The organism is Streptococcus mitis SK564 (genome assembly GCF_000148525.1).
Taxonomy (GTDB): Bacteria; Bacillota; Bacilli; order Lactobacillales; family Streptococcaceae; genus Streptococcus; species Streptococcus mitis_H.
Map to the genome: position 1 here is coordinate 1 of NZ_AEDU01000027.1, position 46,671 is coordinate 46,671.

At 41.1% G+C, this 46,671-nt stretch carries 41 protein-coding genes and 1 riboswitch; of the genes, 36 read left to right on the plus strand and 5 right to left on the minus strand.

What is annotated here, in order from left to right; genetic code table 11:
* The 20 genes from SMSK564_RS0103065 to SMSK564_RS11195 form a co-directional block, all read left to right on the plus strand.
* Positions 1–886 (plus strand): hypothetical protein (locus tag SMSK564_RS0103065; protein WP_000740427.1); only part of this gene is annotated, 886 nt, incomplete at its 5' end.
* Positions 887–1,197: 311 nt separating this feature from the next.
* Entirely contained in the window at positions 1,198–1,656 is a 459-nt protein-coding gene (locus SMSK564_RS11105; RefSeq protein ID WP_000186949.1) for a DUF4231 domain-containing protein, read from the plus strand.
* Positions 1,657–1,668: 12 nt separating this feature from the next.
* Entirely contained in the window at positions 1,669–2,277 is a 609-nt protein-coding gene (locus SMSK564_RS11110) for a hypothetical protein (protein WP_000083609.1), read from the plus strand.
* The gene (locus tag SMSK564_RS11115) at positions 2,270–2,680 is read left to right on the plus strand and encodes a hypothetical protein (RefSeq protein ID WP_000595753.1); all 411 of its coding nucleotides are present in this window, start codon (positions 2,270–2,272) and stop codon (positions 2,678–2,680) included. The genes SMSK564_RS11110 and SMSK564_RS11115 overlap by 8 nt, the downstream gene beginning before the upstream one ends.
* A gap of 10 nt (positions 2,681–2,690) precedes the next feature.
* Complete coding sequence (ply, locus tag SMSK564_RS11120; protein ID WP_004237042.1) at positions 2,691–4,106, plus strand: cholesterol-dependent cytolysin pneumolysin; 1,416 nt, start codon at positions 2,691–2,693, stop codon at positions 4,104–4,106.
* A gap of 660 nt (positions 4,107–4,766) precedes the next feature.
* Entirely contained in the window at positions 4,767–5,483 is a 717-nt protein-coding gene (locus SMSK564_RS11125) for a YebC/PmpR family DNA-binding transcriptional regulator (protein WP_000532879.1), read from the plus strand.
* Between the two features lie 177 nt (positions 5,484–5,660).
* Positions 5,661–6,131: a MarR family winged helix-turn-helix transcriptional regulator gene (locus tag SMSK564_RS11130; protein ID WP_000360537.1), complete on the plus strand. Its 471-nt coding sequence runs from the start codon at positions 5,661–5,663 to the stop codon at positions 6,129–6,131.
* On the plus strand, positions 6,106–7,875 hold the full coding sequence (locus SMSK564_RS11135) for an ABC transporter ATP-binding protein (protein ID WP_000731776.1): 1,770 nt from the start codon (positions 6,106–6,108) through the stop codon (positions 7,873–7,875). The genes SMSK564_RS11130 and SMSK564_RS11135 overlap by 26 nt, the downstream gene beginning before the upstream one ends.
* On the plus strand, positions 7,865–9,625 hold the full coding sequence (locus SMSK564_RS11140) for an ABC transporter ATP-binding protein (RefSeq protein ID WP_000428274.1): 1,761 nt from the start codon (positions 7,865–7,867) through the stop codon (positions 9,623–9,625). The genes SMSK564_RS11135 and SMSK564_RS11140 overlap by 11 nt, the downstream gene beginning before the upstream one ends.
* A 95-nt stretch (positions 9,626–9,720) precedes the next feature.
* Positions 9,721–10,224 carry a phosphatase PAP2 family protein gene (locus SMSK564_RS11145; RefSeq protein ID WP_000800900.1) on the plus strand — a complete coding sequence of 168 codons (504 nt, stop codon included), beginning with the start codon at positions 9,721–9,723 and terminating at the stop codon, positions 10,222–10,224.
* A gap of 113 nt (positions 10,225–10,337) precedes the next feature.
* Positions 10,338–10,784, plus strand: a complete 447-nt coding sequence (locus SMSK564_RS11150; RefSeq protein ID WP_000776604.1) for a LytTR family DNA-binding domain-containing protein — start codon at positions 10,338–10,340, stop codon at positions 10,782–10,784.
* Between the two features lie 4 nt (positions 10,785–10,788).
* On the plus strand, positions 10,789–11,463 hold the full coding sequence (locus SMSK564_RS11155) for a LiaF transmembrane domain-containing protein (protein ID WP_000730928.1): 675 nt from the start codon (positions 10,789–10,791) through the stop codon (positions 11,461–11,463).
* Positions 11,464–11,568: 105 nt separating this feature from the next.
* Positions 11,569–11,757 (plus strand): 50S ribosomal protein L28, encoded by a 189-nt coding sequence (rpmB, locus tag SMSK564_RS11160; protein WP_001140948.1) that lies wholly within the window; start codon positions 11,569–11,571, stop codon positions 11,755–11,757.
* A gap of 156 nt (positions 11,758–11,913) precedes the next feature.
* Positions 11,914–12,279, plus strand: a complete 366-nt coding sequence (locus SMSK564_RS11165) for an Asp23/Gls24 family envelope stress response protein (protein WP_000216437.1) — start codon at positions 11,914–11,916, stop codon at positions 12,277–12,279.
* Between the two features lie 2 nt (positions 12,280–12,281).
* Entirely contained in the window at positions 12,282–13,949 is a 1,668-nt protein-coding gene (locus SMSK564_RS11170; RefSeq protein ID WP_000036693.1) for a DAK2 domain-containing protein, read from the plus strand.
* Between the two features lie 200 nt (positions 13,950–14,149).
* Complete coding sequence (locus SMSK564_RS11175) at positions 14,150–15,850, plus strand: acetolactate synthase large subunit (protein WP_000411739.1); 1,701 nt, start codon at positions 14,150–14,152, stop codon at positions 15,848–15,850.
* Complete coding sequence (ilvN, locus tag SMSK564_RS11180; RefSeq protein WP_001253803.1) at positions 15,843–16,319, plus strand: acetolactate synthase small subunit; 477 nt, start codon at positions 15,843–15,845, stop codon at positions 16,317–16,319. Before SMSK564_RS11175 ends, ilvN begins: the two co-directional genes overlap by 8 nt.
* Before the next feature lie 65 nt (positions 16,320–16,384).
* Positions 16,385–17,407 (plus strand): ketol-acid reductoisomerase, encoded by a 1,023-nt coding sequence (gene ilvC, locus SMSK564_RS11185; RefSeq protein ID WP_000290683.1) that lies wholly within the window; start codon positions 16,385–16,387, stop codon positions 17,405–17,407.
* Between the two features lie 113 nt (positions 17,408–17,520).
* Positions 17,521–18,768, plus strand: coding sequence for a threonine ammonia-lyase IlvA (ilvA, locus tag SMSK564_RS11190; RefSeq protein WP_000952965.1), 1,248 nt, complete (start codon positions 17,521–17,523; stop codon positions 18,766–18,768).
* 830 nt (positions 18,769–19,598) lie between these two features.
* A complete protein-coding gene (locus SMSK564_RS11195) occupies positions 19,599–19,814 on the plus strand; it encodes a capsule biosynthesis transcriptional regulator (protein ID WP_001130036.1) in 216 nt (71 codons plus the stop codon).
* A gap of 243 nt (positions 19,815–20,057) precedes the next feature.
* On the opposite strand, the gene SMSK564_RS0103075 is transcribed toward SMSK564_RS11195, so the two are convergent.
* Both SMSK564_RS0103075 and SMSK564_RS11200 read right to left on the minus strand, forming a co-directional pair.
* On the minus strand, positions 20,058–20,798 hold the full coding sequence (locus SMSK564_RS0103075) for an amino acid ABC transporter ATP-binding protein (protein ID WP_000189483.1): 741 nt from the start codon (positions 20,796–20,798) through the stop codon (positions 20,058–20,060).
* Positions 20,798–22,363 carry an ABC transporter substrate-binding protein/permease gene (locus SMSK564_RS11200; protein WP_001227300.1) on the minus strand — a complete coding sequence of 522 codons (1,566 nt, stop codon included), beginning with the start codon at positions 22,361–22,363 and terminating at the stop codon, positions 20,798–20,800. Before SMSK564_RS11200 ends, SMSK564_RS0103075 begins: the two co-directional genes overlap by 1 nt.
* A gap of 139 nt (positions 22,364–22,502) precedes the next feature.
* Here SMSK564_RS11200 and SMSK564_RS11205 point away from each other — a divergent pair, with 139 nt between their 5' ends.
* Positions 22,503–24,392: a DUF2207 domain-containing protein gene (locus SMSK564_RS11205; protein WP_000750663.1), complete on the plus strand. Its 1,890-nt coding sequence runs from the start codon at positions 22,503–22,505 to the stop codon at positions 24,390–24,392.
* Positions 24,393–24,451: 59 nt separating this feature from the next.
* The gene (locus SMSK564_RS11210; protein WP_000280781.1) at positions 24,452–25,297 is read left to right on the plus strand and encodes an undecaprenyl-diphosphate phosphatase; all 846 of its coding nucleotides are present in this window, start codon (positions 24,452–24,454) and stop codon (positions 25,295–25,297) included.
* A gap of 32 nt (positions 25,298–25,329) precedes the next feature.
* Here SMSK564_RS11210 and dinB read toward each other — a convergent pair whose 3' ends face one another.
* A complete protein-coding gene (dinB, locus tag SMSK564_RS11215; RefSeq protein ID WP_000904572.1) occupies positions 25,330–26,391 on the minus strand; it encodes a DNA polymerase IV in 1,062 nt (353 codons plus the stop codon).
* Between the two features lie 237 nt (positions 26,392–26,628).
* Between dinB and pflB the strand changes: the two genes are divergently transcribed.
* Positions 26,629–28,953 (plus strand): formate C-acetyltransferase, encoded by a 2,325-nt coding sequence (gene pflB / locus SMSK564_RS11220; RefSeq protein ID WP_000260630.1) that lies wholly within the window; start codon positions 26,629–26,631, stop codon positions 28,951–28,953.
* A 340-nt stretch (positions 28,954–29,293) separates the two neighbouring features.
* Here the strand turns inward: pflB and SMSK564_RS11225 are convergent, their stop codons facing one another.
* Positions 29,294–30,733: a TrkH family potassium uptake protein gene (locus SMSK564_RS11225; RefSeq protein WP_001043422.1), complete on the minus strand. Its 1,440-nt coding sequence runs from the start codon at positions 30,731–30,733 to the stop codon at positions 29,294–29,296.
* A gap of 3 nt (positions 30,734–30,736) precedes the next feature.
* On the minus strand, positions 30,737–32,086 hold the full coding sequence (gene trkA / locus SMSK564_RS11230; protein WP_000691701.1) for a Trk system potassium transporter TrkA: 1,350 nt from the start codon (positions 32,084–32,086) through the stop codon (positions 30,737–30,739).
* Between the two features lie 188 nt (positions 32,087–32,274).
* On the opposite strand from trkA, the gene SMSK564_RS11235 reads away from it, so the two are divergent.
* The 13 genes from SMSK564_RS11235 to SMSK564_RS0103090 form a co-directional block, all read left to right on the plus strand.
* Positions 32,275–33,123, plus strand: coding sequence for an SAM hydrolase/SAM-dependent halogenase family protein (locus SMSK564_RS11235; RefSeq protein WP_001063595.1), 849 nt, complete (start codon positions 32,275–32,277; stop codon positions 33,121–33,123).
* A gap of 18 nt (positions 33,124–33,141) precedes the next feature.
* Positions 33,142–33,690, plus strand: a complete 549-nt coding sequence (locus SMSK564_RS11240) for an ECF-type riboflavin transporter substrate-binding protein (protein WP_000403160.1) — start codon at positions 33,142–33,144, stop codon at positions 33,688–33,690.
* A gap of 429 nt (positions 33,691–34,119) precedes the next feature.
* Positions 34,120–35,802: an ABC transporter ATP-binding protein gene (locus SMSK564_RS11245; RefSeq protein ID WP_000656520.1), complete on the plus strand. Its 1,683-nt coding sequence runs from the start codon at positions 34,120–34,122 to the stop codon at positions 35,800–35,802.
* Positions 35,787–36,617 carry an energy-coupling factor transporter transmembrane component T family protein gene (locus tag SMSK564_RS11250; RefSeq protein WP_001148094.1) on the plus strand — a complete coding sequence of 277 codons (831 nt, stop codon included), beginning with the start codon at positions 35,787–35,789 and terminating at the stop codon, positions 36,615–36,617. Before SMSK564_RS11245 ends, SMSK564_RS11250 begins: the two co-directional genes overlap by 16 nt.
* 192 nt (positions 36,618–36,809) lie before the next feature.
* Positions 36,810–37,313 carry a tRNA (cytidine(34)-2'-O)-methyltransferase gene (locus tag SMSK564_RS11255; RefSeq protein WP_000181390.1) on the plus strand — a complete coding sequence of 168 codons (504 nt, stop codon included), beginning with the start codon at positions 36,810–36,812 and terminating at the stop codon, positions 37,311–37,313.
* Positions 37,314–37,366: 53 nt separating this feature from the next.
* A riboswitch (FMN riboswitch) is annotated at positions 37,367–37,585 on the plus strand.
* Between the two features lie 159 nt (positions 37,586–37,744).
* A complete protein-coding gene (locus tag SMSK564_RS11260) occupies positions 37,745–38,308 on the plus strand; it encodes an ECF transporter S component (protein ID WP_000185833.1) in 564 nt (187 codons plus the stop codon).
* A complete protein-coding gene (locus tag SMSK564_RS11265) occupies positions 38,298–38,948 on the plus strand; it encodes a phosphatase PAP2 family protein (RefSeq protein WP_033630798.1) in 651 nt (216 codons plus the stop codon). Before SMSK564_RS11260 ends, SMSK564_RS11265 begins: the two co-directional genes overlap by 11 nt.
* Before the next feature lie 27 nt (positions 38,949–38,975).
* Entirely contained in the window at positions 38,976–39,395 is a 420-nt protein-coding gene (locus SMSK564_RS11270) for a hypothetical protein (RefSeq protein ID WP_000867287.1), read from the plus strand.
* 4 nt (positions 39,396–39,399) lie between these two features.
* On the plus strand, positions 39,400–39,849 hold the full coding sequence (locus tag SMSK564_RS11275) for a GNAT family N-acetyltransferase (RefSeq protein ID WP_025170929.1): 450 nt from the start codon (positions 39,400–39,402) through the stop codon (positions 39,847–39,849).
* A gap of 270 nt (positions 39,850–40,119) precedes the next feature.
* Positions 40,120–41,166, plus strand: coding sequence for a phenylalanine--tRNA ligase subunit alpha (pheS, locus tag SMSK564_RS11280; RefSeq protein WP_000103741.1), 1,047 nt, complete (start codon positions 40,120–40,122; stop codon positions 41,164–41,166).
* A complete protein-coding gene (locus tag SMSK564_RS11285; protein WP_000619956.1) occupies positions 41,166–41,675 on the plus strand; it encodes a GNAT family N-acetyltransferase in 510 nt (169 codons plus the stop codon). The genes pheS and SMSK564_RS11285 overlap by 1 nt, the downstream gene beginning before the upstream one ends.
* 76 nt (positions 41,676–41,751) lie before the next feature.
* Entirely contained in the window at positions 41,752–44,157 is a 2,406-nt protein-coding gene (gene pheT / locus SMSK564_RS11290; RefSeq protein ID WP_000961521.1) for a phenylalanine--tRNA ligase subunit beta, read from the plus strand.
* 462 nt (positions 44,158–44,619) lie between these two features.
* Positions 44,620–46,671, plus strand: a 2,052-nt coding sequence (locus SMSK564_RS0103090) for a YSIRK-type signal peptide-containing protein (RefSeq protein ID WP_000429740.1), incomplete at its 3' end; no start/stop codon positions are given.

The following is a 46,671-nucleotide window of genomic DNA, read 5'->3' on the forward strand; positions in this document are numbered from 1 at the left end:
GGCTAACCAAGGAAACTCATCCACACCAGGTAATGGTGGTAACCAAGCAGGTTCAGATAGTAGAGGGGATGCGGCTAGCCAAGGAGACAGACCAGCTCCATCTGGTGATGGTAGTCAAGGCGATGCAAATAACCAAGATCAGCCTACTACTCCAAGCACTCCAGCTCATTCAGGAGATTCGACGGGTCAAGCTACTGGTCCATCTGCTCAACAGAGGGGAACAGGAAATGCGACAGAAGTAGAGTCTCCACAAGGGCTATCTGGAAGTTCTGTGACGGCTCCAGCTCGTAGCCGTAGAAGTGTAGCTTTCGCTGGGGGCGCTCAATCGAGTCAAGAGAAACAGGTTGATAAATCAGTCTTAAGAGATTTGATTCAAGACTTGGAAACTCGTTTGAAAGACTTGGATGGTATTGATCAATCTGTCATCGACGATGCGAAGATTATTCTCGGAGAGGGTCAAGAAGCCCTTAGAAATGCTGACTTGACAGAGGCAGGATTGAGAGAGATTACTGCTAAGGTCAAAGAAGTACTCGAGTCCTTGAAAGGCAAGCAAGCGACTAAGGATGAAGAGGAAATGCAAGAAACAAGCAAAGAGCAAGGTCATCTTCCATACGGTACCATGATTGGTAGCCTGCTCGCCCTTCTTGGTCTCCTTCTCTTCCTCATCGCGCGTCGTAAGAAAGAGTCAGAACTCAAGAAATTGACTAAGGAATTGACTAAGGTTCTGCAAGAAAACGACCTTACAAATGTAGATGCGAAAGTCCTCGACCAAGCACGAGAAGCTCTCGCTCAAGCAGTTACCTTCCTAGCCAATGAGAAAGAGTCTGACCATACAGAAGATGAGTTGATTGATAAACTCAAAGCTATTCTTGCTCAGTTAGGATAAGCAAAGCTTAGACTAGTCGGAAACTAGCTAGAATAGTGATTGATAGAATGTTGGAAAAACTAAATTTGAGGTGAACATTCAGAAAATCTTTCTCTGATAAAACGCATAATATCAAGCTTTTTAAGGCAAGGTATTATGCGCTTTTATCATTTTGAAACTTTTTGTTCCATCCTTTTTGTGATATTTTTCTCTCATTTCACAAACATTTCATATTTGGATTTTATAATAAGCTATAGTCCAGTTTTTACTATACTTTGATATTCAAATATGTTATACTATGATTATCAAAGTAAATGAAAGGGGTTACGAATATGACGCCAGAAGAAATGTACTTGGCAGAGCGACTAGACGTACAGATAGCTCATTTTTTAAAGAAAAGCGTTCAACATCGTAGACGCTATAAGGTATTAAAAATAACAGAAATCGTGGCAGGTTTTCTCATAGCGGTCTTTTGTGCTATTCCTATGCCAGGTGATCGCTACCGTTTGATTTCGGTTGCCTTGTCCAGTCTAGGCTTGCTGTGTGAGGGGATTCTCAATTTGTATAATGCCAAGGAACACTGGATTTCTTACCAAAAAACTGCGCAACTCCTGGAGAGAGAAAAATTCCTTTATCAATGCCAAACGGAGAAATATGCAGGAAAAACCAAGGCTTTTGCCCTATTTGTCAAGACATGCGAAGGTCTTATCTCAGAGGAAATCAACCAGTGGGAAAGTATCCAGTCAAAAGAAGTGGCAGCTAGTGCAGAAGCTCCAGGGCAAAAAGAATAGGAGGTGGAGGAAATGTCTCAATCCAGCTACCTGTCGCCCTTGCTCTGGTTGAAAAAAGAAGCCGATAAAGAAGAGATGAGCGCGACTCAGTGCCAGATATTTTTCTTTTACTATCAACTATTTGAACTCTTATTTGCTAGAGAAAGCGACTTGAGAGACTTGTGTCTGGGAAGGCAAGGTTTTTATTTCTCGCAGTTAGAGAAAGATTTGCTTTCTGGAGTTTCCCACTTTCTAAAAAACTTGGAGGGAAAAGTAACTCTCAAGGCTAACCAAGAAGTATCAGCTCGCAAAGCTCTTTTTCTAGCCTTGACAACTAGCCAGTCAGATTGGCAATCTTTGGCTCCTGTTTTTGATTTTTATCAGACTATCGGGAGACTTGAAAGTCCTTCTCTCTTGAGTTCTCAGGACAGACAATATCTGATGTGGATTTACCAGTCAGCTTTGGAGAAGGATTATAGTGTCAAGGTAATTGGAGACAAGTATTTTGTATTGAAGAGACAAGATGCTACTAAATTGACAGCGCGCCAAACTCAAACTTTGGAAATTCTGAGTCAATCAGAAGACTTGGTCAATCCTGTCTATGTTACATTAGGAGAAAAGGGGGTGCTCTTACTTGATTAAGAGAGGAGATGTTGTAGCTCTTTATTTGCCTTTTCCGACTATTAGTAGCGATTTGGCTGTGAAGAATCATATGTATATCTGTATTGACAACAGCATGACTAAAAACAAAGAGTTGATTAAAAATCAGACCTTCAAACCAGCTCTCTTGACCAGACGTTTGGTCAAGAACTTTATGATAGAAGAGCCGGATTTAGCTCGTAATCCTTTTACAAGACCAACTTTGATTGACTTAGATAAGGTATTTATGTTGGATAATACGGTCATTCCGACTTCTTATCTAGCCAGACGGCGACGCAATGTCTCAGAAGAATTATACGAGGAAGTTTTGGATCACTTAGTCCAACCACAGCTGATTTCACTGAACAAGTCTGAGTTTATGCAACTCAATCCAGGAACTTATTAGGAGGTAGAAGATGGCAAATAAAGCAGTAAATGACTTTATACTAGCTATGGATTACGATAAAAAGAAACTCTTGACCCATCAGGGAGAGAGTATTGAAAATCGTTTCATCAAAGAGGGGAATCAGTTACCCGATGAGTTTGTTGTTATCGAAAGAAAGAAGCGGAGCCTGTCGACAAATACAAGTGATATTTCTGTAACAGCTACCAACGACAGTCGCCTCTATCCTGGAGCACTTCTCGTAGTGGATGAGACCTTGTTAGAGAATAATCCCACTCTTCTTGCGGTCGATCGTGCCCCAATGACTTATAGTATTGATTTGCCTGGTTTGGCAAGTAGTGATAGCTTTCTCCAAGTAGAGGATCCCAGCAATTCAAGTGTTCGCGGAGCGGTAAACGATTTGTTGGCTAAGTGGCATCAAGATTATGGTCAGGTCAATAATGTCCCAGCTAGAATGCAGTATGAAAAAATCACGGCTCACAGCATGGAACAACTCAAGGTCAAGTTTGGTTCTGACTTTGAAAAGACAGGGAATTCTCTTGATATTGATTTTAATTCTGTCCATTCGGGCGAAAAGCAGATTCAGATTGTTAATTTTAAGCAGATTTATTATACAGTCAGCGTAGATGCTGTTAAAAATCCAGGAGATGTGTTTCAAGATACTGTAACGGTAGAGGATTTGAGGCAGAGAGGAATTTCTGCAGAGCGTCCTTTGGTCTATATTTCGAGTGTTGCTTACGGGCGTCAGGTCTATCTCAAGTTGGAAACTACGAGTAAGAGTGATGAAGTAGAGGCTGCTTTTGAAGCTTTGATAAAAGGAGTCAAGGTAGCTCCTCAGACAGAGTGGAAACAGATTTTGGACAATACAGAAGTGAAGGCGGTTATTTTAGGGGGCGACCCGAGTTCGGGTGCCCGAGTTGTAACAGGCAAGGTGGATATGGTAGAGGACTTGATTCAAGAAGGCAGTCGCTTTACAGCCGATCATCCAGGTTTGCCGATTTCTTATACAACTTCTTTTTTACGGGACAATGTAGTTGCGACCTTTCAAAACAGTACAGACTATGTTGAGACTAAGGTGACAGCTTACAGAAACGGAGATTTACTCTTGGATCATAGTGGTGCCTATGTTGCCCAATATTACATTACTTGGGATGAATTATCCTATGATAATCAAGGTAAGGAAATCTTGACTGCTAAGGCTTGGGACAGAAATGGCCAGGATTTGACGGCTCACTTTACCACTAGTATTCCTTTAAAAGGGAATGTTCGCAATCTCTCTATCAAAATTAGAGAGTGTACCGGACTTGCCTGGGAATGGTGGCGTACGGTTTATGAAAAAACCGATTTGCCCCTAGTGCGTAAGCGGACGATTTCTATTTGGGGAACGACTCTCTATCCTCAGGTAGAGGATAAGGTAGAAAATGATTAGGGGGGAAGAATGTTTGCGACAAAAAGAGGCGATGATCTCTCTGCGAATATCTGAAAGTTTATCTCTTGCCTAGCGATTTCCATTGGAGCATGCTCGTGATGTTAAAATGAGTCTATCAAACAGGGGCTGTAAGAAAAAGTAAAAAGGGTAGTGAAACTCCTTGCTATACAGGGAATTAGCTACCTTTTACTTGTTTTAGAAGTGCCGTTGTACTAGTCTAACTTCAGTATCATGTGAAATCAAAAAGAGCATAAATTTCTGTTTCAAGAACACATAAATTATGGTTTTGTTTAGAAACTCTTCTATTGATTTCTTAGAATACAATAGCGCCTATGAGAACTGTTGAATTTCAAAGTATTTACTTGAACTATGATATGTCTGGAGTAGACTGTCAACAAAAGGTGCAGTATGATTGTTTTTGTCGCTTATATCTACAAACTCAAAACAGTAGTTTGAGCGGATTTTGTCAAAGTTTCTATTTGCAGATAATGGTCTAGTTTGTTTTTTGAATGTTGATAAGGATGGAAAGGCAAGGCAATCTTGGTAACCAAAGTGCAATCCTAGTTGGATTTACTGAATAAAATCCATTTCCTCTAGTGAAAATCGAAAAAACTTGTGTTATAATAAGAAAGATTAAAATGTGAAAAAAGGAGATTCCTAATGGGACGTAAATGGGCCAATATCGTAGCCAAGAAAACGGCTAAAGATGGAGCTAACTCTAAAGTATATGCAAAATTTGGTGTAGAAATCTATGTAGCAGCTAAAAAAGGTGATCCAGATCCAGAATCAAACTCAGCTTTGAAATTCGTTATCGACCGTGCTAAACAAGCCCAAGTGCCAAAACACGTTATCGATAAAGCTATTGATAAAGCTAAAGGAAACACAGATGAAACCTTTACAGAAGGCCGTTACGAAGGTTTTGGACCAAATGGTTCTATGTTGATTGTTGATACTTTGACTTCAAATGTCAACCGTACAGCGGCCAATGTCCGTGCAGCCTTTGGTAAAAACGGCGGAAACATGGGTGCTTCAGGTTCGGTTTCATACCTCTTTGACAATAAGGGTGTTATCGTATTTGCAGGTGAAGATGCAGATGCAGTCTTTGAGCAATTGCTAGAAGCAGATGTGGATGTGGACGATGTAGAAGCAGAAGAAGGAACAATCACTGTTTATACAGCGCCAACTGATCTTCACAAGGCTATCGTTGCCCTCCGTGAGTCAGGTGTCGAAGAATTCCAAGTTACTGAATTGGAAATGATTCCTCAGTCAGAAGTGGAATTGTCAGGTGATGACCTTGAAACTTTTGAAAAACTTTACAGCGTTCTTGAAGACGACGAAGACGTACAAAAGATTTATACAAACGTAGACGGGTTCTAATTTAACCTAGAGAACATGATCCTAAGTGAAAAAATCACTTGGGATTTTTTTGAATCAAGAAAATAGTTCTCTAGGGAACTTTTTCTTGACATCTCTCTTCAAAGTGGTAAAATAGTTCTCATGAAAACTTATTTAGTTCTTAGGGGAACTAAATGTGATGGTTAGAAAGGAGTTAGTATGGATAAACCGATGTTAGTCTTTAAGCGTTTTGGTCATCAGATTCACCTGATGGTACAAAAGGAAGCCAAACGTTGCGGCATTGAATTTATGGGTGGGCCTCAAGGTCAGGTTGTGCGTTTTTTGGATAATCGTGAGAAAAACCAAGACTTGGTCTTGATTAAAGATATCGAGCAGGAACTCAATATTAGCAAGTCTGTTGCTAGTAATTTGGTCAAGCGTATGGTGCAAAATGGTTTGGTGGAATTGGAGGCGAGTCCTAGCGATAAGCGGGCAAAATTTGTTCGTTTGACGGACAAAGCACGTTCTCAGATGCAACAGGTTAAGGCCTTTTTTGAACGCATAGACAAGCAGTTATTGGCAGGCGTAGATAAAGATGAATTACTGATCTTTGAGAAAGTCCTCAGTCAACTACAGGAAAATATCAAGGGAATAGGAGGAGAGAATGAAGAAATTAGCCAAACGAATTAGTGGAAAAGAATGGGGGATGATTTTACTAGCCATTCTCTTTACCTGCTTTTCGGTCTATCTGGAGTTGGAAGTGCCGACCTATATCTCTAAAATTACGGATTTGCTAGGAAGTCAAGGAACCAACTTGGATGAGTTATGGCAACCAGCAGGTATGATGGTGGGAATGTCCTTTCTGGCTTTCTTGTTCTCAGTTGCAGTTGGATTTTTTGCGTCCAGAGTAGCTGCTTCTTATACTAGTAGGCTGAGAAGTGATATTTTTAACCGAGTTTTAGACTACTCGCAGACAGAGATTAAGAAATTCTCTATTCCCAGTCTTCTAACTCGTACTACCAATGATATTACTCAGGTTCAGATGTTGATTACCATGGGCCTACAAGTGGTTACGCGTGGTCCGATCATGGCTATCTGGGCCATCGGGAAAATTTTAGGACATTCAGAATATTGGCTCTGGGCTGTGCTTGTGGCAGTGATTGTCAATGTTTTGATGACAACAGTTTTGATGACGCTAGCCTTTCCAAAACAGTCCTTGATTCAGGGGTTGACAGATAAACTGAACAGTATCACTCGTGAGAGTTTAACAGGTATTCGTGTCGTTCGTGCCTACAATGCAGAAGATTACCAAAATGACAAATTTGCAGCAGCAAATGATGAGCTGACACGTTTGAATTTATTTGTAAACCGTCTTATGGCCATTTTAAATCCCATCATGATGGGGATTTCAAGTGGTTTAAGTGTGGCAATTTACTGGATTGAGGCCTATGTAATCAACGATGCTACTCCAACAGCGCGTCTGCCTCTCTTTAGTGACATGGTTGTTTTCATGTCTTATGCCATGCAGGTTGTCATGGGCTTCCTTCTCATGGGAGCACTCTTCATCGTTCTTCCCCGAACCATGGTTTCTGCTAAGCGGATCAATCAGGTTTTAGATTCGCATTCCTCTATCCAAAATCCTGCTCAAGTGCAGCAGTCTGATGAAAACCTCAAAGGTCAGGTCGAATTTAAGGATGTAACCTTCCGCTATGCGGCAAATTCGGAGGCGGTTATCGAGCACGTTAGCTTTAGAGCAGAGGCTGGTCAAACAGTGGCCTTTATTGGGTCAACAGGTTCTGGTAAATCAACTCTGGTCAATCTGATTCCACGTTTCTACGATGTATCAGCAGGAGAAATTCTGGTGGATGGTGTCAATGTTCAAGACTATGACTTGGAAGACTTGCGCAACAAGGTTGGTTATATTCCTCAGAAAGCGGTTCTCTTTTCAGGTGATGTCAAGGGCAATTTAGATTTTGGACACAGTCAAGAAACACCGCTTAGTGAGCAGGCTATGTGGAAAGCTCTGGAATTGGCCCAGTCTAAGAACTTTATCGAAGACAAGGAAGCTGGCTTAGCGTCAGAAGTAGCCCAAGGAGGAACCAACTTCTCAGGTGGTCAAAGACAGCGTCTGGCTATTGCGCGTGCCTTGGCTAGGAAGCCAGAAATCCTCATCTTTGATGACTCCTTCTCAGCCTTGGATTACAAGACAGACCGAGTTCTACGCCAAGAGTTAGCTGAAAAAACTAAGTCTATGACCAAGCTCATTGTCGCACAGCGTATTTCAACGATTATGGATGCAGATTTGATTTTGGTCTTGGATCAAGGTAAAGTCGTGGGACAAGGCACCCACAAGGAACTTCTAGCTAATAACGAAGTTTACCAAGAAATTGCCTATTCACAACTATCGAAGGAGGAATTGGAACATGGAAAATAAGAAAATGTCTCTCTGGAAACAGAGTAAACCCTATCTTGCAGGCCTCCAGTTTGCCCTTCTGATAGCCTTTCTAGCAACAATCGTATCCAATATCATTACTGTATATGGTCCAACCCGTATCAAGGAAATGACCAATATCATTGCAAGTGGTCTGGAAACAAGTGTGGATGTCGCGGCGGTTGCAGCCATTGGTAGTTTTTTGGCCGTGATTTATGTGATTGGACTCCTTTCAAATTATTTGCAGGCCTTTCTGTTTACAACAGCCATTCAACGTTTTTCAGAGCGTTTGAGAAGAGCTATTGCAGAGAAAATTAATCGCCTACCATTGGGATATTTTGATGGACACTCTCAGGGGGATACTTTGTCTCGTGTAACCAATGACGTTGACACTGCAGCCCAGTCCCTTAATCAAAGTCTGGGGACAGTTCTTTCATCCACTTTATTAGTCGTGGCAGTCTTGGTGACCATGTTTGGAATGAACTGGATTTTAGCCTTGGTGACGGTTGTTTCAACTCTTATCGGTTTTGCTTTCGTGTCTGTCTTTATGGGCAAATCTCAGGGCTTCTTTAAGAGTCAGCAACAAGATTTGGCAGCTGTCAATGGCTATGTGGAAGAAATGTACTCTGGCCATAATGTGGTGACCAGTTACAATGCCATCGAGAGTACGAAAGAAGAGTTTGCGAAATTAAACCATCGTCTGTATGATAGTATCTGGAAGTCTCAATTTATTTCAGGGATTATGATGCCGATTATGATGTTTATTGGGAACTTTAGCTATGCCTTGGTGATTATCGTTGGTGCAGCCTTGGCTCTGAATGGGCAGATTAGTATCGGGATTATCGTTGCCTTTATGGCCTACGTTCGTATCTTTTCTCAGCCTCTTTCACAAATTGCCCAAGGGGTTACTAGTTTGCAGCAAGCTAGCGCAGCCATGGGACGTGTCTTTGAATTTCTAGCTGAAGAGGAGATGGAAGATGAATCCCATAAAGCAATCCAATTGAGCGATATGAAAGGTCAAGTAGTCTTTGATCGAGTCTCCTTTGGTTATACACCAGAGCGAACCATTATTCATGACTTTTCTGCGACCGCTCATGCAGGGCAAAAGGTTGCCATTGTCGGACCGACTGGGGCTGGTAAGACAACCATTGTCAATCTTTTGATGAAGTTCTATGAGATTGATAAGGGAAGTATCCGCATCGATGGTGTGAATACCAAGGAGATGAAGCGTTCGGAAGTACACGATGCCTTTTCAATGGTCTTGCAGGATACTTGGCTCTTTGAAGGAACCATTCGTGACAATCTCATCTATAATCAAACAGGTATTAGTGATGAGCGCGTGATTGAAGCCAGCAAGGCTGTGGGGATTCACCACTTTATCATGACCCTACCAGATGGTTACGATACCGTCTTGGACGACACGGTGACCTTGTCTGTCGGGCAAAAACAACTCTTGACTATCGCTCGTGCTTTGTTGAAACATGCACCGCTCTTGATTTTAGATGAGGCGACCTCTTCTGTTGATACACGGACGGAGGAATTGATTCAGAAAGCCATGGACCGTTTGATGGAGGGAAGAACTTCCTTTGTCATCGCCCACCGCTTGTCAACTATCCGAAATGCTGATCTTATTCTCGTCATGAAAGATGGCAATATCATCGAGCAAGGAAATCATGATGAGCTGATGGCGCAAGCTGGTTTCTACGCTGACCTCTATAACAGTCAGTTTACAGAAGACGAAGCAGAAGAATAAATCCAAAGAAGGCTTGACGGCCTTCTTTTTCTGCACTATACTAGAAGATAAGTGTTTCCCTGCAAGCAAAATTTGAGTAAGTAATGAGAAAATATATGAAAAATTATCAAGAATGGTATGACCATATTGCTGCTAATATTGAAAATAAGCCTATCTTTCTGAGATTGCTGAGAGCTTTCAATCGCTTCATGACAGTAGTTATGCCTATAGTTTATTTAATCTTGTTAACTACTACCTATCTCCAAGAAGGACTTGGGAAACAGGTCGGAATCTATTTGTTTATTCCTGCATCAGGTTTTGTGATTTTGTCCTTTCTTCGTAAGAAAATCAATGCCCCTAGGCCTTATGAGGGATGGGATATTAAACCCTTGCTTGACAGAGATAGTCCTGGTCAGTCTATGCCCAGTCGTCATGTCTTTTCAGCCACCATTATCTCCATGGCTTGCTTACATGCTAGTTTATCCGTAGGGGTTATCTTGTTGGTCTTGTCAGCTCTCCTCGGTCTAGTGAGAGTCTTAGGTGGCGTGCATTATCCTAAGGATGTAGTGGTTGGCTATATTTGTGGTCTTGTGTGGGGTGTGCTTTTCTTTCTATTTTGACCTGTAAGTTAAGGTAGCCTTACAACCACTTACGGGTCTAAAGTAACCACTTGCTTTTTTGCTCTTGTTTTCTTATTTTGGCTTTGATATAGTAGAGTCAGAAAGGAGATGGAATGAAGTTACGAATCGAAATTGACAGCAATTTAGAGGAAACTGAAATTGTCATCAAGGCAGCGGCTTTGACAGATGAGATTGCGGATTTACAGCGCCTCTTGCAAGAGTCCAAGTCTCCTCGTTTGATTTTTTACAAGGGGACGGGTGAATATTATCTGGACTTGTCGGAAATTCTCTTCTTTGAAACAGAGGGGAACAAGATTTATGCCCATACCCAGAAAGATGCCTACGAGGTTCGGCTTAAACTCTATGAGTTGGAGGCTATCCTTCCTCGCTATTTTAGTCGGGTATCCAAGTCGACTATTGCAAATATCCGTCAGGTTTACTCGGTGGACAAATCCTTTTCAGGAACGGGCACCATTTCCTTTTATCAGACCCACAAGGAGGTTCACGTGTCGCGGCACTATCAATCCCTCCTAAAAGAAAATCTAAGAAATATGAGGTAAGAAGATGAAAAAGAAAGTATTTGGTATTGTGTTGCTAGTATTGGCAGCTTTAGTATTATTACAGGGGAATTTTGGGATCCCTTCTCTTGGAGGGCAAATTTTGCCCTTGATTGGTATTGCTTTTTTTGCCTATCAATCAGTCGGAGCTTTGTTGCGTCGCCACTTAACTTCAGCCTCTTTTACAGCTCTAGTAGCCTTACTAATTGCCAACCACTTTTATGATATTTTACCGATTTCCAATCAGTCACTGTTCTGGGCTAGTATTTTAATCGTAATGGGTGTCAGCGCACTCACTCATTCTAACAGGACTTGGAATGGAAAAAAATGGTGGTATGATGGTGAAAAGACCATTCTTACAGATAAGGAAGTCGCTTTTGGGACTGGGACTTTCTACAAGCAAAACCAAGAATTGGTAGAAGACCAAGTAGAAGTTGGTTTTGGCAATGCTAAGATATATTATGACAATGCAGAGATTTTAGGAGATACTGCAACCCTGAAAGTAGAAGTTGGTTTTGGCAATGCAGTTATCTATGTTCCCCAACATTGGCGAGTGGATTTGAAGGTGGAAACTTTCTGTGGTGTAGCCAAGGCAGATACTTCTCTAGCTCCAACCAGTAAAACTTTGATTATCCGTGGAGATGTGGCTTTTGGAAAGTTGGGGATTGTCTACGTTAAATAAAAAAATCTTCCAATTCCCTTGCAAAAATGAAGAAAGTGTGATAACATAGTACGGTATGTGGTGCTAGCACATCCGCTATATTAGATCTAATAGGAGGAAAACACAATGGCTAAAGTATGTTACTTTACAGGTCGTAAGACTGTATCAGGAAACAACCGTTCACACGCGATGAACCAAACAAAACGTGCCGTAAAACCAAACCTTCAAAAAGTTACTGTTCTTATCGATGGTAAACCTAAAAAAGTTTGGGCTTCAGCTCGTGCTTTGAAATCAGGTAAAGTTGAACGCGTTTAATAATAAAAGTAAAGGAGACCTTAGGGTCTTTTTTCTTTTATTGTAGGAGTAGAATCATTTGAAAAATAGAGTAAATATCCGCTGATACAGTATTCTGCTTTTACACTTGGGCTGAAATATGATAAAATAGAGTATCAACTAGTTGAGGTAAAAAGGATGACTGTAAAAATTAATACAAAAGATGGTCAAATCGAACTAACAGATGAAGTGATTGCAACCGTCGTAGGTGGAGCAGCAACTGAGATTTTTGGTGTGGTCGGTATGGCTAGTAAAAATGCCCTCAAAGACAATTTCCAAGCCCTTCTAGGTAAGGAAAATTATTCCAAAGGTGTCGTCGTAAAGGCGGCCGAAGATGGCAGTATTGCAGTTGATGTATATACCGTGTTGAGCTACGGAACAAAGATTAGCGAAGTGTCAAAAAACATTCAAGAGCGTGTTCGTTTTAGCTTGGAAAACCAGCTTGGAATTACTGCTCAGACTGTAAATGTCTACATTCAAAATATCAAAGTTGTAGGAGAATAACCGTGTCAAAAATTACTACTAGCTTATTTCAAGAAATGGTGCAGGCTGCATCAACTCGCTTGAATAAGCAAGCTGAATATGTCAATTCATTAAACGTCTTCCCTGTTCCAGATGGAGATACTGGAACAAATATGGGAATGACCATTGAAAATGGTGCTAAAGAAGTTGCAGACAAGCCAGCTTCTACAGTTGGCGAGGTAGCGAGCATTCTTGCTAAAGGGCTTTTGATGGGTGCGCGTGGGAACTCAGGTGTTATTACGTCTCAGCTTTTCCGTGGATTTTCACAAGCCATTAAGAATAAAGACGAGTTAACAGGTCAAGATTTGGCTCTTGCCTTCCAATCAGGTGTAGAAGTTGCCTATAAGGCCGTTATGAAACCAGTTGAAGGAACAATTTTGACAGTTTCGCGTGGAGCTGCTATCGGTGCGAAGAAAAAAGCTGAGCAGACAGATGATGCTGTTGAAGTAATGCGTGCAGCTTTAGAAGGTGCTAAAACAGCTCTTGCTAAAACGCCAGACATGCTTCCGGTCTTGAAGGAAGTTGGAGTTGTGGACTCAGGTGGTCAAGGACTGGTCTTCATCTACGAAGGTTTCCTTTCAGCCCTTACTGGCGAATATATTGCATCTGAGGACTTTGTAGCGACTCCTGCTAATATGAGTGAAATGATCAATGCGGAGCATCATAAGTCTGTAGCTGGTCACGTAGCGACTGAGGATATCACATTTGGATACTGTACTGAAATTATGGTAGCTCTTAAGCAAGGTCCAACCTATTCCAAAGATTTTGACTACGACGAATTTCGTAACTACTTGAATGAGCTTGGAGACTCTCTCCTCGTTGTCAATGATGATGAAATTGTCAAAGTTCATGTCCATACAGAAGATCCAGGACTTGTTATGCAAGAAGGTCTCAAATATGGTAGCTTGGTCAAGGTAAAAGTTGACAATATGCGCAACCAACACGAAGCACAGGTTGAAAAAGAAGCTGCCCAAGTTAGCAAGCCAGCTGAAGAAAAAGAGTATGCTTTGATTGCTGTAGTGGCTGGTAAAGGTCTAGCAGATATCTTCCGTTCTCAAGGTGTGGATTATGTTATCGAAGGCGGTCAAACTATGAACCCTTCAACAGAAGACTTTGTCAAGGCTGTTGAACAGGTCAACGCTCGTAATATTATCTTCCTGCCAAACAACAAGAACATCTTCATGGCAGCTCAATCTGCAGCAGAAGTTTTGGAGCAACCAGCAGTAGTGGTAGAAGCTCGTACTCTTCCTCAAGGTTTGACAAGTCTTCTTGCCTTTGATCCAAGCAAGTCCATCGAAGAAAACCAAGAGCGTATGACAGCTGCTCTTAGCGATGTCGTTAGCGGAAGCGTCACAACAGCTGTTCGTGATACAACCATTGATGGCTTGGAAATCCATGAAAACGATAATTTAGGTATGGTGGATGGGAAAATTCTCGTGTCAAACCCTGACATGCACCAAACCTTGACAGAAACCTTGAAACATATGTTGGATGAAGATAGTGAAATCGTAACCTTCTATGTCGGTGAAGACGGGAGCGAAGAACTTGCTAATGAAATTGCTCAAGAAATCGAAGAAGAATTCGAAGACGTCGAAGTTGAGATTCACCAAGGTCAACAACCAGTTTACCCATACCTATTTAGTGTGGAATAAGATTAATGAAGAACTGAGAAATCAGTTCTTTTTTCTTTTTTAGTAAATGAAATCGGTATCTTTTTTATAAAAACAAAAATAACATTCATAAATAAACGTTAAAATAGAAAATTCAGAAAATTTCTTCTTTTCTCTTGAAAAATCTTGAAAAAATGGTATGATAGTAACAAGTTATTTTTAAGAGGAAAGAAAGGGGAACAATGGAGAAAATCAGTTTAGAATCTCCTAAGACGGGGTCGGACCTAGTTTTGGAAACACTTCGTGATTTAGGAATTGATACCATCTTTGGTTATCCTGGTGGTGCGGTCTTGCCTTTTTATGATGCGATATATAATTTTAAAGGCATTCGCCACATTCTAGGGCGCCATGAGCAAGGCTGTCTGCATGAAGCTGAAGGTTATGCCAAATCAACTGGAAAGTTGGGTGTTGCCGTAGTCACTAGCGGACCAGGAGCAACAAATGCCATTACAGGAATTGCAGATGCTATGAGCGATAGCGTTCCCCTTTTGGTCTTTACAGGTCAGGTGGCGCGAGTAGGGATTGGGAAAGATGCCTTTCAGGAGGCAGACATTGTGGGAATTACCATGCCAATCACTAAGTACAATTACCAAGTTCGAGAGACAGCTGATATTCCTCGTATCATTACAGAAGCTGTTCATATCGCAACTACAGGTCGACCAGGGCCAGTTGTCATTGACCTACCTAAAGATGTATCTGCTTTAGAAACGGACTTCATTTATTCATCAGAAGTGAACCTACCAAGCTATCAGCCAACTCTTGAGCCAAATGATATGCAAATCAAGAAAATCTTGAAGCAATTATCCAAGGCTAAAAAGCCAGTCTTGCTAGCTGGTGGTGGAATTAGTTATGCTGAAGCGGCTGCAGAATTAAATGAATTTGCAGAACGCTATCAAATTCCGGTGGTAACCAGTCTTTTGGGACAAGGAACGATTGCAACGAGTCATCCACTCTTCCTTGGAATGGGAGGCATGCACGGGTCATTCGCAGCTAATATTGCCATGACGGAAGCGGACTTTATGATTAGTATTGGTTGTCGTTTCGATGACCGTTTGACGGGGAATCCTAAGACCTTCGCTAAGAATGCTAAGGTTGCCCACATTGATATTGACCCAGCCGAGATTGGTAAGATTATCAGTGCAGATATTCCTGTAGTTGGAGATGCTAAGAAGGCCTTGCAAATGTTGTTGGCGGAACCAACAGTTCATAACAATACTGAGAAATGGATTGAAAAAGTCACTAAAGACAAGAACCGTGTTCGTTCTTATGATAAGAAAGAACGTGTGGTTCAACCTCAAGCCGTTATTGAACGCATTGGTGAGTTGACGAATGGTGATGCCATTGTAGTAACAGACGTTGGTCAACACCAAATGTGGACAGCCCAGTATTATCCCTACCAAAATGAACGTCAGTTAGTGACTTCAGGTGGTTTGGGAACGATGGGATTTGGAATTCCAGCAGCAATCGGGGCTAAAATTGCTAACCCAGATAAGGAAGTAGTCTTGTTTGTTGGGGATGGTGGTTTCCAAATGACTAACCAGGAATTGGCTATTTTGAACATTTACAAGGTGCCAATCAAGGTGGTTATGCTGAACAACCACTCACTTGGCATGGTTCGTCAGTGGCAGGAATCCTTCTATGAAGGTAGAACATCTGAGTCAGTCTTTGATACCCTTCCAGATTTCCAATTGATGGCACAAGCTTACGGTATTAAAAACTATAAATTTGACAATCCTGAGACCTTGGATCAAGACCTTGAAGTCATCACTGAGGGCGTTCCTATGCTAATCGAGGTAGATATTTCTCGTAAGGAACAGGTGCTACCAATGGTACCAGCTGGTAAGAGTAATCATGAGATGTTGGGGGTGAAGTTCCATGCGTAGAATGTTAACAGCAAAACTACAAAATCGATCAGGAGTCCTCAATCGCTTTACCGGTGTCCTGTCTCGTCGTCAGGTTAATATCGAAAGTATCTCTGTTGGAGCAACAGAAGATCCGAATGTATCGCGCATCACCATTATTATTGATGTAGCTTCACATGATGAAGTGGAGCAAATCATCAAGCAACTCAATCGTCAGATTGATGTGATTCGCATTCGTGATATTACAGACAAGCCTCATTTGGAGCGCGAGGTGATTTTGGTTAAGATGTCAGCGCCAGCTGAGAAGCGAGCTGAGATTCTAGCGATTATTCAACCTTTCCGTGCAACGGTGGTAGACGTAGCGCCAAGCTCGATTACCATTCAAATGACAGGAAATGCCGAAAAGAGTGAAGCTCTATTGCGAGTCATTCGACCATACGGTATTCGCAATATCGCGCGTACGGGTGCAACTGGATTTACCCGTGATTAAAAATCCAACTTAAATTTGTTAAACCAGCCTAAAAGGCAATAAATAATAGAAAAGAGAGAAAAACTATGGCAGTTCAAATGGAATACGAAAAAGATGTTAAAGTAGCAGCACTTGACGGTAAAAAAATCGCCGTTATCGGTTATGGTTCACAAGGACATGCGCATGCTCAAAACTTGCGTGATTCAGGTCGTGACGTTATTATCGGTGTACGTCCAGGTAAATCTTTTGATAAAGCAAAAGAAGATGGATTTGACACTTACACAGTAGCAGAAGCTACTAAATTGGCTGACGTTATCATGATTTTGGCACCAGACGAAATCCAACAAGAATTGTACGAAGCAGAAATCGCTCCAAACTTGGAAGCTGGAAACGCAGTTGGATTTGCTCATGGTTTCAACATCCACTTTGAATTTATCAAAGTTCCTGCGGATGTAGATGTTTTCATGTGTGCTCCTAAAGGACCAGGACACTTGGTACGTCGTACTTATGAAGAAGGATTTGGTGTTCCAGCTCTTTACGCAGTATATCAAGATGCAACAGGAAATGCTAAAAACATTGCTATGGACTGGTGTAAAGGTGTTGGAGCAGCTCGTGTAGGTCTTCTTGAAACAACATATAAAGAAGAAACTGAAGAAGATTTGTTTGGTGAACAAGCTGTACTTTGTGGTGGTTTGACTGCCCTTATCGAAGCAGGTTTCGAAGTCTTGACAGAAGCAGGTTACGCTCCAGAATTGGCTTACTTTGAAGTTCTTCACGAAATGAAATTGATCGTTGATTTGATCTACGAAGGTGGATTCAAGAAAATGCGTCAATCTATTTCAAACACTGCTGAATACGGTGACTATGTATCAGGTCCACGTGTAATCACTGAACAAGTTAAAGAAAATATGAAGGCTGTCTTGGCAGACATCCAAAATGGTAAATTTGCAAATGACTTTGTAAATGACTATAAAGCTGGACGTCCAAAATTGACTGCTTACCGTGAACAAGCAGCTAACCTTGAAATTGAAAAAGTTGGTGCAGAATTGCGTAAAGCAATGCCATTCGTTGGTAAAAACGACGATGATGCATTCAAAATCTATAACTAATTGATAGAAATTAAGGTGAAGGCGAGTTGGGGGACTAACTCGCTTTTATAATCAATTCATCTCTCTTTTAAGAGGATGGATTGTGATAGTATGAGATAGTTTAGGAGAAAATGATGTTAAGTTCAAAAGATATCATCAAGGCTCACAAGGTCTTGAATGGTGTGGTCGTTAATACACCGCTTGATTATGACCATTATTTATCGGAGAAGTATGATGCTAAGATTTATTTGAAAAAGGAAAATGCCCAACGTGTTCGCTCTTTTAAAATTCGTGGTGCCTATTATGCTATTTCTCAGCTCAGCAAGGAAGAGCGTGAGCGTGGGGTAGTCTGTGCCTCTGCGGGAAATCATGCGCAGGGAGTTGCCTATACTTGTAATGAGATGAAAATTCCTGCTACTATTTTTATGCCCATTACTACACCGCAACAAAAAATTGGGCAGGTTCGCTTTTTTGGTGGGGATTTCGTGACCATTAAACTAGTTGGAGATACCTTTGATGCCTCAGCTAAAGCAGCTCAAGAATTTACAGTCTCTGAAAATCGTACCTTTATTGATCCCTTTGATGATGCTCATGTTCAAGCTGGTCAAGGGACGGTTGCTTATGAGATTCTAGAAGAAGCTCGAAAAGAATCGATTGATTTTGATGCTGTCTTGGTCCCTGTTGGTGGTGGTCTCATTGCCGGGGTTTCTACCTATATCAAGGAAACAAGTCCAGAAATTGAAGTCATTGGGGTAGAGGCTAATGGAGCACGTTCCATGAAGGCTGCCTTTGAAGCTGGTGGGCCTGTTAAACTCAAGGAAATTGACAAATTTGCGGATGGGATTGCTGTGCAAAAGGTAGGGCAGTTGACCTATGAAGCAACTCGTCAACATGTTCAAACCTTAGTAGGTGTCGATGAGGGATTGATTTCTGAAACCTTGATTGACCTTTACTCTAAGCAAGGGATTGTAGCAGAGCCTGCTGGCGCAGCTAGTATCGCCTCTTTAGAAGTTTTAGCTGAATATATCAAGGGGAAAACCATTTGTTGTATCATTTCTGGAGGAAATAATGATATCAACCGTATGCCAGAAATGGAAGAACGTGCCTTGATTTATGATGGAATCAAGCATTACTTTGTGGTCAATTTTCCACAGCGTCCGGGGGCTTTGCGTGAGTTTGTAAATGATATCCTGGGGCCAAATGATGATATCACACGTTTTGAGTATATCAAACGAGCTAGCAAGGGAACAGGGCCTGTATTGATTGGGATCGCTTTGGCAGATAAGCATGATTATGCAGGATTGATTCGTCGAATGGAAGGTTTTGATCCAGCTTATATTAACTTAAATGGTAATGAAACGCTCTATAATATGCTTGTCTGAGGACTAATAAAAAAATATCATATTATTTGCACAACTGATGTATAGGTGTTATAATGAGGGTGAAGAAAGGGGGCGATTCCTATGGACTTAGGAAATCTATCGTGCTATTTCTACTACAACTCACTATAGCACCTATTATTTTTGATTCTGTTTATATTGAGGCGACAGAATTACTTACTATATATAAGGAAATTTTTTGAAATCCCCAATTGTATATATCCCTAATTTGAACTTTCAATAAATATAATAGGAATCAGAAAAAATAATCAATGTTTGTGAGATGGTTGCTAGGTAAGTCGGCTGAAAAACTCGTGAGATAAACAATAGTGCTAGACATGAAACAGCTAGTGATACTGTTTTTAAATGACTAGCTGGAAAGCGGGTATGTAATCAGAAGGTGCAAGATTGGACAAAGTAAGTAGTACCGGTTGTAAAACGAATAAGATATAGATAAGGACAGGAAAGGAACCAAAGAAGGAGAAAGAAAAACAGAATGGTTTAGAGATAGTGTGGAGTGAAAGACTATCTTTAGTGGACTTGTTGATTTAAAAGGAATATATAGAATGAAATAGTAAATCCTGTCTATCCTATTGAGAAACTGGCATTCAGTATACATGAATATTTTTACAAGTTTAAAGTTTAATAATGCAATTGTTTTTTAGGAGCATACTAATGGGTTATAGTAAGCAAAAACCTATATATTATCGGCTTTAAAAAGGAAGTAAGAAGATTCTGGGTCATTTATTTTATTGAATATATGTTTTTTTATTGACAAAAGACATAAAAACGTATAGAATAATATAACGTAAAGAAGAAAATAGGAGAAGAACATGGCTAAGTCAAACTTTGAAAAAGTAGAATCAGTTGTTGGCTGGGTTCGTGATAAGAAAATCACAGGCTACCGTATCTCTAAAGAAACGAATGCGCGTGAAATGTCTATCATTGCTCTAGCGCAGGGTCGTGCAAAAGTAAAAAATATTTCATTTGAAACAGCTCTAGGTTTAATTGATTTCTATGAAAAAAATCATGAAAAATTTGAAGATTAATCTTTGGATAATGGCGGATTCTTGAATAAGGTCTGCCTTTTCATTTTGATACTCAATGAAAATCAAAGAGCAAACTAGGAAGCTAGCCGTAGGCTGCTCAAAGCACTGCTTTGAGGTTGTAAATAAGACTGACAGAGTCAGTAACATATACCTACGGCAAGGCGAAGCTGACGTGGTTTGAAGAGATTTTCGAAGAGTATGAGGACAGCAAAAAGACTGCACGATTGATGCAGCCTTTTCTTATTATTTGAGATAACGTTGAAGGAATTCTTTTGTTCGGTCTTCTTTAGGATTAGTGAAGAGGTCTTCTGGTTTACCTTCTTCAGCAATCACACCCTTATCCATAAAGATAACACGGTGAGAGACATCACGGGCAAATTCCATTTCATGGGTTACGACAATCATGGTCAAGCCTTCCTGAGCCAGATCTTGCATGATTCTGAGGACCTCTCCAACCATTTCTGGATCGAGAGCTGATGTTGGTTCATCAAAGAGAATGGCGTCAGGATTCATTGAAAGGGCGCGAGCGATGGCCACACGTTGTTTTTGACCACCTGAGAGTTGTTTTGGCTTCGCTTGCCAGTAGCGTTCCCCCATGCCGACCTTTTCCAGGTTTTCTTTGGCAATCTTTTCAGCTTCTGTACGTTCGCGTTTAAGGACAGTTGTCTGAGCGACGATTGTATTTTCAAGAACGTTGAGATTTTCAAAGAGGTTAAAGGATTGGAACACCATCCCTAGTTTTTCACGGTATTGCGTGAGGTCATAGCCTTTTTCGAGGACGTTTTGTCCATGATAAAGGATTTGTCCATCAGTTGGCGTTTCAAGGAGGTTAATGGAGCGTAGGAAGGTCGATTTCCCGCTTCCAGAGCTTCCGATGATAGAGATGACCTCTCCCTTGTGGACAGTGAGTGAAATGTCTTTTAGCACTTCGTTTTGGCCATAGGATTTTTTGAGGTGTTTAATTTCAAGGATTGCTTGTGTCATTATTTCAAATCCTCCGTTTGCATTTGGTTAGCACCTGTAGTATAGGTATCCATGTCCATGCGGCGTTCGATGAAGCGTAGGATACGTGTTACGGTGAAGGTGAGGACAAAGTAAATCACGGCGATGATTGTAAATGTCTGGAAGTATTGATAGGTTTGCGTTGCCACGGTATTTCCTGAGAAATAAAGTTCGACAACAGAGATAACGTTCAATACAGATGTATCTTTGATATTGATGACAAATTCATTACCCGTTGCTGGTAGGATGTTACGGACTACTTGAGGGAGGACAATCTTACGCATGGTTTGGTTATGAGTCATACCAAGAGCAGTCGCAGCTTCAAATTGTCCCTTGTCAACTGCTAGGATACCACCACGGACGATTTCAGTCATATAGGCACCGGTGTTGATTGAAACAATGAAGATAGCAGCCAGTGTGCGGTCAAGGTTGATACCGAAAGCTTGGGCAGTTCCATAGTAGATAACCATTGATTGAACAATCATAGGTGTACCACGGAAAATTTCGATATAGACATTGAGGATCCAGCCGATTAATTTTTGTAGGCTGTAAATGGCTTTATTCTCAGAGAGAGGAGCAGTACGGAAAACACCAATGGCAAGACCGATAATGAGACCTATAATGGTTCCGACGATAGAGATTAAAAGAGTGATACCAGCACCACGCAAAAGTTGTTGCCAGTTTTCAGAAAGAATTTTAGCGACTTGGCTAAAGAAACTACTGCTAGTCTCTTCAGTTGTTGTAGCTTCGGCAGGTTGTTCCTTGATCATACGATCCATCAAGGCAACTTGGTCATCTTTTGAAATAGTTTCAATGCTGGCATTGATTTGGCTAATACGGTTGTCATCTTTACGAAGTCCAATGGCGATAGCTGTATCTTCTTCCCCCGTTTTGAAACCTGGTTCTACTTGAACCATCTTGAACTTAGAGTTAGCAGCTTCGGCAGTCAGAGCTTCTGGGCGTTCAGAAACATAAGCATCGATGACACCAGCCTCAAGAGCTTGGCGCATTTGAGCGAAGTCTCCCATGGCTGTTTCTTTTTTAGCACCTGTGATTTGTGCAATCAAGTCATAAAGGTAGACACCTTGTTGAGAAGTGATTTTGGCACCGTTAAAGTCATCCAAAGATTTGGCATTTGCATAGGCAGAATCTTTTTTGACAAGCAAAACTGGTTCGCTAGTGTAGTAACTGCTTGAAAAGGCAATTTCTTGTTTGCGTTCGGCAGTTGGACTCATACCTGCGATAATCATGTCAATCTTACCAGAAGTAAGGGCAGGGACTAGACCTTCCCACTTGGTTTTAACAACCAAAGGTTCTTTACCTAAGTCCTTAGCGATTTTCTTGGCGATTTGAACATCGTATCCATTGGCATACTGGTTGGTTCCATCGATTTTGACAGCTCCATTGCTATCATCGTCCTGAGTCCAGTTAAAGGGAGCATATGCTGCTTCCATCCCGATGCGTAAATATTCATCGGCTTGGGCAACATTGACAAGTCCCAGCATCAGCAAGAGACTTGTGAAAATAGATAAGTATATTTTTCTCATGATTTCTCCTATTTCTAATCTATTAAAAAATAACTGTCTCCTATTTTATCGAAAAAAACTCTATTTTTCAATATAGGTAAGCCCTTACTTGATAAAAAAATGATATAATGATAGCAAAGATAAAAAGGGGGCTTAGTTGATGAAAAAAACTTTTTTCTTACTGGTGTTAGGCTTGTTTTGCCTTCTGCCACTCTCTGTTTTTGCCATTGATTTCAAGATAAACTCTTACCAAGGGGATTTGTATATTCATGCAGACAATACGGCAGAATTTAGACAAAGGATAGTTTATCAGTTTGAGGAGGACTTTAAGGGCCAAATCGTGGGACTTGGACGTGCTGGCAAGATGCCTAGTGGATTTGACATTGACTCTCATCCAAAGGTTCAGGCTGCGAAAAACGGTGCTGAGCTGACAGATGTTACTAGCGAAGTGATAGAAGGAGCAGATGGTTATACTGTTAAAGTTTATAATCCAGGTCAGGAAGGTGACACAGTTGAAGTTGACCTCGTCTGGAACTTAAAGAATTTGCTTTTCCTATATGATGATATCGCTGAATTAAATTGGCAACCTTTAACAGATAGTTCAGGAACTATTGGAAAGTTTGAATTTCATGTAAGGGGAGACAAGGGGGCTGAAAAACTCTTTTTCCATACAGGGAAACTTTTTAGAGAGGGAACGATTGAAAAGAGTAACCTTGATTATACTATCCGTTTAGACAATCTTCCGCCTAAGCGTGGAGTTGAATTGCATGCCTACTGGCCTCGAACTGATTTTGCTAGCGCTAGGGATCAGGGATTGAAAGGAAATCGTTTAGAAGAATTTAATAAGATAGAAGACTCGATTGTTAAAGAAAAAGAGCAAAGTAAACAACTCGTTACCTGGGTCTTCCCTTTGATACTTTCTATCTCCTTGTCATTAAGTGTCTGTTTCTATTTTATTTATAGAAGAAAGACCGCTCCTTCGGTCAAATATGGCAAAAATCATCGTATCTATGAACCACCAATGGAATTAGAGCCTATGGTTTTATCAGAAGCAGTCTACTCGACCTCCTTGGAGGAAGTGAGTCCTCTAACAAAAGGAGCAGGTAAATTCACCTTTGATCAACTTATTCAAGCTACCTTGCTAGATGTGATAGACCGTGGGAATGTCTCTATCATTTCAGAAGGAGATGCAGTTGGTTTGAGGCTAGTAAAAGAAGATAGTTTGTCAAGTTTTGAGAGAGACTGTCTAAATCTGGCTTTTTCAGGTAAAAAAGAAGAAACTCTTTCCAATTTGTTTGCGGATTACAAGGTATCTGATAGTCTTTATCGTAGAGCAAAAGTCTCTGATGAAAAACGGATTCAAGCAAAGGGGCGTCAGCTCAAATCTTCTTTTGAAGAAGTATTGAAAGAGATGCAAGAAGGAGTGAGAAATCGAGTTTCCTTCTGGGGACTCCCAGATTATTATCGTCCTTTAACTGGTGGGGAAAAGGCCTTGCAAGTGGGTATGGGGGTCTTGACTATCCTGCCCCTATTTATCGGATTTGGTTTGTTCTTGTACAGTTTGGATGTTTATGGCTATCTTTTCCTCCCCTTGCCTATACTTGGTTTTCTAGGTTTGGTTTTGGCTGTTTTCTATTATTGGAAGCTTCGGCTAGATAATCGTGATGGTGTCCTAAATGAAGCAGGAGCAGAAGTATACTATCTCTGGACCAGTTTTGAAAATATGTTGCGTGAGATTGCACGATTGGATCAGGCTGAATTGGAAAGTATTGTGGTCTGGAATCGCCTCTTGGTCTATGCGACCTTATTTGGCTATGCGGACAAGGTCAGCCATTTGATGAAGGTTCATCATATCCAAGTGGAAAATCCAGATATCAACCTCTATGTAGCTTATGGTTGGAATAGTATGTTTTATCATTCAAGCGCGCAAATGAGCCATTATGCTAGTGTCGCAAATACAGCAAGTACCTACTCTGTATCTTCTGGAAGTGGAAGTTCTGGCGGTGGCTTCTCTGGAGGCGGAGGTGGCGGCAGTATCGGCGCCTTTTAAAGAGAACTGCCATAGACTGAAAAATATGCTATAATGGAAGATAGAAAAAGGAGTAATCTATGTATCTTATTGAAATTTTAAAATCTATCTTCTTCGGGATTGTTGAAGGAATTACGGAATGGTTGCCGATTTCCAGTACAGGTCACTTGATTTTAGCAGAGGAGTTTATCCAATACCAAAATCAGAATGAAGCCTTTATGTCCATGTTTAATGTCGTGATTCAGCTTGGTGCTATTTTAGCGGTTATGGTCATTTACTTTAATAAGCTCAATCCTTTCAAATCAACTAAGGACAAGCAGGAAGTTCGTAAGACTTGGAGACTGTGGTTGAAGGTCTTGGTTGCCACTTTACCTTTGCTTGCCGTCTTTAAATTTGATGATTGGTTTGATACCCACTTCCATAACATGGTGTCTGTTGCTCTTATGTTGATTATCTATGGGATTGCCTTTATCTATTTGGAAAAGCGAAATAAAGCGCGTGCTATCGAGCCAAGTGTAACAGAGTTGGACAAGCTTCCTTATACGACAGCTTTCTATATCGGACTCTTCCAAGTTCTTGCCCTTTTACCAGGGACCAGTCGTTCTGGTGCAACGATTGTCGGTGGCTTGTTGAATGGAACCAGTCGTTCTGTTGTGACAGAATTTACCTTCTATCTTGGAATTCCAGTTATGTTTGGAGCTAGTGCATTAAAGATTTTCAAATTTATAAAAGCAGGACAACTCTTGAACTTTGGACAATTGTTCTTGCTCTTGGTTGCGATGGGAGTCGCCTTTGCGGTCAGCATGATCGCTATTCGTTTCTTGACAAGTTATGTGAAAAAACACGACTTTACCCTTTTCGGTAAATACCGTATCGTGCTTGGTAGTGTCTTGCTACTTTATAGCTTTGTTCGTTTATTTGTATAAGAAAAACCTTGAAGGGGCAGCTCTTCAAGGTTTTAAAATCCAGTCAGGGTAATCCCCAACAGGCGGACACCTCTTTCTTTCTCGCTTAATTCTTCATAGAGTTGCAGGGCTATTTGGCTTATCTGACTAGCATCCTGTGTTTTTTGAGCAAGACTTTTTCGTTTAGTAAGAGTTGAAAAGTCCTCGTAGCGGATTTTCAAAATGACAATTTTTCCAGCTTTTTCTTGCTGATTGAGATTGAGAGCGACCCTTTCTGATAGGAGAGTCAGCTCTTTTTTGATGTCCTCCTCGGCACGGAGAATCTTTCCATAGGTTTTCTCCTTCCCAATTGATTTACGGATGCGATTGGACTTGACTGGGGAATTGTGGATACCACGAGCCTTTCGATAAAGGTCATAGCCCAGTCTGCCAAAGCGGTCTATTAGGGTTACCTCAGGGACTTCAAGCAAATCAGCGCCGGTAAAAACGCCCATTTGATGAAGACGTTCTACCGTCTTCTTTCCTACTCCATGAAACTTGGAAATATCCATTTGTTTGAGAAAGTTCTCAGCTTGCTCAGGTAGAATCACTGTCAAACCATGAGGTTTTTGATAATCGCTAGCCATTTTAGCTAAGAATTTGTTATAAGAAACGCCAGCAGAAGCAGTTAGATGGAGTTCTTGCCAGATATCCTCTTGAATGAGGCGTGCGATTTTGACCGCTGACTTGATACCGAGTTTATTCTCTGTCACATCCAAATAGGCTTCGTCAATACTCATAGGCTCAATCAAATCTGTATAGCGCTTAAAAATAGCTCGAATCTGGAGTCCCACAGCCTTGTATTTCTCATAATTTCCTGAGATGAAGACGGCTTGGGGACAACGCTCATAGGCTTCCTTAGAGCTCATGGCTGAATGGACACCAAAAGCTCGCGCCTCATAGCTACAAGTGGAAACGACACCACGCCCACCTGTTTGCCGAGGATCGCTTCCGATAATGACAGGTTTTCCTTTGAGTTTAGGATTATCTCTGATTTCCACCGCAGCAAAAAAGGCATCCATGTCAATATGGATGATTTTTCTTGACAAATCATTTAACAAAGGGAAAATCAACATGTCTAGCACCTTTTTACTGCTTATTTTCTTTTATTATACCCTTTTTTCTGAAAAAAAGAAAAAAGGACTTTATTTTTTCAAAAATATAATACAGTTTGGAACGAAATATAGACTGTTTTAGAAAAGAAAGTGTAAAAATAGGGATTTATCACTTGTTGAAAACGATTACTGTATGGTATACTTGTCTCATGAATGTAACAGATGGTTGTTACTAGAAAGAAAAAAGAGGACATTAACATGGTTGTTAAGACAGTTGTTGAAGCACAAGATATTTTTGACAAAGCTTGGGAAGGCTTCAAAGGCGTAGATTGGAAAGAAAAAGCAAGTGTATCACGCTTCGTACAAGCTAACTACACACCTTATGATGGAGATGAAAGCTTCCTTGCAGGACCAACAGAACGTTCACTTCACATCAAAAAAATTGTAGAAGAAACTAAAGCACACTACGAAGAAACTCGTTTCCCAATGGACACTCGTCCAACATCTATTGCTGACATTCCAGCAGGATTTATCGATAAAGAAAACGAAGTTATCTTCGGTATCCAAAACGATGAACTCTTCAAATTGAACTTCATGCCAAAAGGTGGTATCCGTATGGCTGAAACTACTTTGAAAGAAAATGGATACGAACCAGACCCAGCTGTTCACGAAATCTTTACAAAATATGTGACTACAGTTAACGACGGTATCTTCCGTGCTTACACTTCAAACATCCGTCGCGCACGTCACGCACACACTGTAACTGGTCTTCCAGATGCATACTCACGCGGACGTATCATCGGTGTTTACGCACGTCTTGCTCTTTACGGTGCAGACTACTTGATGCAAGAAAAAGTAAACGACTGGAATGCAATCGAAGAAATTGATGAAGAAACAATCCGTCTTCGTGAAGAAATCAACCTTCAATATCAAGCATTGCAACAAGTTGTTCGCTTGGGGGACCTTTACGGAGTTGATGTTCGCAAACCAGCGATGAACGTTAAAGAAGCGATCCAATGGGTTAACATCGCCTTCATGTCTGTCTGCCGTGTTATCAACGGTGCTGCTACATCTCTAGGACGTGTACCAATCGTATTGGACATCTTTGCAGAACGTGACCTTGCTCGTGGTACATTTACTGAATCAGAAATCCAAGAATTCGTTGATGATTTCGTTATGAAACTTCGTACAGTTAAATTTGCTCGTACAAAAGCTTACGACCAATTGTACTCAGGTGACCCAACTTTCATCACAACTTCTATGGCTGGTATGGGTAACGACGGTCGTCACCGTGTTACTAAGATGGACTACCGTTTCTTGAACACACTTGACAACATCGGTAACTCTCCAGAACCAAACTTGACAGTTCTTTGGACTGATAAATTGCCATACAACTTCCGTCGCTACTGTATGCACATGAGCCACAAACACTCTTCAATCCAATATGAAGGTGTAACAACAATGGCTAAAGACGGATATGGTGAAATGAGCTGTATCTCATGCTGTGTGTCTCCACTTGACCCAGAAAATGAAGAACAACGCCACAACATCCAGTACTTCGGTGCGCGTGTAAACGTATTGAAAGCTCTTCTTACTGGTTTGAACGGTGGTTACGACGATGTTCACAAAGACTACAAAGTATTTGACATCGAACCAATCCGTGACGAAGTTCTTGAATTTGAATCAGTTAAAGCTAACTTTGAAAAATCTCTTGACTGGTTGACTGACACTTACGTAGATGCTTTGAACATCATCCACTACATGACTGATAAGTACAACTACGAAGCTGTTCAAATGGCCTTCTTGCCAACTAAACAACGTGCTAACATGGGATTTGGTATCTGTGGATTTGCCAACACTGTTGATACATTGGCAGCTATCAAATACGCTACAGTTAAACCAATCCGTGATGAAAATGGCTACATCTACGATTACGAAACAATCGGAGAATACCCACGTTGGGGTGAAGATGATCCTCGTTCAAACGAATTGGCAGAATGGTTGATCGAAGCTTACACAACTCGTCTACGTAGCCACAAACTTTACAAAGACGCAGAAGCTACAGTTTCACTTTTGACTATCACATCTAACGTTGCTTACTCTAAACAAACTGGTAACTCACCAGTCCACAAAGGTGTATACCTCAACGAAGATGGTTCTGTGAACTTGTCTAAACTTGAATTCTTCTCACCAGGTGCTAACCCATCTAACAAAGCTAAAGGTGGATGGTTGCAAAACTTGAACTCACTTTCTAGCCTTGACTTTAGTTATGCAGCTGATGGTATCTCATTGACTACTCAGGTTTCTCCACGTGCTCTTGGTAAGACTCGTGACGAACAAGTTGATAACTTGGTAACAATCCTTGATGGTTACTTCGAAAACGGTGGACAACACGTTAACTTGAACGTTATGGACTTGAACGATGTTTACGAAAAGATTATGTCAGGTGAAGATGTTATCGTACGTATCTCTGGATACTGTGTAAACACTAAATACCTCACTCCAGAACAAAAAACTGAATTGACACAACGTGTCTTCCACGAAGTTCTTTCAATGGATGATGCCTTGGATGCATTGAGCTAATAAAGTTCTTGAATAATGAAATAAGGAACCCTCGGTCAATCGACTGAGGGTTGTTTTTTGGGATCTTCAATTCCTTGAGTCAGGTACTGAAATTTCTGACCGGGATTCAAAGATACTTGTTGAGTTGCGGGAGGTATTTGATACTCAATGAAAATCAAAGAGCAAACTAGGAAGCTAGCCGCAGGTTGCTCAAAGTACTGCTTTGAGGTTGTAGATAAGACTGACGAAGTCAGTTACATATTTCTACGGCAAGGCGAAGCTGACGTGGTTTGAATTTTATTTTCGAAGAGTATGAAAATAAAAACACCACACTTTGTAAGGAACAAGGTGTGGTTGTATTTTATCTCTTAGACCAAGTTCTCTTCATAAAGAGAAGTAGGATTGGGTAAATCTCTAATCGACCTGCAATCATTGCAAAGGAGAGGAGAATTTTTGAGATAGGACTAAAGATTGAGAAACTAGAAGTGGTTCCTAGAATAGGCCCGATATTATTGAAACAGCTAAAGACAGCGCTGGTCACAACCAGAAAATCATTGCTATCTAGGCTGACAATAAAGATAAGGGATAGCAAAATCATAGAATAGATGACAAAGTACTTGAGAATCTTATGCTGGGTATCTTTGTCAATCACCGTTTTATTAACATGGAGGGTCAAAACACGGTGGGGCGATAGGATTGACAAAATCTGATTTTTAGCAATTTTTGAAAGGATAAGGCCTCGAATAACCTTGAGTCCACCTGCGGTTGATCCAGCAGAGCCACCGATTCCCATGAGGAAAAGGAGGATAAACTGGGAGAAGAGGGGCCAGTTGGTAATGTCTCCATATCCAAAACCAGTCGTTGTAATGATATTGGAAACCTGGAAGAAGGCCATTTCAAAACTTTTTGAAAATCCTGGATAGAGATAGAGGGTATTGAGGCTAATCAATCCTGTAGAAAGCAGTACAATGACCAAGTAAGCTCGAAGTTCTTCATCTCCAAAGAAGGCCTTGACGCGACGGAGCATGAGGTAGTAGTAGAGATTGAAATTTACCCCAAAAACCAAAACTCCGATACTAACCAGATAGGTAATCAGTGAGCTACCATAGTGAGCAATCCCGTCGTTATAGACTGTAAAACCTCCTGTACCTGCTGTTCCCATGGCAATGACAAAACTATCAAATAGGGGCATGCCAGCCAGATAATAGATGAGGACAAAGAGGGAGAAGAGAGCTAGATAAAGGAGATAGAGAATCTGGGCAGTATTTTTGAGTTTGGATACTACTTTACCAAAAACAGGGCCAGGAACCTCAGCCTTCATCACCTCTAGGTGACTATTCTTGGCATTATCCATAATAGCAAGCGCAAAAACAAGCACTCCCATCCCTCCAATCAAGTGGGTAAAACTTCGCCAGAAGAGGAGGGAACGACTGAGAACCGAAACGTCGTTTAGAATAGTTGCTCCAGTAGTTGTAAAGCCAGAACTGATCTCAAAAAAGGCATCGATAACGCTGGGAATTTGTCTAGCAAAGACAAAGGGGAGACCACCAAAGAAGGACCAAAGGATCCAACAGAGGGCAACAATCAAGACTCCCTCCTTGGCATAAATCCGTTGATTTTTTGGCTTTTGTAAAATTCCTGAGCCGCCTAGTAATACGAGAATCCCAATCGTTGTAAAGAGGGCCGTAAAGACTTGGCTCGATTCACGGTAATAGATAGCAACAGCCACAGGAACCAAAAGAAGAACAGCTTCAATCAAAAGTAACTTTGAAAGGAGGTAGCGAATCATACTTTTATTCATTTCTTACCTCGCGATCAAGTCATAAATCTTGGTGATGTTTGGCAACAAGGTTGTTACTAGGAGCTTGTCTCCAACTTCCAACATATCCTCCCCAGTAGGGAAAATAGTCTTGCCCTTTCGAATGATGGCTGCTATAAGAACCCCTTTTTTTAGTTTTAGTTGAGAAAGAGGTTTGGCAGTCATTTTATTAGCTTCCTTGATATGAAATTGCAGGGTTTCGATTTGGCCATTGGCTAGATGGTGCATGGCCTGAAGGTCTGAATACTGGGCATTAACCCGACCACGAATAAAGTGCATAATCGTATCTACAGCGATGCTTTTAGGTGTGATGATACTTGAAAAATCAGGCGCATTGATAATCTCGAGGAGACTGGTACGATTGACCTTGGTGATATTTTTTTGTACACCTACCCTGTCAAGGAACATAGAGGTAATCAGATTTTCCTCATCGACCCCTGTTAGAGTCGCAACGGCATCATAGTTCTGAGCACTTTCTTCCAGCAGGATATCTTTTGCGGTACCATCTCCTTGAACGATGTAGAGATTTGGAAATTTCTCGCTAAAGAAGCTGGCGATTTCGGGATTGATTTCAATGACTTTTGTATCGATACGACTGTCTTTGAGAATACCAAGTAGATAATAGGCAATTCTACCTGCACCGACGATGAGGAGGCTCTTCACGGCACGAGATTTAAAATAATTATGGAAGAGCATCATATCAACACGGTTACCAGTGACAAAGATTCTATCTTTATCCTGTATGGTCATGTCACCACTTGGGATGATAATTTGATGATCTCTTTCTATCGCACATACAATGACATTGCCAAATTTTTTCCGAAAATCAGAAATGGGCATTTGGCAAAGACCACTTGAGGATTTAACAGTGAATTCCATCAAGCTGACCCGTCCACCAAAGAAACGTTCGACAGAGAGGGCGTTGGGGAAGTCAATGATATTCGCGATAGCGCGGGCAGCCAAGAGCTCAGGGTTAACGATAAGAGAAAAACCGAGAATATTCTTTTCCTTGAAATAAGAGTTAGAATATTCAGGGTTCCGCACCCGAACGATGGTCTCTTTAGCTCCCATTTTTTTGGCTAAAACGGCTGCAATCATGTTGACTTCATCGTATTCAGTCAGGGCGATAAAGATATCACAATCCTGGACACTGGCTTGCTCAAGGATGGTAAAATCGGCCCCGTTACCAAGGATACCCATGATATCAAAGCGATTAACAATATGATTGAGAACAGCTTCGTCTTGCTCAATCAGCAAAACATCGTGCTTTTCTGCAACCAAGGAGCGACAGAGGGCAGAACCAACTTTTCCCCCTCCGACAAGGATAATTTTCATAATAAAACCTACTTCTTCATGATGTAACTATCATACCTTTTTTCAAGAAAAAATGCACCTACTAGCTAATCACCAGAGTTTTTAGTAGGAAATTTGCTATAAGGTAAAACTATACCCTAATCAATTGAAATAGCTATTAGCGACTTTCTCTGAAATATGGTATGATAAAGGATATACAAGGAGATAAAATGAATAATAATTTACTGGTATTACAATCAGACTTTGGTCTGGTTGATGGTGCTGTATCGGCTATGATTGGAGTGGCTTTAGAAGAGTCTCCAACCTTAAAAATTCATCATTTGACGCACGATATCACGCCTTATAATATTTTTGAGGGGAGCTATCGTCTCTTTCAGACGGTGGATTACTGGCCTGAGGGAACGACTTTTGTATCGGTTGTCGATCCAGGTGTCGGCTCGAAACGTAAGAGTGTGGTTGCCAAGACTGCAAAAAATCAATACATTGTCACGCCAGACAATGGGACGCTTTCTTTTATCAAGAAACACGTTGGTATTGTAGCCATTCGTGAAATTTCTGAGGTAGCCAATAGACGTCAAAATACAGAGCATTCTTATACCTTCCACGGTCGTGATGTCTATGCCTATACTGGTGCTAAACTAGCCAGCGGTCACATTACTTTTGAGGAAGTGGGACCAGAGCTCAGTGTGGATCAGATTGTGGAACTTCCAGTCGTAGAGACCATCATAGAAGATCATCTGGTGAAGGGAGCTATTGATATTCTGGATGTGCGTTTTGGTTCGCTTTGGACCTCTATCACGCGAGAAGAGTTTTACAAGCTGGAACCAGAATTTGGTGATCGTTTTGAAGTGACCATCTATCATGCTGATATGCTAGTCTATCAAAATCAGGTCGTCTATGGCAAATCATTTGCAGATGTGAGAATTGGGCAACCAATCCTTTACATCAACTCTCTCTATCGTTTAGGTCTGGCTATCAACCAAGGCTCTTTTGCCAAGGCCTATAATGTAGGTGTCGGTTCATCTTGGACCATCGAAGTAAAGAAAATAGAAGGATAAAATAGGAGAATAAATAGTATGGAAATCAAATTTACAATTAAACAAGTTGTTGCTGTCGGAATTGGCGCTGCCCTCTTTGTCGTCATCGGGATGATCAATATTCCGACCCCTGTTCCAAATACAAGCATCCAGCTTCAGTATGCGGTACAAGCGCTACTTTCTATTATTTTTGGACCGATTATCGGTTTGCTTGTCGGGTTGATTGGTCATGCAATAAAGGACTCTCTTGCTGGATATGGTCTGTGGTGGACTTGGATTATCGCTAGCGGGCTCTTTGGTTTAGCTGTGGGACTATTTAGAAAGTATGTTCGCGTGATCAATGGTGTCTTTGACTGGAAAGATATTCTTATTTTTAACCTCATTCAACTACTTGCAAATGCTCTTGTTTGGGGTGTCTTGGCACCACTTGGAGATGTTGTGATTTATCAAGAAGCTGCAGAAAAAGTATTTGCCCAAGGGATTGTTGCGGGAATTGCTAATGGTGTATCTGTAGCTATTGCAGGAACTCTTCTCTTGCTTGCCTATGCAGGAACTCAAACTCGTGCAGGAAGTTTGAAAAAGGATTAAAATGATGGGGAAGGCTGGGCAACCAGTCTTTTTCGATGTTTATAGATTAGTTAGGCAAGTAAGCTGGGATAGGAATCTTTTTGGCGCTAAGATTTTAAGAGAAGAGACTGCAAGAAGGGGTAAATTTATGATAAAATAGAAGTCTAATACTCTGCGAAAATCTCTTCAAACCGCGTCAGCTCTATCTGCAACCTCAAAACAGTGTTTTGAGCAACCTACGGCTAGCTTCCTGGTTTGCTCTTTGATTTTCATTGAGTATAAAATGATGGGGAAGGCTGGGCAACCAGTCTTTTTCGATGTTTATAGATTAGTTAGGCAAGTAAGCTGGGATAGGAATCTTTTTGGCGCTAAGATTTTAAGAGAAGAGACTGCAAGAAGGGCTTGATTTATGATAAAATAGAAGTCTAAGAAGCGAATGAAGAGAGTAAGATGAAAGAAGCTATAATTGAGTGGAAGGATTTCTCTTTCCGGTATGAAACACAACAAGAACCGACCTTGCAAGGGATAGACTTGACTATTTATAAGGGAGAGAAAGTTTTAATTGTTGGGCCATCTGGGTCAGGCAAGTCTACCTTGGGTCAGTGTTTGAATGGGATTATTCCAAATATTTACAAGGGTCAGATGTCTGGAGAATTTTTGATTAAGGGGCAAGCAGCCTTTGATATGAGTATTTATGATAAGTCTCATCTGGTCAGTACAGTTTTGCAGGATACAGATGGGCAGTTTATCGGCTTGTCCGTGGCAGAGGACTTGGCTTTTGCTCTGGAAAATGATGTAACAGGTCTAGAAGAGATGAAAAATCGTGTTTATAAATGGGCTGAAAAGCTGGACCTTCTTTCTTTACTGTCTCAGCGTCCCCAGGATTTGTCAGGTGGACAAAAGCAGCGAGTCAGTCTGGCTGGTGTCTTGATTGATGAGAGTCCGATTCTTTTGTTTGATGAGCCACTCGCCAATCTGGATCCCAAGTCAGGTCAGGATATTATCGAATTGATTGACCAGATTCATAAGGAAGAAGGGACGACGACCCTTATTATCGAGCACCGTTTGGAGGATGTTCTGCATCGCCCTGTGGATCGGATTGTCTTGATAAACGATGGTCGTATCCTCTTTAATGGGAGTCCTGATCAGTTATTGGCGACTGACCTGTTGACCCAAAATGGAATTCGCGAACCCCTTTATCTAACCACTCTCCGTCAATTGGGTGTGGATTTAGTCAAGGAAGAACAATTAGCAGATCTGGATAACTTGTCTATCTCAAAAGGTCATGTTCAGTTGCAGAATGAACTGGTAAAAGAAACCCCAGAATTGCAGTCACTCTTTAGATTAGAGGACGTGTCGTTTTCTTATGATGATAGACCGATTTTAAAATCCATTCATCTGGATATTAAAGAGGGTGAAAAGATTGCCATTGTCGGAAAAAATGGAGCAGGGAAGTCAACTCTAGCCAAGGCCTTAAGTAGTTTTATTCAGACTGAAGGCCGCTATCTTTGGGAAGGGCAGGATATCAAAGGAGATTCTGTTGCAGAACGGGCGGAACGAGTAGGCTATGTGCTGCAAAATCCTAATCAAATGATTTCAACCAATATGATTTTTGATGAGGTGGCTCTGGGACTACGTTTGCGAGGTGTGGAAGAGCAGGAAATTGAAACGAGAGTCTATGAAACTTTGAAAATCTGTGGTCTCTATGAATTCCGTAATTGGCCTATTTCTGCCCTGTCATTTGGTCAGAAAAAACGTGTGACTATTGCATCGATTTTGGTCTTGGGAGCTGAAATTATCCTCTTAGATGAACCGACAGCAGGTCAAGACCAGAAGAACTATACTGAGATTATGGAATTTCTCGAAGAGTTGCATCAAAAAGGTCATACCATTGTCATGATTACCCATGATATGCAATTGATGCTGGATTATTCTGATCGTGCTCTTGTCATGGTGGATGGGGAACTGATTGCCGATACCGATCCAGCTAGTCTGTTGAGCAATCCTGAGATGTTAGTAAAAGCCAATCTAAAAGAAACTTCTATCTTCAACTTGGCTAAGAAACTCGACGTGGATCCACTTGCTTTAACGGCATTTTACAAAGAAAGGAGAGAAGGATGCAAGCTAAATTAATCGGTTACCAGCATAGAGATACTGTGATTCATCGCTTGTCAGGTGCTGGGAAACTCCTCTTTTTCATTCTCGTGTCATTGGCTGCCATGATTAGCTATGATACCAGACTGCTTGTTCTGATTGCCATCTTTTCGGTATTTCTCCTCTATTTATCAGAAATCCGTTTTAAAGATGTTTCCTTTGTAGCCGTTTTTGCGACGGTATTTGCCGTTTTAAACGTTTTGATGGTCTATCTCTTTTCTCCTGAGTATGGGGTGGGACTTTACGGAGAGAGAAGTGTGATTTGGCAGGGAATCGGTGCCTACACTCTGACCAGTCAAGAGCTCTTTTATCTGCTAAATCTAGCTATTAAGTACCTTTGCACCATTCCTCTGGCTATTATCTTTTTGATGACAACCCACCCTAGTCAGTTTGCTTCCAGTTTAAATCAAATCGGTGTGTCCTATAAGATTGCCTATTCTGTCAGCCTGACCTTGCGCTATATTCCAGATTTGCAGGAAGAATTCTTTACTATCAAGATGTCTCAGGAGGCGCGTGGGATGGAATTATCCAAGAAAGCTTCTCTCATGCAACGAATCAAAGGCAATCTGCGCATTATCACTCCCTTGATTTTTAGCTCGTTAGAACGCATTGATACCATCGCGACCGCCATGGAGCTTCGACGCTTTGGGAAAGAGAAAAAACGCACTTGGTATAGTTATCAGGCTTTGAAAAAAGATGATTATCTTACCTTGCTCTTGGCAGCTTTGTTTTTAGTAGCTAGTTTACTACTTATCGTGCAGAATCAGGGACGATTTTACAACCCTTGGAAATAGCTTGAAAAAATTGAAAAAATCAAGTCGTTTCTATTGACAATGATTCTGAAAGTGTTATACTAAGAAAGTAGTTTCGCTGATTTACTTCAAACCTGTTGTGAGGTAAGTTAACGATGCCTTAACCACGCTGTTTGCTGAGCTTGACTCCGGGCAGTGTGGCTATTTTTTTGCAATGGTGAAAGGAAGCAAGTCATGACAAATCACATTGTATTATTTGAACCACAAATTCCACAAAATACAGGCAATATCGCGCGTACTTGCGCTGCAACCAATTCTCCCCTCCACATCATCAAGCCAATGGGCTTTCCTATCGATGATCGCAAGATGAAGCGAGCTGGATTGGATTATTGGGATAAGCTAGAGATTTATTTTTACGAGAGTTTGGAGGATTTCATGTCTCAGATGAAGGGTAAACTCTACCTGATTTCTAAATTCGCTGAGAACGTGTATTCTGAGGTGGATTTATCGACTGACGAGGACCACTATTTTCTCTTTGGACGTGAAGACAAGGGTTTGCCGGAGGACTTTATGCGCGAACATCCTGAGAAGGCTCTCCGTATTCCCATGAATGATGAACATGTCCGCAGTCTCAATGTGTCTAATACCGTCTGCATGATTGTCTATGAGGCTCTTCGCCAGCAGAACTTTGCAGGTCTTGAGCTCGTCCATACCTATGAAGTGGATAAATTGAAATAAAAAATGAAAATGAACAAAATGCTTGCGCTTGCAAGCGTTTTTTGTTATGATAAAAGAGTCTTCAGGGCAGGGTGTGATTCCCGACCGGCGGTAAATTTGACTAGCTATTTTAGCTTTCTCGTCGTTGTCTTGTCTCGATATACTTTAAGTATTATCTTCGACTGCGACGTCTAGATAAATCTAAAATATCTTAGCCAAATAAGTCCGCGAGCGCAAGCTGATGTGGTGAGATTCCACAACCGACAGTATAGTCTGGATGGGAGAAGACGAAAGAATAGCTTTGTCTGTTCTGATAGATTTATAGCTGAACTGTAACCGCTTGCTTTGTTTTAATAGAGTGAGAGGGAACTTTTGGGATATAAAAAGTGAGAATAGATAGAGGAATCCTTTCTAACTTCTTCTGATTTTATAGAAAATTGGAGGAACCTGTTATGACAAACACACGTCGACTTTCGACCATTGCGATTTTATCAGCCATCTCATTTGTGCTGATGTACTTTGACTTTCCGCTTTTGCCAGCGGCGTCCTTCCTCAAGATAGAATTTAGTATCTTGCCAGTCCTTGTTGGTCTGGTGGTCATGGATTTGCCTGCTGCTCTAGGAGTTCTCTTGCTTCGCTCACTCTTGAAATTGCTTCTTAACAGCCAGGGAGTGAATACTTACATTGGTTTGCCGATGAATATCGTAGCTTTGGGAGTTTTTGTCATCGTATTTGCTTTGATTTGGAAAAAGGAACGGACAACTCTTCGTTTCCTACTAGGCTCTCTAGCTGGGACTATTGGTTTAACCGTGGCTATGTTGGTTCTCAACTATGTTTATGCTGTTCCTTTGTACGCTAAGTTTGCTAACTTTGATATTGGAAAAATTTTGGGACTTTCCAACTACCTAATGACCATGGTATTACCTTTTAACTTGATTGAGGGTGTAATCTTTTCCGTTTCATTCTGGTTGTTGTATATTCTCTTGAAACCAACCTTAAAACATTATGAGAGATAAACAAACATTTTTAATGAAGGGCAGTTTTGCCCTTTTACTTTTCGTTATTCTTGGCTACATGGTCAAATTTTACCCTGAAACGCTGGTCGGTTTTGACCAACCGATACAGACTGCCGTTCGAGGAGACTTGCCAGATTACTTGACTATTCTTTTCAGGGCCATCACACGTCTGATTGATATTCCAGTGATTATTACTTGGGTTGTCATTACAGCCTTTATCTTTTATTTTAAGAGATGGAAGATAGAAAGTTTCTTCATGTTGGGAAATCTGGCTTTGGCAGGACTTTTAATCGTGACCTTTAAAAATATCTACCAGCGCCCGAGACCAGCTATTTTACACTTGGTTGAGGAGAAGGGATTTTCTTTCCCAAGTGGCCATTCTCTGGCTGTGACGCTGATGGTAGGGACTTTGATTGTCATTCTCAGTCAACGGATGAAAGATCCAGTCTGGAGAAAAGTCGTGCAAATCGTCCTTGGTCTCTACCTAGTCAGTGTGTTGGTATCAAGGGTCTATCTGGGAGTTCATTATCCATCAGATGTACTTGCCAGTCTCTGTGTCGGCTTGGGAGTCTTGTTTATCGAGTTTCCCTTTTATGATAAGCTCCGCTTCCAATGGCGATTTAAAGGCCAGCAGAAGTGAGTATCAAATTCCTTTGAGGAGAAAGAAATGAAAGTCAATATAGCAGATCTTCATCCGACTCAACTATACTTATCAGAAAAGAAACTAGCAGGCCTCCAGACACTTTATCAGTCTGTAGAATTAAACAATGTTGATCCAATTAGTATTCTTGCGTTCGGAGATTGCTTGTTGATTACAGATGGACATCACAGGGCTTATCAGGCTTTATTGGCAGGTCAGGATACGATTTCTGCTGAGTTTGATAGAGACGGCGGTGATGAACTATATCATCTCTATGCGCAAGTTTGTGAGGAAAGAAAGATTTACTCTGTTTTGGATTTAAAAAATCATATCTTACCTCAAGATGAGTATGAAGCAAAATGGTATAACTGGTGTGATGGTTTTAATCAAGCAGCAACTCTCTTATTGAAAAGGAAAGCAGATGAAACGGATTTTACAAATAGATAATGCATTGCGTCTTGTTCCTTATTATAAGGTCAATCATTGTGAAGAAGCTTTTGCTTGGTATCAGGATGTGAACTTGGTTCACCTCGTAGATGGTGTGAAGAGACCTTATAGTCAAGAAACTTTGGAAGCTATGTATTCCCATTTGGATCAGCATGGTGAACTTTTTTGGATTGAAGTCAAGGAGAAGGGAGAATGGTTTCCAATTGGGGATGTTACACTATCTCAGGATAATCTCCCCATTGTGATTGGGAATTCCGCTTACCAACATCGAGGACTTGGGAAAAAGATTCTAAGTGCTTTGATTGAATTGGCTCGAGTAAAAGGATGGAAAGAATTGAGAGTCAAGGAAATCTACACCTACAATCATGCTTCTAGGAGGTGTTTCAAGTCGCTTGGATTTGTGGAAAATGGAGCAACAGAAAAAGGAATGAGTTTTATATTGAAATTAATCTAATCTAACTTGTTTTTTAACTCAAAATCTGATAAACTATGTAGTAATTGAATAGAAATCCGCAAGACTAGTAGCCTAAGGGAAGTATATCAGGGAGGAGAGCCGTGACTGCAAGCTCTCTATATGAAAGCTGGGTGAATTCACTTGCGCATGGATTTAGAAATGAAGGTCTGACTTGTCAGATAAAAACGGATGGTACCGCGTGTCAACGCTCCGAGTGGAGTTTTTGGCATGTGGTTTTCTTTTTATCTACGAGAGACTGATGGAGGAATTATGTCAACTATTGAAGAACAATTAAAAGCGCTTCGTGAAGAAACGCTGGCTAGCTTGAAGCAGATTACTGCTGAAAATGAAAAAGAGATGCAAGATTTGCGTGTCTCTGTCCTTGGTAAAAAGGGTTCACTTACTGAAATCCTCAAAGGGATGAAAGATGTCTCTGCTGAGATGCGTCCAATCATTGGGAAACACGTCAATGAAGCGCGCGATGTCTTGACAGCTGCTTTTGAAGAAACAGCTAAGCTCTTGGAAGAAAAGAAAGTCGCGGCTCAACTGGCTAGCGAGAGTATCGATGTGACACTTCCAGGTCGTCCAGTTGCGGCTGGTCACCGTCATGTCCTCACACAAACCAGTGAAGAAATCGAAGATATTTTCATTGGGATGGGTTACCAAGTTGTGGATGGTTTTGAAGTAGAGCAAGACTACTATAACTTTGAACGTATGAACCTTCCCAAAGACCACCCAGCCCGTGATATGCAGGACACATTCTATATCACAGAAGAAATCTTACTCCGTACTCACACGTCTCCAGTTCAAGCGCGTGCCATGGATGCCCATGATTTCTCTAAAGGTCCTTTGAAAATGATTTCTCCAGGACGCGTTTTCCGTCGTGATACAGACGATGCGACCCACAGTCACCAGTTCCACCAAATCGAAGGCTTGGTTGTTGGAAAGAACATCTCTATGGCAGACCTTCAAGGAACCCTTCAGTTGATTGTGCAAAAAATGTTCGGTGAAGAGCGTCAAATCCGTCTGCGTCCATCTTACTTCCCATTCACAGAGCCATCTGTTGAGGTGGATGTTTCTTGCTTCAAGTGTGGTGGAGAAGGCTGTAACGTATGTAAGAAAACAGGTTGGATCGAAATTATGGGGGCCGGTATGGTTCACCCACGTGTCCTTGAAATGAGTGGTATCGATGCGACTGTTTACTCTGGATTTGCCTTTGGTCTTGGACAAGAACGTGTAGCCATGCTCCGTTATGGAATCAACGATATCCGTGGATTCTACCAAGGAGATGTCCGCTTCTCAGAACAGTTTAAATAATGATTAGAAAAGTAGAAATGCCAGATGTTGAGGTGTTGGCTAAAATAGCCAAACAAACCTTTCGTGAAACATTTGCGCATGATAATACGGAAGAGCAGTTACAGGAATACTTTGAAGAGGCTTATAGTCTGAGAGTTTTGTCTACTGAGTTGGAAAATCCAGAATCCGAAACCTATTTCATTATGCATGAAGAGGAGATAGCTGGTTTTCTCAAAGTCAACTGGGGAAGTGCTCAAACTGAGAGAGAATTAGAAGATGCTTTTGAAATTCAACGCCTCTATGTGCTACAAAAATTCCAAGGATTTGGATTCGGTAAGCAACTGTTTGAATTCGCTCTTGAACTTGCTACAAAAAATAGTTTTTCTTGGGCTTGGTTAGGTGTTTGGGAGCATAATACAAAAGCTCAAGCATTTTATAATCGATATGGTTTTGAAAAATTTAGCCAACATCATTTTATGGTTGGTCAAAAAGTAGATACGGATTGGTTACTGAGAAAGAAATTAAGGTAAGAAGATGATTCTTCTATTGAAATGATAGGAAAGGAAAAGAACCAGAGTGACAACTGTCATTCTGGAGAACTAAATTATGCTTGTATCTTATAAATGGTTAAAAGAATTGGTGGACATTGATGTGCCATCACAGGAGTTGGCTGAAAAAATGTCAACTACAGGGATCGAGGTAGAAGGTGTCGAATCACCTGCTGCCGGTCTTTCGAAAATTGTCGTCGGTGAGGTCTTGTCTTGCGAAGATGTTCCAGAAACTCACCTCCATGTTTGTCAGGTTAACGTTGGCGAAGAAGAAGCCCGTCAAATCGTCTGTGGTGCCCCAAATGTGCGTGCTGGTATCAAGGTTATGGTGGCTCTTCCAGGAGCTCGCATCGCTGACAACTACAAAATCAAAAAAGGAAAAATCCGTGGTTTAGAGTCACTTGGGATGATCTGTTCGCTTGGTGAATTGGGCATTTCTGACTCAGTTGTGCCTAAGGAATTCGCCGATGGTATCCAAATTTTACCTGAAGATGCCGTTCCAGGTGAGGAAGTATTCTCATATCTAGACTTGGATGATGAAATCATCGAACTTTCCATCACTCCAAACCGTGCGGACGCTCTTTCTATGCGTGGGGTGGCTCACGAAGTGGCAGCCATCTATGATAAGGCAGTCAACTTTAAAGAATTTACTCTTTCAGAAACTGACCAAGCTGCAGCGGATGCTCTTTCTGTGGGCATTGAGACAGACAAGGCGCCTTACTATGCCGCTCGTATCTTGGACAATGTGACTATCGCACCAAGTCCACAATGGTTGCAAAACCTTCTCATGAATGAAGGTATCCGTCCTATTAACAACGTGGTGGACGTGACCAACTACATCCTGCTCTACTTTGGTCAACCAATGCATGCCTTTGACTTGGATACCTTTGAAGGCAATGACATCCGTGTGCGTGAAGCGCGTGCTGGTGAAAAATTGGTGACTTTAGATGGTGAAGAACGTGACTTGGACGTGAATGACTTAGTTATCACTGTCGCAGACAAACCAGTAGCTCTTGCAGGTGTCATGGGTGGGCAAGCAACAGAAATCTCTGAAAAATCTAGTCGCGTTGTCCTTGAAGCTGCTGTCTTCAATGGCAAATCTATCCGTAAAACTAGTGGTCGCTTGAATCTTCGTTCTGGGTCATCTTCTCGCTTTGAAAAAGGCATCAATGTGGCAACAGTCAATGAAGCCCTTGATGCGGCGGCTAGCATGATTGCAGAACTTGCTGGTGCGACGGTTCGTAAGGGCATCGTTTCAGCAGGTGAGCTTGATACCTCTGATGTGGAAGTTTCTTCAACCCTTGCTGATGTTAACCGTGTCCTTGGTACAGAACTTTCTTACGCGGATGTAGAAGACGTCTTCCGTCGTCTTGGTTTTGGCCTTTCTGGAAATTCAGATAGCTTTACAGTCAGCGTCCCACGTCGCCGTTGGGATATCACCATCGAAGCAGACCTCTTTGAAGAAATCGCTCGTATCTATGGTTATGACCGCTTGCCAACTAGTCTACCAAAAGACGATGGGACAGCTGGTGAATTGACTGCGACACAAAAACTTCGTCGTCAAGTTCGTACGATTGCTGAAGGAGCAGGTTTGACAGAAATCATTACCTACGCTCTAACAACTCCTGAAAAAGCAGTTGAGTTCACAGCTCAACCAAGTAACCTTACAGAACTCATGTGGCCAATGACTGTGGACCGTTCAGTCCTCCGTCAAAATATGATCTCAGGTATCCTTGATACGGTGGCATATAACGTGGCTCGTAAGAACAAAAACTTGGCTCTTTACGAGATTGGAAAAGTCTTTGAACAAACAGGCAATCCAAAAGAAGACCTACCGAATGAGATCAATAGCTTTGCCTTTGCCTTGACAGGCTTGGTTGCAGAAAAAGATTTCCAAACGGCAGCAGTTCCAGTCGATTTCTTCTATGCTAAGGGAATCCTAGAAGCGTTATTTACTCGCTTGGGATTAGAAGTGACCTATACAGCAACAGCTGAGATTGCTAGTCTTCACCCAGGTCGTACAGCTGTGATTTCACTTGGTGACCAAGTTCTTGGTTTCCTTGGCCAAGTGCATCCAGTTACTGCTAAGGCTTACGATATTCCAGAAACGTATGTAGCGGAGCTTAACCTTTCAGCCATCGAGGCTGCCCTTCAGCCAGCAGATCCATTTGTGGAAATCACGAAATTCCCAGCAGTTAGCCGTGACGTTGCCCTTCTTCTCAAGGCAGAAGTGACTCACCAAGAAGTTGTGGATGCTATCCAAGCTGCAGGCGTAAAACGTTTGACAGATATCAAACTCTTTGACGTCTTCTCAGGCGAAAAATTGGGACTTGGTATGAAGTCAATGGCTTATAGCTTGACCTTCCAAAATCCAGAAGATAGCTTAACAGACGAAGAAGTCGCACGCTACATGGAAAAAATCCAAGCATCGCTCGAAGAAAAAGTCAATGCAGAAGTGCGTTAAGTTATTAGAATTTGAAATGAAAGTTTAGACTTAAACATAAAAAACGAATAAAACTAGTTTTCTAGACAGTTAGAATTCTATTTTGTTCGTTTTTTTGTTTTTAAATCTTAGGTCTTGTTAGTGTGAATGAAGCTGTTCTTATATACTTTCTTGATTTCGCTTTTATAACTGTTGAAGACTACAGTAGATTGAAATAAACTGCGAACAAATTTATTGGGGAATTCAAACAAGTTTATAGCAATGTTTTAGAAGTTTCAATGTGCTGTCTCAACTTCGGCATGAAATAAAATCTAAGTGTGTTTTTATTTTTCTGTCCAATGAATTAAAATAATTGATTTATTAGATTAACAATGATAAAATTAGACTGAAAACAATGTATAAGTTATAACTTGAGTTAATATATATATATATATTAACTAGCATTGCCGTTTTCATTAATAAATTATAAAGGAGTCTTTATAAATGGAAAATAATCATTCTATGAGTCGAGTAGAGCGCTCACGACGTGAGAAGGTAACTCGTTACTCTGTTCGAAAAGTAAGTTTTGGTGCGGCCAGTGTGGCGGTTGCAGCATTTTTCATGTTTTTGGGAAATGGTGCAGTGTATGCAGCAGAACCAAACGTAACAGCAACAGATTCTGCCTTAGCAGCTAATCCAGCAAACAATCAGTTGGATGAAAATTCTGGTGCCAGTGACTCGACTGCTCCGAAAGCTCAAGCAGACACAACTACTCCAACACCTGCTGACTCAAGCTCAACATCAGTGGAGTCAGCTCCTGCTTCAAAAGTTCAAGACGAAACACCTGCTCCAACTCCTGTTGACGAAAGTGTAGCATCCGTAACTCCAGCTCCTGCTTCAGCAACAGAAGAAGCAGAAGAAAAGGCTACATCTGACTTGGATAAAAAACAGCTAGAAGATTACGTAGCAGAAATTGATGCTAAATTATCCTCAGGTAGCTATGCTACTAAGACAGATGAGAGTGTCGCAACACTTAAAGAACATCTAGCACTAGCAAAACTTGCCCTAACAACAGCCCAAAGTCAAGACGAGTTAACAAAAGCTTATAGAAGACTCTTTATGACAGTGAACAGCGGTTTACGTAGCAAGCCTAAAGCGCAGGTGGAAAGTCCTAAACTAGATACCACAGAAGGAAAAGCTACTGTCGGTAAGAAAGCTAGCAATACTGAGAAAGCTACAGGAACCAACTCTATCGCAAACTCAGGACAACATGATTCACGGAACGGTCAGTCCCTAGATAGAAACAATCCATTCCGAACAGATGGAGCAACGACGGATACTGATCCAGCTGCTCATCAAGTGTTTGAAGGGACAAGCGCTGACGATAGTGTAGAAGACCTTTCTAAAAAACTTCGTGATTTGAATGATACGGTTGAAAATAACAGGAAAGTTTCCGAGGAATTAGACTCTCTTGGAGCGGCTACAGGTGTTGAAAAAGGAACTGTTAAAAATCTAAATGAATTTGGTGGTTGGACTGCTATAACGGATTCAGAAGGAAATGGGAAGTTTGCTATTGCAAGAAAAACAGATAAAGGTGTTTTTCCTATTGAAACGATCAATACCGTTAGAAATATTAATAGTAACGTAACTAAGACCTATCTCAGAGAGCAAGCAATTGATAGATCTGCAGACTATATGCTGTACTTATCGGAAGTCAGAACTCAAGCGAGTAAAAACGAGCCAACCTTCAATGGTAAAGACTACCAGTTGAGTGGTTTAGGACCACAATTATCATATGGTCTTAAGGGCTATAATGGTATTCAAAAGACCTTTAAAGCCTATTCACCAGACAGTGGCTCAAAAGTTAAAATAACATTTAAAACAGGATATTCTGGTGACATTGATGGATCAAAAGCGAAGTATAGGGTGCAAGTTTTCACTTCGGCGTCATCTACTAATCCAGTGTATGATGTAACTTTTGATCCACAAAACAATACAGCTAATAACGATATGACAGTACGTAAAGCTTCAGATGGTAGCAGTGTCACGAGGGAATACATACAAGGGACAAGTCCCTTGAATAAGCAAGATATTGAGAATAAAATGGCGCAAGCAGGCTCTATCCCAAATGGAGTGGCAGGTAGCTTTACTAGTAGAGATATTGACTTACCAGTAGGTGTAACAGACTATACTGTGAAAATAAGTTCTGCTGACAATGATCGATTAGGTATGGGATACCAAGCACAGCATCGCCACTATGCTCTACCTATCTCTGGTCTTGATTTTCATGTGACACAAAACACAGGGGAAGTAGCTAAAGAACTTTTGAAAAAAATCTATCTTAAACTGAAGGAAACGGAAGAAAAAGACAAGAGTTTTAAGACAGAAGAATCTCAAAAAAATTATGAAGCAGAGTTGCAAAAAATTGATCAATTATTAAAAGAAACTACAAAATCTACGACTGAGTATAAAAATGTGCTCACAGATGTATTGATCAAAAAACAAGAGTTAGCTAATTCTGACCAAGAAAAATCTATTAAATCTAAGGCTTCAGAT

Bases quoted from the DNA above. Each gene is read 5' to 3' on its own strand.
- SMSK564_RS11105 (WP_000186949.1), top strand. From the start codon at position 1,198: ATGACGCCAGAAGAAATGTACTTGGCAGAGCGACTAGACGTACAGATA.
- SMSK564_RS11110 (WP_000083609.1), top strand. From the start codon at position 1,669: ATGTCTCAATCCAGCTACCTGTCGCCCTTGCTCTGGTTGAAAAAAGAA.
- ply (WP_004237042.1), top strand. From the start codon at position 2,691: ATGGCAAATAAAGCAGTAAATGACTTTATACTAGCTATGGATTACGAT.
- SMSK564_RS11125 (WP_000532879.1), top strand. From the start codon at position 4,767: ATGGGACGTAAATGGGCCAATATCGTAGCCAAGAAAACGGCTAAAGAT.
- SMSK564_RS11130 (WP_000360537.1), top strand. From the start codon at position 5,661: ATGGATAAACCGATGTTAGTCTTTAAGCGTTTTGGTCATCAGATTCAC.
- SMSK564_RS11135 (WP_000731776.1), top strand. From the start codon at position 6,106: ATGAAGAAATTAGCCAAACGAATTAGTGGAAAAGAATGGGGGATGATT.
- SMSK564_RS11140 (WP_000428274.1), top strand. From the start codon at position 7,865: ATGGAAAATAAGAAAATGTCTCTCTGGAAACAGAGTAAACCCTATCTT.
- SMSK564_RS11145 (WP_000800900.1), top strand. From the start codon at position 9,721: ATGAAAAATTATCAAGAATGGTATGACCATATTGCTGCTAATATTGAA.
- SMSK564_RS11150 (WP_000776604.1), top strand. From the start codon at position 10,338: ATGAAGTTACGAATCGAAATTGACAGCAATTTAGAGGAAACTGAAATT.
- SMSK564_RS11155 (WP_000730928.1), top strand. From the start codon at position 10,789: ATGAAAAAGAAAGTATTTGGTATTGTGTTGCTAGTATTGGCAGCTTTA.
- rpmB (WP_001140948.1), top strand. From the start codon at position 11,569: ATGGCTAAAGTATGTTACTTTACAGGTCGTAAGACTGTATCAGGAAAC.
- SMSK564_RS11165 (WP_000216437.1), top strand. From the start codon at position 11,914: ATGACTGTAAAAATTAATACAAAAGATGGTCAAATCGAACTAACAGAT.
- SMSK564_RS11175 (WP_000411739.1), top strand. From the start codon at position 14,150: ATGGAGAAAATCAGTTTAGAATCTCCTAAGACGGGGTCGGACCTAGTT.
- ilvN (WP_001253803.1), top strand. From the start codon at position 15,843: ATGCGTAGAATGTTAACAGCAAAACTACAAAATCGATCAGGAGTCCTC.
- ilvC (WP_000290683.1), top strand. From the start codon at position 16,385: ATGGCAGTTCAAATGGAATACGAAAAAGATGTTAAAGTAGCAGCACTT.
- ilvA (WP_000952965.1), top strand. From the start codon at position 17,521: ATGTTAAGTTCAAAAGATATCATCAAGGCTCACAAGGTCTTGAATGGT.
- SMSK564_RS11195 (WP_001130036.1), top strand. From the start codon at position 19,599: ATGGCTAAGTCAAACTTTGAAAAAGTAGAATCAGTTGTTGGCTGGGTT.
- SMSK564_RS0103075 (WP_000189483.1), bottom strand. From the start codon at position 20,798: ATGACACAAGCAATCCTTGAAATTAAACACCTCAAAAAATCCTATGGC.
- SMSK564_RS11200 (WP_001227300.1), bottom strand. From the start codon at position 22,363: ATGAGAAAAATATACTTATCTATTTTCACAAGTCTCTTGCTGATGCTG.
- SMSK564_RS11205 (WP_000750663.1), top strand. From the start codon at position 22,503: ATGAAAAAAACTTTTTTCTTACTGGTGTTAGGCTTGTTTTGCCTTCTG.
- SMSK564_RS11210 (WP_000280781.1), top strand. From the start codon at position 24,452: ATGTATCTTATTGAAATTTTAAAATCTATCTTCTTCGGGATTGTTGAA.
- dinB (WP_000904572.1), bottom strand. From the start codon at position 26,391: ATGTTGATTTTCCCTTTGTTAAATGATTTGTCAAGAAAAATCATCCAT.
- pflB (WP_000260630.1), top strand. From the start codon at position 26,629: ATGGTTGTTAAGACAGTTGTTGAAGCACAAGATATTTTTGACAAAGCT.
- SMSK564_RS11225 (WP_001043422.1), bottom strand. From the start codon at position 30,733: ATGAATAAAAGTATGATTCGCTACCTCCTTTCAAAGTTACTTTTGATT.
- trkA (WP_000691701.1), bottom strand. From the start codon at position 32,086: ATGAAAATTATCCTTGTCGGAGGGGGAAAAGTTGGTTCTGCCCTCTGT.
- SMSK564_RS11235 (WP_001063595.1), top strand. From the start codon at position 32,275: ATGAATAATAATTTACTGGTATTACAATCAGACTTTGGTCTGGTTGAT.
- SMSK564_RS11240 (WP_000403160.1), top strand. From the start codon at position 33,142: ATGGAAATCAAATTTACAATTAAACAAGTTGTTGCTGTCGGAATTGGC.
- SMSK564_RS11245 (WP_000656520.1), top strand. From the start codon at position 34,120: ATGAAAGAAGCTATAATTGAGTGGAAGGATTTCTCTTTCCGGTATGAA.
- SMSK564_RS11250 (WP_001148094.1), top strand. From the start codon at position 35,787: ATGCAAGCTAAATTAATCGGTTACCAGCATAGAGATACTGTGATTCAT.
- SMSK564_RS11255 (WP_000181390.1), top strand. From the start codon at position 36,810: ATGACAAATCACATTGTATTATTTGAACCACAAATTCCACAAAATACA.
- SMSK564_RS11260 (WP_000185833.1), top strand. From the start codon at position 37,745: ATGACAAACACACGTCGACTTTCGACCATTGCGATTTTATCAGCCATC.
- SMSK564_RS11265 (WP_033630798.1), top strand. From the start codon at position 38,298: ATGAGAGATAAACAAACATTTTTAATGAAGGGCAGTTTTGCCCTTTTA.
- SMSK564_RS11270 (WP_000867287.1), top strand. From the start codon at position 38,976: ATGAAAGTCAATATAGCAGATCTTCATCCGACTCAACTATACTTATCA.
- pheS (WP_000103741.1), top strand. From the start codon at position 40,120: ATGTCAACTATTGAAGAACAATTAAAAGCGCTTCGTGAAGAAACGCTG.
- SMSK564_RS11285 (WP_000619956.1), top strand. From the start codon at position 41,166: ATGATTAGAAAAGTAGAAATGCCAGATGTTGAGGTGTTGGCTAAAATA.
- pheT (WP_000961521.1), top strand. From the start codon at position 41,752: ATGCTTGTATCTTATAAATGGTTAAAAGAATTGGTGGACATTGATGTG.